General features: G+C 56.7%; 55 protein-coding genes and 3 pseudogenes (1 of these 58 cut by a window edge). 21 read left to right on the forward strand and 37 right to left on the reverse strand.

All coding sequences use genetic code 11. From position 1 onward, the window contains the following. The 3 genes and pseudogenes from HBH25_RS18775 to HBH25_RS18785 all read left to right on the forward strand — a co-directional run. Positions 1-171: pseudogene (locus HBH25_RS18775) on the forward strand (IS4 family transposase); the annotation flags it as partial. 237 nt (positions 172-408) lie between these two features. Beyond that, complete coding sequence (locus tag HBH25_RS18780) at positions 409-765, forward strand: hypothetical protein (protein ID WP_168085468.1); 357 nt, start codon at positions 409-411, stop codon at positions 763-765. Positions 766-957: 192 nt separating this feature from the next. After that, positions 958-1,365, forward strand: a complete 408-nt coding sequence (locus HBH25_RS18785) for an SMI1/KNR4 family protein (RefSeq protein ID WP_168085469.1) — start codon at positions 958-960, stop codon at positions 1,363-1,365. Between the two features lie 24 nt (positions 1,366-1,389). Here the strand turns inward: HBH25_RS18785 and HBH25_RS18790 are convergent, their stop codons facing one another. Next, entirely contained in the window at positions 1,390-3,153 is a 1,764-nt protein-coding gene (locus HBH25_RS18790; RefSeq protein WP_168085470.1) for a cation:proton antiporter, read from the reverse strand. 196 nt (positions 3,154-3,349) lie between these two features. On the opposite strand from HBH25_RS18790, the gene HBH25_RS18795 reads away from it, so the two are divergent. Continuing rightward, positions 3,350-3,835, forward strand: coding sequence for an acyl-CoA thioesterase (locus HBH25_RS18795; protein ID WP_168085471.1), 486 nt, complete (start codon positions 3,350-3,352; stop codon positions 3,833-3,835). A 1-nt stretch (position 3,836) separates the two neighbouring features. Here the strand turns inward: HBH25_RS18795 and pdxY are convergent, their stop codons facing one another. Next, entirely contained in the window at positions 3,837-4,703 is an 867-nt protein-coding gene (gene pdxY / locus HBH25_RS18800; RefSeq protein WP_168085472.1) for a pyridoxal kinase PdxY, read from the reverse strand. Positions 4,704-4,820: 117 nt separating this feature from the next. Between pdxY and HBH25_RS18805 the strand changes: the two genes are divergently transcribed. After that, positions 4,821-5,210, forward strand: coding sequence for a DUF3301 domain-containing protein (locus HBH25_RS18805; protein ID WP_168085473.1), 390 nt, complete (start codon positions 4,821-4,823; stop codon positions 5,208-5,210). On the opposite strand, the gene HBH25_RS18810 is transcribed toward HBH25_RS18805, so the two are convergent. Next, entirely contained in the window at positions 5,211-6,122 is a 912-nt protein-coding gene (locus tag HBH25_RS18810; protein ID WP_168085474.1) for a CobW family GTP-binding protein, read from the reverse strand. A gap of 25 nt (positions 6,123-6,147) precedes the next feature. On the opposite strand from HBH25_RS18810, the gene HBH25_RS18815 reads away from it, so the two are divergent. Continuing rightward, on the forward strand, positions 6,148-6,495 hold the full coding sequence (locus HBH25_RS18815; protein ID WP_168085584.1) for an NADH:ubiquinone oxidoreductase: 348 nt from the start codon (positions 6,148-6,150) through the stop codon (positions 6,493-6,495). Positions 6,496-6,512: 17 nt separating this feature from the next. Here the strand turns inward: HBH25_RS18815 and HBH25_RS18820 are convergent, their stop codons facing one another. Next, complete coding sequence (locus HBH25_RS18820; RefSeq protein ID WP_168085475.1) at positions 6,513-7,040, reverse strand: DUF3617 domain-containing protein; 528 nt, start codon at positions 7,038-7,040, stop codon at positions 6,513-6,515. Between the two features lie 130 nt (positions 7,041-7,170). On the opposite strand from HBH25_RS18820, the gene cls reads away from it, so the two are divergent. The 6 genes and pseudogenes from cls to HBH25_RS18845 all read left to right on the forward strand — a co-directional run bounded on the left by cls (position 7,171) and on the right by HBH25_RS18845 (position 12,090). Continuing rightward, on the forward strand, positions 7,171-8,610 hold the full coding sequence (gene cls / locus HBH25_RS18825; RefSeq protein WP_168085476.1) for a cardiolipin synthase: 1,440 nt from the start codon (positions 7,171-7,173) through the stop codon (positions 8,608-8,610). 104 nt (positions 8,611-8,714) lie between these two features. Next, positions 8,715-9,011, forward strand: a complete 297-nt coding sequence (locus HBH25_RS18830) for a hypothetical protein (RefSeq protein ID WP_168085477.1) — start codon at positions 8,715-8,717, stop codon at positions 9,009-9,011. 158 nt (positions 9,012-9,169) lie between these two features. Further along, positions 9,170-10,240, forward strand: a pseudogene (locus HBH25_RS23825) (methyl-accepting chemotaxis protein); the annotation flags it as partial. A 144-nt stretch (positions 10,241-10,384) separates the two neighbouring features. Further along, entirely contained in the window at positions 10,385-11,098 is a 714-nt protein-coding gene (locus HBH25_RS23830) for a methyl-accepting chemotaxis protein (protein ID WP_420708518.1), read from the forward strand. Positions 11,099-11,357: 259 nt separating this feature from the next. After that, positions 11,358-11,909 (forward strand): hypothetical protein, encoded by a 552-nt coding sequence (locus HBH25_RS18840; RefSeq protein WP_168085479.1) that lies wholly within the window; start codon positions 11,358-11,360, stop codon positions 11,907-11,909. After that, the gene (locus HBH25_RS18845; RefSeq protein WP_168085480.1) at positions 11,899-12,090 is read left to right on the forward strand and encodes a hypothetical protein; all 192 of its coding nucleotides are present in this window, start codon (positions 11,899-11,901) and stop codon (positions 12,088-12,090) included. The genes HBH25_RS18840 and HBH25_RS18845 overlap by 11 nt, the downstream gene beginning before the upstream one ends. 148 nt (positions 12,091-12,238) lie before the next feature. Here the strand turns inward: HBH25_RS18845 and HBH25_RS18850 are convergent. From HBH25_RS18850 to rpmH, 22 genes and pseudogenes are all read right to left on the reverse strand, one after another. Then, a pseudogene (locus HBH25_RS18850) lies at positions 12,239-13,348 on the reverse strand (IS3 family transposase). A gap of 270 nt (positions 13,349-13,618) precedes the next feature. Next, complete coding sequence (gene glmS / locus HBH25_RS18855) at positions 13,619-15,451, reverse strand: glutamine--fructose-6-phosphate transaminase (isomerizing) (protein WP_168085481.1); 1,833 nt, start codon at positions 15,449-15,451, stop codon at positions 13,619-13,621. Between the two features lie 4 nt (positions 15,452-15,455). Beyond that, entirely contained in the window at positions 15,456-16,229 is a 774-nt protein-coding gene (locus tag HBH25_RS18860) for a DeoR/GlpR family DNA-binding transcription regulator (protein ID WP_168085482.1), read from the reverse strand. A 102-nt stretch (positions 16,230-16,331) separates the two neighbouring features. After that, positions 16,332-17,696: a bifunctional UDP-N-acetylglucosamine diphosphorylase/glucosamine-1-phosphate N-acetyltransferase GlmU gene (gene glmU, locus HBH25_RS18865; RefSeq protein WP_168085483.1), complete on the reverse strand. Its 1,365-nt coding sequence runs from the start codon at positions 17,694-17,696 to the stop codon at positions 16,332-16,334. Positions 17,697-17,771: 75 nt separating this feature from the next. Further along, on the reverse strand, positions 17,772-18,197 hold the full coding sequence (locus HBH25_RS18870) for a F0F1 ATP synthase subunit epsilon (RefSeq protein WP_168085484.1): 426 nt from the start codon (positions 18,195-18,197) through the stop codon (positions 17,772-17,774). Positions 18,198-18,241: 44 nt separating this feature from the next. Next, positions 18,242-19,618 carry a F0F1 ATP synthase subunit beta gene (gene atpD / locus HBH25_RS18875; protein WP_168085485.1) on the reverse strand — a complete coding sequence of 459 codons (1,377 nt, stop codon included), beginning with the start codon at positions 19,616-19,618 and terminating at the stop codon, positions 18,242-18,244. Positions 19,619-19,645: 27 nt separating this feature from the next. After that, entirely contained in the window at positions 19,646-20,506 is an 861-nt protein-coding gene (atpG, locus tag HBH25_RS18880; protein ID WP_168085486.1) for a F0F1 ATP synthase subunit gamma, read from the reverse strand. A 48-nt stretch (positions 20,507-20,554) separates the two neighbouring features. Further along, positions 20,555-22,099 (reverse strand): F0F1 ATP synthase subunit alpha, encoded by a 1,545-nt coding sequence (gene atpA, locus HBH25_RS18885; protein WP_168085487.1) that lies wholly within the window; start codon positions 22,097-22,099, stop codon positions 20,555-20,557. Positions 22,100-22,120: 21 nt separating this feature from the next. After that, the gene (locus HBH25_RS18890; protein ID WP_168085488.1) at positions 22,121-22,657 is read right to left on the reverse strand and encodes a F0F1 ATP synthase subunit delta; all 537 of its coding nucleotides are present in this window, start codon (positions 22,655-22,657) and stop codon (positions 22,121-22,123) included. Positions 22,658-22,669: 12 nt separating this feature from the next. Then, complete coding sequence (locus HBH25_RS18895) at positions 22,670-23,140, reverse strand: F0F1 ATP synthase subunit B (RefSeq protein ID WP_168085489.1); 471 nt, start codon at positions 23,138-23,140, stop codon at positions 22,670-22,672. A 55-nt stretch (positions 23,141-23,195) separates the two neighbouring features. After that, positions 23,196-23,453, reverse strand: coding sequence for a F0F1 ATP synthase subunit C (gene atpE, locus HBH25_RS18900; RefSeq protein WP_003097235.1), 258 nt, complete (start codon positions 23,451-23,453; stop codon positions 23,196-23,198). A 163-nt stretch (positions 23,454-23,616) separates the two neighbouring features. Continuing rightward, on the reverse strand, positions 23,617-24,486 hold the full coding sequence (gene atpB / locus HBH25_RS18905; RefSeq protein ID WP_168085490.1) for a F0F1 ATP synthase subunit A: 870 nt from the start codon (positions 24,484-24,486) through the stop codon (positions 23,617-23,619). 16 nt (positions 24,487-24,502) lie between these two features. Then, entirely contained in the window at positions 24,503-24,910 is a 408-nt protein-coding gene (locus HBH25_RS18910; RefSeq protein WP_168085491.1) for a F0F1 ATP synthase subunit I, read from the reverse strand. A 147-nt stretch (positions 24,911-25,057) separates the two neighbouring features. After that, positions 25,058-25,930: a ParB/RepB/Spo0J family partition protein gene (locus HBH25_RS18915; RefSeq protein ID WP_168085492.1), complete on the reverse strand. Its 873-nt coding sequence runs from the start codon at positions 25,928-25,930 to the stop codon at positions 25,058-25,060. A 9-nt stretch (positions 25,931-25,939) separates the two neighbouring features. Beyond that, on the reverse strand, positions 25,940-26,731 hold the full coding sequence (locus tag HBH25_RS18920) for a ParA family protein (RefSeq protein WP_168085493.1): 792 nt from the start codon (positions 26,729-26,731) through the stop codon (positions 25,940-25,942). Positions 26,732-26,749: 18 nt separating this feature from the next. After that, on the reverse strand, positions 26,750-27,388 hold the full coding sequence (gene rsmG / locus HBH25_RS18925) for a 16S rRNA (guanine(527)-N(7))-methyltransferase RsmG (RefSeq protein WP_178089060.1): 639 nt from the start codon (positions 27,386-27,388) through the stop codon (positions 26,750-26,752). Positions 27,389-27,393: 5 nt separating this feature from the next. Further along, complete coding sequence (gene mnmG, locus HBH25_RS18930) at positions 27,394-29,286, reverse strand: tRNA uridine-5-carboxymethylaminomethyl(34) synthesis enzyme MnmG (RefSeq protein ID WP_168085495.1); 1,893 nt, start codon at positions 29,284-29,286, stop codon at positions 27,394-27,396. 505 nt (positions 29,287-29,791) lie between these two features. After that, on the reverse strand, positions 29,792-31,162 hold the full coding sequence (mnmE, locus tag HBH25_RS18935; protein WP_168085496.1) for a tRNA uridine-5-carboxymethylaminomethyl(34) synthesis GTPase MnmE: 1,371 nt from the start codon (positions 31,160-31,162) through the stop codon (positions 29,792-29,794). 69 nt (positions 31,163-31,231) lie between these two features. Beyond that, positions 31,232-32,911 carry a membrane protein insertase YidC gene (yidC, locus tag HBH25_RS18940; protein ID WP_168085497.1) on the reverse strand — a complete coding sequence of 560 codons (1,680 nt, stop codon included), beginning with the start codon at positions 32,909-32,911 and terminating at the stop codon, positions 31,232-31,234. A 2-nt stretch (positions 32,912-32,913) separates the two neighbouring features. Next, positions 32,914-33,159: a membrane protein insertion efficiency factor YidD gene (gene yidD, locus HBH25_RS18945; RefSeq protein WP_168085498.1), complete on the reverse strand. Its 246-nt coding sequence runs from the start codon at positions 33,157-33,159 to the stop codon at positions 32,914-32,916. Further along, positions 33,152-33,547, reverse strand: coding sequence for a ribonuclease P protein component (gene rnpA, locus HBH25_RS18950; RefSeq protein WP_168085499.1), 396 nt, complete (start codon positions 33,545-33,547; stop codon positions 33,152-33,154). Before rnpA ends, yidD begins: the two co-directional genes overlap by 8 nt. 18 nt (positions 33,548-33,565) lie before the next feature. Continuing rightward, a complete protein-coding gene (gene rpmH, locus HBH25_RS18955; RefSeq protein ID WP_002551315.1) occupies positions 33,566-33,700 on the reverse strand; it encodes a 50S ribosomal protein L34 in 135 nt (44 codons plus the stop codon). Positions 33,701-34,259: 559 nt separating this feature from the next. Here rpmH and dnaA point away from each other — a divergent pair. Genes dnaA through gyrB form a run of 4 tightly spaced genes read left to right on the forward strand, consistent with a single transcriptional unit; the run spans position 34,260 to position 40,419 of the window. Beyond that, positions 34,260-35,735: a chromosomal replication initiator protein DnaA gene (gene dnaA, locus HBH25_RS18960; protein ID WP_168085500.1), complete on the forward strand. Its 1,476-nt coding sequence runs from the start codon at positions 34,260-34,262 to the stop codon at positions 35,733-35,735. Between the two features lie 39 nt (positions 35,736-35,774). Beyond that, positions 35,775-36,878 (forward strand): DNA polymerase III subunit beta, encoded by a 1,104-nt coding sequence (gene dnaN, locus HBH25_RS18965; RefSeq protein WP_168085501.1) that lies wholly within the window; start codon positions 35,775-35,777, stop codon positions 36,876-36,878. A 13-nt stretch (positions 36,879-36,891) separates the two neighbouring features. Further along, positions 36,892-37,995: a DNA replication/repair protein RecF gene (gene recF / locus HBH25_RS18970; RefSeq protein WP_168085502.1), complete on the forward strand. Its 1,104-nt coding sequence runs from the start codon at positions 36,892-36,894 to the stop codon at positions 37,993-37,995. A 3-nt stretch (positions 37,996-37,998) separates the two neighbouring features. Further along, positions 37,999-40,419, forward strand: coding sequence for a DNA topoisomerase (ATP-hydrolyzing) subunit B (gyrB, locus tag HBH25_RS18975; protein ID WP_168085503.1), 2,421 nt, complete (start codon positions 37,999-38,001; stop codon positions 40,417-40,419). Positions 40,420-40,499: 80 nt separating this feature from the next. Here the strand turns inward: gyrB and HBH25_RS18980 are convergent, their stop codons facing one another. Both HBH25_RS18980 and HBH25_RS18985 read right to left on the reverse strand, forming a co-directional pair. Continuing rightward, positions 40,500-41,594 carry a hypothetical protein gene (locus HBH25_RS18980; protein ID WP_168085504.1) on the reverse strand — a complete coding sequence of 365 codons (1,095 nt, stop codon included), beginning with the start codon at positions 41,592-41,594 and terminating at the stop codon, positions 40,500-40,502. Positions 41,595-41,683: 89 nt separating this feature from the next. Next, on the reverse strand, positions 41,684-42,172 hold the full coding sequence (locus HBH25_RS18985; protein WP_168085505.1) for an Lrp/AsnC family transcriptional regulator: 489 nt from the start codon (positions 42,170-42,172) through the stop codon (positions 41,684-41,686). A 332-nt stretch (positions 42,173-42,504) separates the two neighbouring features. On the opposite strand from HBH25_RS18985, the gene HBH25_RS18990 reads away from it, so the two are divergent. After that, positions 42,505-44,157: a GMC family oxidoreductase gene (locus HBH25_RS18990; protein WP_168085506.1), complete on the forward strand. Its 1,653-nt coding sequence runs from the start codon at positions 42,505-42,507 to the stop codon at positions 44,155-44,157. 113 nt (positions 44,158-44,270) lie between these two features. Then, the gene (locus tag HBH25_RS18995; RefSeq protein WP_168085507.1) at positions 44,271-45,893 is read left to right on the forward strand and encodes an MFS transporter; all 1,623 of its coding nucleotides are present in this window, start codon (positions 44,271-44,273) and stop codon (positions 45,891-45,893) included. Between the two features lie 130 nt (positions 45,894-46,023). On the opposite strand, the gene HBH25_RS19000 is transcribed toward HBH25_RS18995, so the two are convergent. Genes HBH25_RS19000 through glyQ form a run of 4 tightly spaced genes read right to left on the reverse strand, consistent with a single transcriptional unit; the run spans position 46,024 to position 50,373 of the window. After that, entirely contained in the window at positions 46,024-46,794 is a 771-nt protein-coding gene (locus HBH25_RS19000; RefSeq protein ID WP_168085508.1) for a lysophospholipid acyltransferase family protein, read from the reverse strand. A gap of 31 nt (positions 46,795-46,825) precedes the next feature. After that, positions 46,826-47,371, reverse strand: a complete 546-nt coding sequence (gene gmhB, locus HBH25_RS19005) for a D-glycero-beta-D-manno-heptose 1,7-bisphosphate 7-phosphatase (protein ID WP_168085509.1) — start codon at positions 47,369-47,371, stop codon at positions 46,826-46,828. A 3-nt stretch (positions 47,372-47,374) separates the two neighbouring features. Further along, positions 47,375-49,429: a glycine--tRNA ligase subunit beta gene (glyS, locus tag HBH25_RS19010; RefSeq protein WP_168085510.1), complete on the reverse strand. Its 2,055-nt coding sequence runs from the start codon at positions 49,427-49,429 to the stop codon at positions 47,375-47,377. Then, a complete protein-coding gene (glyQ, locus tag HBH25_RS19015; protein ID WP_168085511.1) occupies positions 49,426-50,373 on the reverse strand; it encodes a glycine--tRNA ligase subunit alpha in 948 nt (315 codons plus the stop codon). Before glyQ ends, glyS begins: the two co-directional genes overlap by 4 nt. 79 nt (positions 50,374-50,452) lie before the next feature. Between glyQ and HBH25_RS19020 the strand changes: the two genes are divergently transcribed. Together HBH25_RS19020 and HBH25_RS19025 are read left to right on the forward strand one after the other, a co-directional pair. Then, entirely contained in the window at positions 50,453-51,022 is a 570-nt protein-coding gene (locus tag HBH25_RS19020) for a DNA-3-methyladenine glycosylase I (RefSeq protein ID WP_168085512.1), read from the forward strand. Positions 51,023-51,068: 46 nt separating this feature from the next. Further along, positions 51,069-51,956: a lysophospholipid acyltransferase gene (locus HBH25_RS19025; protein WP_168085513.1), complete on the forward strand. Its 888-nt coding sequence runs from the start codon at positions 51,069-51,071 to the stop codon at positions 51,954-51,956. On the opposite strand, the gene HBH25_RS19030 is transcribed toward HBH25_RS19025, so the two are convergent. From HBH25_RS19030 to def, 5 genes are read right to left on the reverse strand one after another with little or no spacing between them, the layout of a single operon-like run. After that, positions 51,953-52,264 carry a tetratricopeptide repeat protein gene (locus HBH25_RS19030; RefSeq protein WP_168085514.1) on the reverse strand — a complete coding sequence of 104 codons (312 nt, stop codon included), beginning with the start codon at positions 52,262-52,264 and terminating at the stop codon, positions 51,953-51,955. The two genes, HBH25_RS19025 and HBH25_RS19030, sit on opposite strands and share 4 nt — an antisense overlap. Before the next feature lie 13 nt (positions 52,265-52,277). Next, entirely contained in the window at positions 52,278-53,651 is a 1,374-nt protein-coding gene (gene trkA, locus HBH25_RS19035) for a Trk system potassium transporter TrkA (RefSeq protein ID WP_168085515.1), read from the reverse strand. 10 nt (positions 53,652-53,661) lie between these two features. Continuing rightward, complete coding sequence (rsmB, locus tag HBH25_RS19040; RefSeq protein WP_168085516.1) at positions 53,662-54,975, reverse strand: 16S rRNA (cytosine(967)-C(5))-methyltransferase RsmB; 1,314 nt, start codon at positions 54,973-54,975, stop codon at positions 53,662-53,664. Then, complete coding sequence (fmt, locus tag HBH25_RS19045) at positions 54,972-55,904, reverse strand: methionyl-tRNA formyltransferase (protein ID WP_168085517.1); 933 nt, start codon at positions 55,902-55,904, stop codon at positions 54,972-54,974. Before fmt ends, rsmB begins: the two co-directional genes overlap by 4 nt. Positions 55,905-55,962: 58 nt before the next feature. Further along, the gene (def, locus tag HBH25_RS19050; protein ID WP_168085518.1) at positions 55,963-56,469 is read right to left on the reverse strand and encodes a peptide deformylase; all 507 of its coding nucleotides are present in this window, start codon (positions 56,467-56,469) and stop codon (positions 55,963-55,965) included. A 149-nt stretch (positions 56,470-56,618) separates the two neighbouring features. On the opposite strand from def, the gene HBH25_RS19055 reads away from it, so the two are divergent. Continuing rightward, on the forward strand, positions 56,619-57,214 hold the 5' portion of the coding sequence (locus HBH25_RS19055; protein ID WP_168085519.1) for a LysM peptidoglycan-binding domain-containing protein. The gene runs 430 nt beyond the window's last position; the window shows 596 of its 1,026 coding nt (coding positions 1-596); the start codon lies at positions 56,619-56,621; its stop codon lies off the right edge, out of view.

Raw genomic sequence — 57,214 nt, forward strand, 5'->3', positions numbered from 1 at the left:
GTCATGGCTGCGGCCAATCCGGTATCAGCTACGGGTAGAAGGTTGGCTGAGTTGCGGGGAGGTGTCGCGGGTATGTTTCTGGATCACCGTCCAAGGCCAGGGCGACCAAGGACGGTGAAGATTTCCAAAACCCGGTATCCGGTGGATCGTAAGGCTGCTCCGCTTAAGTGAACAGCATTACGGCCCTGCGCCGGGGTTTTTCTTTTGAACACGGTATACGGCCCCTATCGGCAAGCAGCTGCGCTTCAAACCATATTTCATAAGGGCTAGCGAGGGAACTCATCCCTATGTCATTACCACGCAGTAGATTCCTCAGCAGGACAAAGGTGGCACATGCGGCCGACACCTGGAAGCTTTGACGGCCACAACCCTGCATACCTACGGTAACCCCTAATTGAGTAATCGATCATGAGCACCCCAGGTATTACGCCAGGCATTGCACACGCTCCTCAAAGCACTGAGGACGATGAAGAACCCTCCATCCATACGCCCTTGCAAGCGGGTGCAGATATACACGCCCCAGGGCGCAGTGACGATGCTGACATCACCTTCAAAGGCAGAGGTGGGACCAACCTGTCCAAACTGTTCAGCGGCAAGCCGGTTGAGGCAACGCCTGTTACAGAAGGTGTTTCCTTGAAAGCAATGGCTAAAGCTGCCAAAACCGACTTGAACCCGTCACAGAGTTTGAAGAACGCACTAATTGAGAACTATGGATTCACCAATAGCATCGAGCTATTAGACAAAGGCGTGAAATTCAAGCTCTAGCCGCAGGGTTGCCATCTGGCTACAGGTATGACCTTTGAGAGACTGCAAGGAATTGGGCCACGCCTGTGTGGTCACTCCTGACAGTAGCGATAAAACCTTCAAGGGCAGTGGTTGCAGCATGCTCTGGCAGGATGGATTAAAATCCCGCCGGCAAACCCGCCCCCCGTTTTTTCAAGGCAAAGGTCAGTCATTGTGGAAGAAATCATCGAACAGCTTCGGGAAGCCAACGAACCCGTTCCAGTCCCTCTGGAACTGCCAGATGAAGACCTTCTGGTTGAGATCGAAGAACAACTCTTCATCAATATCCCGTTCGTGTTCAAAGAGTTCCTGCTAACCGTCAGCGACGTCGTGTATGGCAGCCTGGAGCCGGTAACCGTTACCGACCCTCAGTCCCATACCTACTTGCCAGAAGTCGCAGCGACCGCATGGGACCTTGGCGTACCCCGTGAACTCATCCCCATCTGCCAGGACGGGGAAGATTATTATTGCGTCGAGGAAGACGGAACGGTGTTGCTCTGGAGCGGCGATGAAGAAGCCGTTACCGAAGACAGTTGGGAATCGGTATGGCATTGGGCGCGGGATGTCTGGCTCGAAAGCTGAGCACCCGCACCCTCCGTACAAGGCCTAGTGCTCGGCAGTGCTGGCTGGGCTGTCCAATGTCTCTACAAGGGCAGCCTGCATGCGCGCATGAATACGGATAAGCCAACGCCAGAACACGGCGGCAAATATAACCACCACCGCCCCTACGAGCAGCAGCATCTCACGTGTAGGCAGGATGCTGGCGGACAAGGCTGCCAGCAGGAACAGAATTGCGCCTAGAAAAACCATTGGAATGACCTGCGCCATCACTTGACGCAATGTTTCAGTGTGCCTGCCTGCCAACTGGGGTTTTACACCCGCCTGGGCCAGTAGCAACGAAAGCGCACCTAGCTTCCGGTAAGCCGCAATCAGGAAAGGCGTGGACAGCAGCAGCGCTAATGCGCATAACACGCCTTTTTGCCCTTCTTCCCCTTCAATCCAAGGCGATAACCATTGGCCAACCGGCGCTGCAAAATGTGCGCAGGTAAAGAAGATGGCAACGATCAGGGCCAGGTTGATACCCACATGCATAAGAATGCGGCGCACGATGGCGACGAAGGCGGCTCGCTCGCCTTCCAGCCGTATACCGCGCAGCCATTCACCATAGGTCCCGAACACGCGGGTTAAAGGCGCTGGAATCCAGCGTGAAAGTAGCCCAGCAAACGGGTCGGCAGCTTTTATGAGATAGGGCGTAAGCAAAGTAGTAATGGCAGAAACTGCCACGGCCACTGGGTAGAGAAAGTCACTGGTAACTTCTAGCGTCATGCCAAGGGCCGCAATGATGAATGAGAATTCGCCGATCTGGCTCAAGCCCATGCCAACCCGAAGCGATGTACGCCCATCATTGCCGGCCAGGAATGCACCCAGGCTGCAAGAGACCACTTTACCCACGATGACAGCCGCCGTAATAGCAACGATGGGTACGGCATATTCCACCAATACCTTGGGCTCGATCATCAAACCGATGGCCACAAAGAAGATAGCGCTAAACATGTCCCGTAACGGCTCTACCAGCCGCTCTATCTTTCTGTGATGTGTAGACTCGGCCATGATGGCGCCGATGAGGAAAGCACCGAGCACCATGCTGTAACCCAGCTTGACCACTAGCAGGCAGAAGCCGAAGCACAACCCCAGCACTACTACCAGAAGCATTTCATCACTTTTGGCTTCGGCCACATAGGCCAGAAGGCGTGGTACCAACAGAATACCGACTACCAGGGCCACGACCATAAACAAGCCTAGCTTGCCCACCGTAGCGGCAACCTCGCCGGAGCTGACCGAGCCGCTGACGGCAATGCCCGAAAGCAGAGCGATAATGCCGATACCTAGAATGTCTTCAACGATCAATACACCGAATATCAGCTGAGCGAAGCGTTGATGCTTCATGTTCAGGTCGTTAAGGGCCTTGACGATGATGGTTGTGGAAGAAATGGCCAGGATGGCCCCAAGGAACAGGGCATCCATATTTCCCCAGCCAAAAGCGTTGCCAATTTCGTAGCCGACCCAGATCATCAAGGTAATTTCCAGCAGCGCCGCTACGAATGCGGTAGCGCCTACCTTGAACAACTTGCGCAAGCTGAACTCAAGCCCGAGGCAGAACATCAGGAATACGACACCCAGCTCTGCCAGTGTCTTGATGGTTTCCTCGTCGTGAATAAAGCCAAACGGGGGGGTATGCGGCCCTATGATGAAACCTGCGGCGATATATCCGAGTACCACCGGCTGCTTGAGGCGATGAAAGATCACCGTGACGATGCCAGCCACCAACATGATAACGGCCAAGTCCTGGATAAAGGCGATAGCGTGCACGTTAGGCGCTCCAATCGTCGTGAAAAGAAATCAAACTTAACACCCATTGGAATGCATTCAGTCCCTTGGCAATATGCAGAAACAGACTCGCGTGTAGGACGCTTCTGAATCTTCCGCGCACGATGCATCGTAGACCGGTAACTTATCTGTTCGGCAGCCGTCAGGCTGCCTGATTTCATCCCACTATGAGCACGCTATGGAACCTGGAAACGCCCAATTAACGATGACTGTCCTCATGACGCCGGACATGGCCAATTTCTCGGGCAATGTACACGGCGGTACCTTATTGAAGTACCTGGACGAAGTGGCATACGCCTGCGCCAGCCGTTATGCAGGCCGCTACGTGGTAACGCTTTCGGTAGACCAGGTGATCTTCCGGGAACCTATCCACGTGGGCGAGCTGGTCACCTTTTTGGCTTCTGTCAATTACACGGGTAACACTTCGATGGAAGTGGGCATCAAGGTGGTTACGGAGAACATTCAGCAACGTAGCGTTCGCCATACCAATAGCTGCTTCTTTACCATGGTGGCCATGGACGAAAACCGGCGTGCAGTTTCCGTCCCGCCACGTGCGCCCCAGACCAGTGAGGAAAAGCGCCGGTTTGCCCAGGGTTTGCAACGCCGGCAGATTCGCCAAGAGCTGGAACAGCGGTATCAGGAATTGAAAGCCGAGGGTAACTGAATCAAAGGCGCGTTGCCTCGAACCGGACACGTGGGTGTGCAATACGGTCTTGGGCCCTGACGGGTTGAAGCTCGTAACTGGCACAGGCCTGGGTCTCCAGCATCACTTCATGCACTGCCGCTGCGGTGAATTCGAATGCTGCAACGGGCTCGTCCCCCAGCAGCAGGCGCGCCATGAACAGGCCTGATGTCAGGTCCCCTACGCCTACAGGCTGTCGTGGAAAGGCGAGTAAAGGCCGACGCAGGTGCCATGTGCCTGTCGGCGTAACCAACAGCATCTCGAAGCTATCAGGTTGCTTTTCCCGGTAGGCCAGGTGTTTGACCATCACCATCCCAGGCCCTCTCGTCAGCAATGCTTGGGCCATGGTTACGCACTCTTCGAGCGTATCGGCTGTGCGGCCGGTGAAGCTGTTGAGCTCCAATTGGTTCGGGCACAGAATGTCGGCCTGCGGCAATGCGTGGGTCAGTAGAAAGTCGGTGACCTCAGGCGCCACTACACAACCTTTTTCCGCATGCCCCATCACTGGGTCGCACAGGTACAGCGCACGCGGGTTGGCGGCCTTTACAGCTGCAACTACTTGAAGAATGGCATTTCCCTGCTCTGGGCTACCTAGGTAGCCGCTTACGACAGCGTCACAGTTGCCTAACTCGCCAATAGCCGCAATGCCGTCTACCAGCTCACAAATCTGCCGAGCGGGCAGCACTTCACCTTTCCACTGGCCATACTGAGTGTGGTTGGAGAACTGTACAGTGTTGAGCGGCCACACATTAACGCCGGTCCGTTGCATGGCGAACACAGCGGCGCTATTACCCGCATGGCCAAATACGACATGGGACTGAATGGCGAGCAGATGGGGGGTGCGTTTCATTGAAAATTCCAGCGCATCAAAGGCAGTTTCAGATGTCCTAATAGTGCGTGAAAACCACGCTGTACGACAGATCAGGCAGGCAGTTAAGCTGGGCAAGTCCAGATGGAGCGCTCGTCGATGTTCACCCTTGAAAATCTTGCCGTGCTATTGGTCTTGGCTTGCGTCGCGGCTTGGTTCTGGCATAACCATGGGCTTAGGGAAAAAGCACTGGCCAAGGTTCGGAGCCACTGCGCGAACCTGGACCTGGAGCTTCTCGACGAGAACGTGGCGTTCAGGCGGTTCGCATTCGTTCGCGATGCCAAGGGGCGGAAACGCTTCGCTCGCGTGTATGGGTTCGAATTTACAGTCACGGGTGAACAGCGCCATCCTGGCACCATTACCCAGTTCGGTGCTCACTCGGCACACATCGAACTGGCACCCTACCCATTCGAGATCAAAAAACAGCCCACGGCTGAGGTGATCGAGTTGAGCGAATGGCGGCAAACCCACAAGCGTACCCGGCCCTGATTAGCTCAAGCGGCAATTGAGCCAGGCACTGTTAAGGGCTTGTTCGGGTTGAACCTCGTCAAAGATCATTTCCAGTCGGCTATCGCGGCGCCATTCGCTGCAGGCCCACTGGATAGGCTGACCAGGCACTAGGTTGGCTGAGTACCACCCATCAGGGCTGTGTAGAACCATTTTTGCACGCGTCCATGGCCACTGGTTCAACAACGCTTCCACGCGTTCAAGGGCTATCAGGTGCTCTGCCTCCATTTGCCAACCTATACTCCACTCAGGCGTCGGCTTGGCGGCCGCCAATGGCAACAGTCGGGGTAGCACTGCAGGGGGTTGGGCCACGCTGTGTAACGCCACGGCTTCCCAGTTGAGCCTCCCTTGGGTAATCCATTGCCCTTTGTGACCCAAGGACTGCTCTATTGCCGGGCGGTCACTGACAGGTACAGTGTCCGCCTTGTTGATTGCCACTATACAAGGCAGGCGTAGTGCGGCTTTGAGCGAGTCCGCTAATGGCACACTACCCTGCAGGCGCTGACCGTCTAGCACGATGACGAGTGGCTGCAACGCCAGTACCTTGTTCCAAGGCACAGACCTTAGTTGCGCTAACAGTGGCAAGGGGTGGCTAAGCCCGGATAGCTCAATCAGCAGGCGATGAGGCTTGGCAGCCTTTATCAGGCGCCCCAGCGCGACGGTAAAAGGTGCGCCGTTTACACAGCAGATACAGCCACCCGCTACTTCCACGACTGAGATACCATCTGCGCTCGGCCCTATAAGTGCGGCATCCAAGCCAATGTCACCAAACTCGTTGACCAGCACCGCCCAGCGCTCACCTGCCGGCCGTTGGGAAAGCCAGTGCTGAGCTACGCTGGTTTTGCCAGCCCCCAAGGGACCGGCCAATACATAGGTAGGTATATTTTCAAACATGACAGACAGACACAGCCTTGTAGGGATGGTTGGAGCCCTTTTCGCCTTGGTGTTTCCGGCTTTGGTACAGGCGCAGGCCTGCGTGGTGCATACCCAAGGGGATCATGTAGACGTCAAGGTATGCCAGGAAAATCGTACTATTCCTGCACAGCTGTTCAGCACTGGCTTTTGCCAACCCACCCTGAAAGGGCAGCACGTAGATGTAGCTTATATGGACCATTGCCCCACGGGCGGCTTTGGGGTGTGTAGCAATGCCCGCGTAGAAGGTATGCCTTATCGGCAGGACATTCACTACTACGGTGTCTCCAGCGATGCACGCTACCTAAGGCCATTCTGTGAGGCAGGTAGCCAAGGAACGTGGATTGCTCCTTGACGATGTTCCACGTGGAACTATTGCCTTGGTTTCACCGCACCGCAATTGCTCCCTAGCCATTGCGCACGTGTTTGCATGCTGCCTTTCTGGGAGGCACCGGTAGTGCTGAATGTCCCTGCTACCTGGGTGGTAAACTCCTTGTCGCTGAGGAACGTTGCCGTGCCAGCCCCTTGGGCTTTAGGGCAGCTAAAGGAGAATTTCCATACGTTGCCATTGCGCTCTGTGATGCGTTGAGTGCAACCTGATTGAGGGTCCTGAAGGGGAATATCGTTGGTTTTGACCTGTTCCGGTGTAAGGCAGGACCGAATGCCTTTTCCCCCTACCGTGATGCCTTGTTTAGCCAAAACCTGCTCCATCATCGCCCGCTGCTCAGGCGGCAGGTTCTGAAGCTGGCCTAGCAGCATTTGCAGGTCAGGCAAAGGTTTGCCCTCTACTTCCATATTGCTAGTTGTCAATTCCCACAGCCCAGGTTGCAGCATCTGCGCGTGGGCTAGCGTAGTGGTCCCCAGCGCGGCTAACAGGGCAATCAATCCAACAGCCTTCATAGGTAACTCCCTTAATATGCAACATCTTGGACGCCAGGGCACAGGATACGTTGCAGGGTAAAACACAGCTGCACATTTACCTTATGTAACAGTCATAAAACCATCACTTGCCAGGATGCTCGAACATCGCATGGATACCCACAGCGCGGCTTTCTTCGGTTTTTTGCTTGCCATCATCCACAGCGTGGGTGCGATTGCGGCAGTCCATGCCTTGCTAACCGTACGAACAGCTCAAGGGGCCATTGCTTGGGCAATGTCGCTGTTTTTCATCCCCTATTTCACGTTGCTGCCTTACCTTGTGTTCGGTAGAAGCTCGTTCGACGAGTACGTGGATGCTCGTCGACAGGCTAATAGAGAAATGCAGGACGCCATCGCTCATTTAAACTGGCGCCCTTGGGTTGAGGAGGCTATGGCAGCCAAGGCGTCGGATGCCTATGGTGAGCTGCGTGCCCTTCCCCGTCTGGGCCGAATGCCCTGCCTGGCCAATAATGCAGTTGGTTTGCTCATCAACGGTGAAGCAACGTTCCAGCGAATTTTTGAAGCCATTCGAGACGCTGAGCAGGTCATTCTGATTCAGTTCTTTATTATCCATGACGATCTGATTGGGCGCCGGCTACAGGCGGCGCTGTTGGAGAAAGCCGAGCAAGGCGTTTCTGTACATTTACTATTCGACCGTATTGGCAGCCACGGCCTACCCAAACGCTACATTGAAACGCTCAAACGTGGCGGGGTGCAGGTTCACGCGTTTTCCGCAGGGCGCGCCGGGCTCAACCGTTTCCAGGTCAATTTCCGTAACCATCGCAAAATCGTGGTAGTGGACGGCAAGGTTGCCTTCTTGGGTGGCCATAACGTGGGTGACGAATACCTAGGGGACCGCCCTCCCCTAAGCCCCTGGCGCGATACCCACGTATGGGTCACAGGCCCTGCTGTGGCCTGCCTGCAAGAAAGCTTTGCCGAGGACTGGTTCTGGGCATCACGGGAGCTGCCGCCTCTGCTGTTGCCTGATGCTTACCCAGACGAAGGCGCGTTGTGCCAAGTACTGCCCACGGGCCCTGCGGACCCACAGGAAACCTGTGCATTGTTTTTCATGGAAGCTATTAACAGCGCCAAGCGCCGCTTGTGGATAACCACGCCCTACTTTATTCCAGATGAGGCTGTGTTTGCCGCGTTGCGGTTGGCTGTCATGAAGAATGTGGATGTGCGCATCCTGATGCCATCCCGCCCGGACCATAAGATTGTGTACGCCGCCTCAAGCCTGTATGCCAGTGAAGCGGTGCGTGCAGGCATTCGTATCTTCCGTTACCAACCGGGTTTTCTGCATCAAAAAGTAGTGTTGGTCGATGATGACATCAGTGCGATTGGCAGCGCCAACCTCGACAACCGCTCCTTCCGTTTGAATTTCGAAGTGATGCTGCTAACGATCAATACGGACTTCACCACGCAGGTAGCCGGCATGCTTGAAAAGGATTTTGCCGACTCGCAGGAAATGACCGTGGCCGATAGTAAAAATACTCACCGGCTATTGAAGTTGGGCATGCGCGTCGCCCGGCTTATTTCACCTGTGTTATAGCAAAATACGGGCGGCCTCCTACAAAGGTTTCAGAACGTGCTGGCAGTTTATTAGGGGCATAGGCTTTACAGTGGCAATCACTGTTCAACCTCAGGCAGGCCGCTATGCACAAACACATTTATCAACAACCTGACGTGTCCACTCAAGGCGATGCCCCCCACCACAGCTCGCTGACGATCAATCACCCTCGCGCTGCCATAGGGTTGATGAACCTCCTTGACCTCATCGAACATCGTATCGAGCCCCAAGCCGGATATACCGTCCATTGGCTCACCTTCAGCAGCGGCAAGTGCCTGCGGGTGGTAGCAGATAGCTGCTGCGTCACGGTAGAGGGGGAACAGATCGCCTTCCACCCCAGCGAGATCTATCCGTTCAACACGCTGCTGAGCAACCCGCAATAATACGTATCGCCTTGCCTCGGTCAGTGGTAAAGCAATATTTAGCTAGTTTCATACATCAACGCTATAGATCCCCGTCATTTTTCCAATCGCATCCTCTATCAACTTTCCTTATCCCAAGCCGATGTATGACTGATGAGGAAACTTGACGGTGAACGGTAATGAAATTGACATGGTTGGATAACTTGAAAGTCAGCAAGAAATTGAGCCTTGGGTTTGGCTCAATACTGCTAGGTGTGCTGGTCGTTACAGGCATTGGCTACGCCAGTACCGACCTGCTGATCGGCCGCTTGGCCAAGGCGGCGCGTGTATCGGAAGTGAAGGCCGACATGCTAAGCGTCAAAGCGGCCACATTGGCCTATGCCGCCACGCCAGACGCCAGCGCAGTGCAAGTGTGTGAACAGGCCTTGGGCAAGCTCAGGGACACGATCAAGGAAGGCCTGAAGATTCTATCTGTACCTGCGAACGTTGAGATGCTGCGCGGTATCAGTAGCCAGGCAGACACCGTTGAACAAACGCTCGACCACCTGGTAAGCAACAATCAGAAGGTAGACGACGCCCTCAAACCGCTGGTGAAAGTTTCTGATGATGTAAGCAAGAATTTTGAGACCCTGCTTCAAAAGACCTTCGATGATGCTTCGCGCTCGCCGGACCAATCGGGCATCGATCAGATCAGGATCGCAGGTGACCTTCGCAACGGCATGACCAACTTCCGTCTGGTATTCCGCCGTTACTTGAGTATTCCAAACGCCGACAACCGTCAGGCCACCTTCACGACCGCTGATGCCTTGATTGACCAGGTTGTAGCGGCCCGGGCCAAGCTGCCAGGCCAGGCAAACCTGGCCGTGGATACAGCGCTCGCCGCGCTACGGCAGTACAAGGCCTTGATGACGAATATCACACAGATGCTGGAGCAAAATGACCAGCTTCGCGACACGTTGAAGCAACAGGCCACCCAGGCAGTTAGCCTGACTGACGCCTTGATGGCTGCCCAGATTGTTTCAGCCAATGGGGAAAAACGTGCTGCTATAGCTCAGCTGTTCACTGTTGCACTGATAGTGTTGATTGTCGGCATACTCGCTGCCGTGATCTTCACCCGGCAGCTTACGCGCCCACTGGACGCAGCCGTGATCGCGGCGCGGCGCATCGCCGAGGGTGACCTTACCAACGACCTCACCACCTCACGCAAGGACGAGCTAGGCCTGTTGCAGAACACGATGCAACACATGACGGTGTCCCTGCGCGGCCTGATCGGTGGGATCAGCAATGGTGTAACGCAAATCGCTACAGCGGCTGAAGAGCTTTCAGCGGTAAGCGAGCAGACCAGCAGCGGGGTTACTCAGCAGAAACTTGAAGTCGATCAGGTGGCTACCGCCATGAACCAGATGGCCTCAACGGTGCAGGAGGTGGCGCAGAACACCGAGGACGCCTCGCGCGCAGCCAAACAGGCGGGTGAGCGGGCTGCCTATGGCAGTGGTGTAGTGAAAGAAGCTACGCGGGAGATAAGCCAGCTGTCAGGCGAAGTGGGGCAACTGGGTGAAGCGATGCAACGCCTGATCCAGGACAGCGACAAGATCGGTGGGGTGATCGATGTGATCAAGGCCGTTGCCGAACAGACCAACCTGCTGGCGCTTAACGCCGCAATCGAAGCGGCACGCGCCGGTGAACAAGGCCGCGGCTTCGCTGTGGTGGCAGACGAAGTGCGTTCGCTGGCCCAGCGCACGCAAAACTCCACCACCGAGATCGAGGCGCTGATTCAAGCTCTCCAGCAAGGCACAGGTGCCGCCTCGGACTTGATGGACGCCAGCCGTAAACGTACGCAAGGCACGGTGGAATTAGCGCATCAGGCCGAGCAGGCACTGGTGGAAATAACGCACTCAATCAACACCATCGAGCAAATGAGCCAGCAGATTTCCGCCGCTGCTGAGCAGCAAAGTGCCGTGACCGATGAAATAAACCGTAGCGTTATCAGCGTGCGCGACGTGGCTGATCAGTCCGCCGCTGCCACCGAGCAAAGTGCTGCGTCCGCACAGGAGCTGGCCGGCCTGGGTAGCCAGCTGCAAGGTATGGTTGGGAAGTTTCGTGTGTAAGTGAGCGTGGCCTGGGCGTAGGTGAGCTGGGGTCAGGCTTGGGCAGGCAGCGCTAGGGAGTAGCGCTGCCTGTGGTGGGTTTATGAGCTAATTGATCCTACGAAATAAAGTCTGTCGGATCGAGCTCATGCGGCTATTTTTGTGTGACGGTGCAGAACATTGTTCGGCAGGAAGGCAAATGCACTAGTGCTGACTACCACTATGAACTTACCATGCTCTGCCAGGGGCTGGTGCTTACTCAATCGGCAAGGAATAGGGCTTGGAACTCGAATTACTCAGAGCGTATCAACAGGCGTCCCGAGAACTGGCCGTCGAGGAAATGGCAGAACGCACCCTCAACTATGACCCGGCGCTACTTACCCTTCGAGAAATTAACGCCGAGGCTATCGACCAGTACGAGGGGTGGCTGACGCAATACGATTTTGGCTGGGAGCGCATTCCGGGCTGGAAGAACCGGCCAGCACACCACAAGGCCATTGACGTGGCCATCTGGTACGACGGTACGCTCGCGGGTATGTGTTGGGCTGAACCCAAAGACAGCCAAGAGAAGATTTTCGTTCTTTACATCGAACGTAATCCTGATGATTCCCTTCTTACTCGGGGATATGTCGCTCCGCTAAGTCTCAGCGCAGTGCGAAATTATGGAACGCTGATGGACCTGCACTACGTAGTAATCGACGATCCAAACCCAGATGCCCGTGTCGCTTACCACCGGGAAGGATTCGCGCACCTACCCGGTATCGGCCTTGCTTACGACCTGACCCAAGACTATGATGGGATCAATGACGAGGTATCCGAAAATGACCACTAAAGTCAACAGCACTCTTAAAGCTCAGGCAAAAGCCAAACTGGTGAGTCTGCATAAATCGCCTAAATACCGCAGCTTTTTCGAAGCAACTGCGGTTGATGCCTTTAGCAAGGTAGAAGGCTCCGCCTTTGCAGGTAAGTCGATCAAACGCACCGCGGCTGACGATATAACTCCTCGCTGCTGATCATCACCTACACCAAGAACCGGGCCTAGCCTAATGCCAGTCAGTTAAGACTGACGCTTTGAGCTTTAACCCGTAGGCCGCAAAATCCGATGCTTGGAAACGAGCATCGGATTTTTTATGCGCCTAGCAAAAGCACTGTCTGTAGTGGTCAACAATTCCCGGACACAGAATTGAGTTTTCCTTCCGCAGCAGCTGGCGGCACGAAGCCGTTTTGCTGATACGGCCTTGTCCAGTTCTACCTCTGCATGAGATAGCGCCCTATATCTTGCTCGGCCAGCGCTGCCGTCTGTAACCCACCTTCGGTATCCATTCCGCTTTCAAGCTGCGAAACGGCCACTCCATGGGCACGTGGTCGTAGCAGTTCCCCGTCGGCTCATGCTCTGAATTGGTAGCGCCACAGCCGCTGACGGAAGCTACAGCTGGGGCATTAGTGACCTTGATCGCTGTGAAATAGCACGCCTTGTGGCCTGCCACGCATCTCATAAGCTCTGTCGAGCGCCTTGATGACCAGCTCGGCATCCGGCTTGGCAGACATCGCCCAGCCCACTACCCGGCGGCTATACACGTCCAGGACGACCGCCAGGTAATGCCATCGGCCCTGCGCCCAGATGTAGGTGATGTCACCACACCAGACCCTGTTTGGCGTTGCCACGGTGAACTGTCGATCAAGCGTGGCCCGTTTGTATGCGTGAGAACCGGGCTGCTGCTGATCAAGCCCTGCTCCTTCATGAGGCCTCTGACCTTGAAGCGTCCTACATTGATACCCTCATCCCGGAGCATGGCGACGATACTGCGGCTACCTGCCGAGCTCGGCTCTGGCTGAACAGCTCGTTGATGCGGCTGAGCAGGCTCGTACGGCGAACATCGATACGCCGTCGGCTGGCCAAGTGCGCGTAATAACAAGATCGAGGCAACTCGAACACTGAACACAACAGCTGAACAGGGTAGTGCTTTGCCAACTGCCGAATCAGCTTCAACGTCTGCGCCCGTGTTCCTCGGCCATCAAGAGCGCAGTGGCCTCCTTTAAGATTTTCTTCTCGATCTCCAGCCGATTGATGCGAGCCTTGAGCGCCTGGATTTCCTGCTGCTCTGGTGTCATCGCCTTGCTGGACGGGGTCACGCCATTTCGCTCAGCCTGAAGCTGGTTGACCCAGCGACGCAACGCCGGCTCCCCAATATCGAGCGACCTTGCGGCCTCGGCATGGCCGTAGCCTTGATCGAGCACAAGGCAGGCAGCCTCGCGTTTGAACCCGGGGATGAAGTACGTAGTTGTCTATTTATCGAAAACCTCTATGTGGCGATCATTTTCGCCTAAATAGGTGTCTGGGGATTAGTTGACCACTACAGAACGATTTGCTGCATGAAAGAATTTAGCGCCTCTTCGTGAAGAATTTTGGGGATCATAGAAGGGCGTGATCAAAGAGGCGTTGAAAACAGATGAGAGCTGTCGCAGATCTCCGGCCGGATGGCCAGAGACCTGCGGCAGCTTTAATTCACAAAAATCGCAAAGCATATACAACGGCACGCCCTACTCCACCGTCACCGACTTGGCCAGGTTACGTGGCTGGTCCACATCCGTGCCCTTCAATACCGCCACGTAGTACGACAGCAACTGCAGCGGGACGGTGTAGAGAATCGGTGCCAAGGCATCGATGATGTGCGGCATGGCCACAACCGTGGTGCCTGTACCGCTGCTCAGCTGTGCTTCTACATCGGCAAACACTACCAGCTCTCCACCGCGTGCACGGACTTCCTGCAGGTTGGATTTCAGCTTTTCCAGCAGCTCGTTGTTGGGCGCAACGGTTACCACGGGCATGTCAGCATCTACCAACGCGAGTGGACCATGCTTGAGTTCGCCCGCCGGATAGGCTTCAGCGTGGATATAGGAAATTTCCTTGAGCTTCAAAGCGCCTTCCATGGCCACTGGGAATTGGGCACCGCGGCCAAGGAACAGGGTGTGATGCTTTTCGGCAAACAACTCGGCCACTTTTTCTACCGTTGCGTCCATGGCCAAGGCTTCGCCCAGGCGTACCGGTAGGCGGCGCAGCTCTTCCACCAGTTCGGCTTCCAGGCCAGGCGCCAGCGAGCCCTGCGCTTGCCCAAGGGCAAGGGTCAGCAACATCAGGCCCACTAACTGAGTGGTAAAGGCCTTGGTGGACGCCACGCCAATTTCCGGCCCTGCATGGGTCAACAGGGTAAGGTCGGACTCACGCACCAGCGAGCTGATGCCCACGTTGCAAAGGGCGAGACTGCCGGCAAACCCTAATGCCTTGGCATAGCGCAGTGCTGCCAGGGTATCCGCCGTTTCACCGGACTGGGAGATGGTCACGAACAAGGTGTCCTGGGGCACCACCACTTTGCGGTAGCGGAACTCACTGGCCACTTCTACCTGACAAGGGATGCCGGCCAGGCCTTCGAGCCAATAGCGGGCTACCATGCCAGCGTGGTAGCTGGTACCGCAGGCCACGATTTGCACATGGCGTACGCGCTTGAACAACGCCAATGCACCCGGCCCAAAGGCGTCAATCAGCACCTGGCCCTGGCCAAGCCGCCCTTCCAAGGTGCGTTGTACTACCGTAGGCTGCTCGTGGATTTCTTTAAGCATGAAGTGGCGGTACTCGCCTTTGTCCGCCGCCTCGGCGCCTTCACGGTGCTGTACCACTTCACGTTGAACAGGCTGCCCGTCCCGGGTCCAGACCTGAAGGCTGTCCCGAAGAATCTCGGCAATGTCACCCTCCTCCAAGTACATGAAGCGATCGGTTACCTGGCGTAGCGCCAATTGGTCCGAGGCTAGGTAATTTTCGCCCAGGCCCAGGCCAATCACCAGCGGGCTTCCGCTACGGGCGGCTACTAGCCGATCAGGCTCTTCCAGGTTGATGGCGGCTAGGCCATAAGCACCGTGTAGCTGCTTGACGGTTGCCCTCAATGCCTCAATCAACGCGCCTGTACGCTGCAGCTCAAGGTGAAGCAGGTGCGCAATCACTTCGGTGTCCGTCTCGGACTCAAACACGTATCCCTGGGCGACCAAGGCTGCACGCAGGGGTTCGTGGTTTTCGATGATACCGTTATGAACTACCGCCACATTATGGGAAAAGTGGGGGTGGGCATTGCGCTCATTCGGCGCACCATGGGTGGCCCAGCGGGTATGTGCGATACCCAGGCGCCCTGCGAGAGGCTGCTGTGCAAGAGACGCTTCCAGTTCGCTGACTTTGCCGGTGCGGCGGCGGCGCTCTAGTGTGCCGCTGGTGGTCACCAATGCAACGCCGGCGCTGTCATACCCACGGTATTCCAGGCGCTTGAGACCTTCGATCAGGATGGCCGTGATATTACGTTCGGCAATGGCGCCAACGATTCCGCACATAGATTTACTCCTGGCTTGGGGTAGCGCATATCAGCCTTACGCCGCGCGCCTGGATGTGCTCGCGTGCCGCAGGCGGCAAACGGTCATCCGTAATGAGGGTATGGACGCTGCTCCATGGCAGCTCAAGGTTGGGAATGCGACGGCCTACTTTATCGGCCTCAGCGAGCACGATGACTTCCCGTGCTGCCTCGGCCATCACTCGACTTAGGCCCAGCAACTCATTGAACGTGGTGGTGCCACGCTCAAGGTCCAGGCCGTCGGCACCGATGAACAGCTGATCGAAATCATAAGAGCGCAATACTTGCTCGGCGACCTGGCCCTGGAAGGATTCCGAATGAGGGTCCCAGGTGCCTCCGGTCATTAGCAATACCGGCTCGGGCTCAAGCTCCCGGAGAGCGGTAACGACTTGCAAGGAATTAGTCATCACCACTAACCCTGGTTGCCTACCCAAGTGCGGAATCATTGTCGCCGTAGTGCTGCCGCTGTCGATGATGATACGCGCGTGCTCTTTGATCAGCCCCACCGCCGCTTTGGCAATGGCTTGCTTATGAACCGAAACTTTCTGAGCAGGCTCGGCAATCATCTCTTGGGGGACTGGTACGGCCCCACCATAGCGACGTAGCAGCAGGCCGCTGATCTCCAAGGCACCTAAATCCTTTCGGATAGTCACTTCGGATGTCTGAAAATGCCGTGCCAGCGCTTCTACCGTGACTTCGCCCTGCTTATTCAGGAGGGCGATGATGGCATGGCGGCGCTGAGGGGTATCACGTTTCGTCATGGTTACGCGATCTTTCGATTCGAAAGTTAATGCGCGCATTCAACCTGTTCGTGAGTAGGCTGTCAACCTCCATCAGCTGCGCCCCTACAACAGGCCTATGTGTCAGGGCTTCTTCTTTTCCGGCCGTTTCCAACCGTCGATATTGCGTTGCCTGGCACGGGCCACACCCAGCTGTTGCTCGGGTATGTCTGCAGTGATAGTGGAACCTGCCGCCGTGGTAGCGCCGTCCCCCACTTTCAACGGCGCAACCAGCGCGTTATTGGACCCGATAAAGACATCCGCACCCAGCTCGGTACGGTGCTTGTTAGCGCCATCGTAGTTGCAGGTAATGGTTCCAGCACCAATGTTGGCGCGAGCGCCAATGGAAGCGTCGCCTAGGTAGCTCAGGTGGCCGGCCTTGGCGCCTGGCCCCATGTGTGCATTTTTCAACTCGACGAAGTTACCCACATGGGCTTTTTCCTCAAGCACGGTACCAGGCCGCAGGCGAGCGAACGGGCCTGCGTCTGCACCCTCCCCTACAGTAGCGCCTTCCAAGTGCGTAAAAGGCTTGATGATAGCGCCACGCTTGAGCGTGCAGTCTTTGATGAAAACGTTGGCACCTATCTGTACGTCATCCTCGATCACAACGCGGCCCTCAAGCAACACGTTCACATCGATCATGACATCGCGGCCGGCGATGACCTCTCCTCGAACATCCAGCCGAGCGGGGTCACGCAGCGTTACACCCACCGCCATTAGCCGTTCCGCTTCACGTTGTTGATAAAAGCGCTCTAGCTCTGCCAACTGACGACGGTCGTTTGCGCCTTGGACTTCCATAGGCTGCATGGCAGTCTCTGTGGCAACTTCCAGACCATCCGCCACAGCCATGGCAATGATATCGGTGAGGTAATACTCGCCTTGCACGTTGTTGTTGGACAGCCGAGCCATCCAACCTGCCAGTAGGGCTGTTGGCAAAGCAAGAATACCGGTATTCCCTTCACGCACCTGCCGCTGCGCCTCGGTGGCGTCCTTGTGCTCGACAATAGCCGTTACCCGCCCTTGGGCATCACGGATAATGCGACCGTAGCCCGTAGGGTCTGCAAGGTTGACTGTCAGCAGCGCTACCTGGGTTTCACTGGCCTTGGCAAGCAGGGCCCTCAAGGTTGCAGGTTGAATAAGGGGGACGTCCCCATACAGCACAAGCGTGGTGGAGGAAGCCAGGCCAGGCTGGGCTTGCGCCACCGCATGGCCAGTGCCTAGCTGCTGCGCCTGCACTACGAAGTGGATATCGCTCGCTTGCAAAGCAGCACGAACCTGCTCCGCACCATGACCAATCACCACATGGATACCCACAGGGGCTAACTCACGTGCGCTGTGGATAACATGGCCCAACATAGAGCGACCGGCTACTGGATGAAGCACCTTGGGCAATGCAGAACGCATGCGCGTCCCTTGGCCAGCCGCAAGGATAACGATATCAAGAGACATAAAAGCCCTGAGGATAAAAAAGAAAAAGGGTAGCCGAGGCTACCCTTTTACTCAATCACTCAAGAAGCGGCAGAGTTATCCACCGTACTTCTTGCGAATTTGCTGCACTGTACGGAGCTGAGCGGTGGCTTCGGCCAAGCGCGCCGCAGCGGCGCTATAATCGAAGTCCGTTCCTTTCTCATTCAGCGCTTTCTCGGCAGCCTTAACAGCATTCTGAGCCGAGGCTTCATCAAGGTCGGCGGCACGTTGCACGGTATCGGCCAAGACCTTTACCACGTTCGGCTGCACTTCAAGGAAGCCACCGGAGATGTAGAACACCTCGGCCGCGCCACCCTGCTTGATCAAGCGGATCGGACCTGGCTTCAGGTCCGTCAGCAACGGCGCATGGCCTGGAGCGATACCGAGATCACCCAGGTTGCCGTGCGCAATTACCATCTCTACCAGGCCGGAGAAGATTTCCCCTTCAGCGCTGACGATATCGCAATGGACAGTCATAGCCATCTACCTTGCCTCAACCTGAAAGCGCCCGTTACCGGGCGCCGGGATTACAGTTTCTTGGCCTTCTCGATCGCTTCTTCGATGCCGCCGACCATGTAGAACGCCTGTTCTGGCAAGTGGTCGTAGTCACCGTTGAGGATGCCTTTGAAGCCTGCGATGGTGTCTTTCAGGGAAACGTATTTACCCGAGGCACCGGTGAAGACTTCGGCCACGAAGAACGGCTGGGACAGGAAGCGCTGGATTTTCCGAGCACGGGAAACCAGCTGCTTGTCTGCTTCGGACAACTCGTCCATACCGAGGATGGCGATGATGTCTTTCAGTTCCTTGTAGCGCTGCAGCACGTACTGAACGCCGCGAGCGGTGTCGTAGTGCTCCTGGCCGATCACCAGTGGGTCCAGCTGGCGGGACGTGGAGTCCAGCGGGTCCACAGCAGGGTAGATACCCAGCGAGGCGATGTCACGGGACAGTACCACGGTCGCATCAAGGTGAGCGAAAGTGGTAGCTGGCGACGGGTCGGTCAAGTCGTCCGCGGGAACGTAAACGGCCTGGATCGAGGTGATCGAACCATTCTTGGTGGAAGTGATGCGCTCCTGGAGGACGCCCATCTCTTCTGCCAAGGTCGGCTGGTAACCTACGGCCGAAGGCATACGGCCCAGCAGTGCAGATACTTCGGTACCGGCCAGGGTGTAACGGTAGATGTTGTCGACGAACAGCAGAACGTCGTTACCTTCGTCACGGAATTTCTCAGCCATGGTCAGGCCGGTCAGCGCTACGCGCAGGCGGTTTCCTGGCGGCTCGTTCATCTGGCCGTAGACAAGGGCTACCTTGTCCAGAACGTTGGAGTCTTTCATCTCGTGGTAGAAGTCGTTCCCTTCACGGGTACGCTCGCCCACACCAGCGAACACGGAGTAACCGCTGTGTTCCATGGCGATGTTACGGATGAGTTCCATCATGTTAACTGTTTTGCCCACACCGGCACCGCCGAACAGGCCAACCTTGCCGCCTTTGGCAAACGGGCATACTAGGTCGATAACCTTGATACCGGTTTCCAGCAGATCGTTGCCGCCAGCCTGCTCCGCGAAGGAAGGGGCTGCACGGTGGATACCCCAGCGCTCTTCGGTATCGATCGGGCCAGCTTCGTCAATCGGGTTACCCAATACGTCCATGATGCGACCCAGGGTGGCCTTGCCAACCGGGACTGCAATGGCTGCATTGGTGTCGATCACGTTCAGGCCACGCTTCAGCCCTTCGGTGGAACCCATGGCAATGGTACGAACCACGCCGTCGCCCAGCTGCTGCTGAACTTCCAGGGTGGTTTCCGCGCCTTGTACCTTCAGCGCGTTGTAGATGCTCGGTACGCTATCGCGTGGGAATTCCACGTCGATCACGGCGCCGATGATTTGAACGATACGTCCGCTACTCATAGCTGGATCCTCTGAATATTTGAACCGTTAAACCGCGGCAGCGCCGCCGACGATTTCCGAGATCTCTTGGGTGATCGCAGCCTGACGCGCCTTGTTGTAGATCAGCTGCAATTCGCTGATCAGGTCACCGGCGTTGTCGGTGGCGTTCTTCATGGCGATCATCCGCGCCGCTTGCTCAGAAGCGTTGTTCTCCACCACTGCCTGGTAGACCTGCGACTCCACGTAACGCACCATCAGGCCGTCCAGCAGCTCTTTGGCGTCGGGTTCATACAGGTAATCCCAGTGATGCTTGAGCGCTTGATCCGGGGTTGCAACCAACGGTACCAACTGCTCTACCACAGGCTTTTGCACCATGGTATTTACAAACTTGTTGGACGCTACACACAGGCGATCGATACGGCCCTGAAGGTAGGCGTCCAGCATCACTTTGACGCTACCGATCAGATCATTGATCGACGGCTCTTCGCCCAAGTGGCTTATTGCTGCAACCACGTTCCCGCCAAAACTGCGGAAGAACGTTGCGCCTTTGCTACCCACCACGCACAGGTCGATTTCCACGCCCCTTTCGCGGTTGGCAGCCATGTCCTTGACCAGCAACTTGAACAGGTTGGTGTTCAAACCACCGCACAGGCCACGATCACTGCTCACCACGATATAGCCCACGCGCTTTGCTTCGCGGTCGAGCATGAACGGGTGACGGTATTCAGGGTTGGCGTTGGCCAGATGCCCGATTACCTGGCGGATGTGGTCCGCGTAGGGGCGGCTGGCGGCCATGCGCAGTTGTGCCTTGCGCATTTTGCTGACCGCCACCTTTTCCATGGCGCTGGTAATTTTTTGCGTGCTTTTGATGCTCGCAATCTTGCCGCGAATCTCTTTTGCGCCTGCCATGTCTCACCTATCAGGTTAGCAAGCGGGGGCCGAAGCCCCCGCTGCGGCTTACCAGGTCTGGGTGGCCTTGAACTTCTCGATACCCGCCTTGATGCCGGCATCGATCTCGTCGTTGAAGTCACCCTTCACGTTGATCTTCGCCAACAGGTCGGCGTGATCGCGGTTGAAGTAAGCAATCAGCGCCTGCTCGAAGCTGCCGATCTTGGCAATTTCGATGTCGGTGAGGAAGCCACGTTCAGCGGCATACAGCGACAGGGCCATCTCAGCGATGGACATTGGCGCGTATTGCTTCTGCTTCATCAGCTCGGTAACGCGCTGACCATGCTCCAGCTGCTTGCGGGTTGCTTCGTCCAGGTCGGAAGCGAACTGCGCGAACGCAGCCAGTTCACGGTACTGGGCCAGCGCGGTACGAATACCACCGGACAGCTTCTTGATGATCTTGGTCTGAGCGGCACCACCTACACGGGATACCGATACACCGGCGTTGACCGCCGGGCGGATGCCCGAGTTGAACATGCCCGACTCCAGGAAGATCTGGCCATCGGTGATCGAGATCACGTTGGTTGGAACGAACGCGGAAACGTCGCCAGCCTGGGTTTCGATCAGCGGCAGAGCCGTCAAGGAACCGGTTTTGCCAGTAACAGCACCGTTCGTGAACTTCTCTACGTATTCTTCGGAAACGCGGGAAGCGCGCTCCAGCAAGCGGGAGTGGAGGTAGAACACGTCACCTGGGTAGGCTTCGCGCCCTGGTGGACGACGCAGCAGCAGGGAGATCTGACGGTAGGCTACGGCCTGCTTGGACAGGTCATCGTAAACGATCAGAGCATCTTCACCGCGGTCGCGGAAGAATTCGCCCATGGTGCAGCCCGAGTAGGGTGCCAGGTATTGCAACGCAGCCGATTCGGAGGCCGAGGCAGCTACGATAATGGTGTTTGCCAGCGCGCCATGCTCTTCGAGCTTGCGAACGATGTTGGCAATGGTCGACTGCTTCTGACCGATAGCCACATACACGCAGAAGATACCGCTGTTCTTCTGGTTGATGATGGCGTCGATGGCCATTGCAGTTTTACCGATCTGACGGTCACCGATGATCAGCTCACGCTGGCCACGGCCTACCGGGATCATGGCGTCGACTGCCTTATAGCCGGTCTGCAAGGGCTGGTCGACGGATTTACGCCAGATCACGCCCGGTGCGACTTTCTCGACCGCGTCGGTTTCGGTGTGGCCCAGAGGGCCCTTGCCGTCGACCGGGTTACCCAGCGCATCGACCACACGGCCCAGCAGGGCCTTGCCAACCGGCACTTCCAGGATACGGCCGGTGCACTTGGCACTCATGCCTTCGGCCAAGGAGTTGTAGGCACCCAAGACTACGGCGCCAACCGAGTCCTGTTCCAGGTTGAGCGCCATACCAAAGACGCCATCAGGGAACTCGATCATTTCGCCGTACATGACGTCGGCCAGACCGTGGATCCGCACGATACCGTCAGACACACTGACTACGGTACCTTCATTGCGGGCCTGAGAGGTGACATCGAGTTGTTCGATGCGCCCCTTGATGATTTCGCTAATTTCGGAAGGATTGAGTTGCTGCATTGCTCTGCTGCCCCTTCAAACTCAAGATTTCAGTGCTTCGGCCAGTTGCGCGATTTTGCCGCGCACCGAGCCATCGATTACCAGGTCACCGGCGCGGATAACGACGCCACCGATCAGGCTGGCATCCTCCGCAGCGTGCAGTCGCACTTCCCGGCCGAGCCGTGCACTGAGAACCTTGGCGAGTTTGTCTTGCTGTTCTTGGTTCAATGCGAAGGCACTGGTGACGTTCACATCCACGGATTTTTCCTGCTCGGCCTTGTACAGGTCGAACAACGCCGAGATCTCCGGCAACAGCAGGAGTCGGTCATTTTCCGCGGCAACGTGAATGAAATTACGTGCCTGTGCATCAAACTTCTCACCGCATACCTGAATAAAGGCTGCGGCCTTTTCTGCGCTCGTCAGTCGCGGGGCCTTGAGCAATTGCTGCATGGTGCCGTCTTCAGACACCGCTGCAGCCAGGCCGAGCATGGCTGACCAATTGGCCAGTTGCTGGTGGGCCTGGGCATGCTCGAAGGCCGCCTTGGCATAAGGTCGGGCCAACGTGGTCAGTTCTGCCATGATCGCCCTCGCTTAAATTTCAGAGGCCAGTTTATTGACCAGCTCCGCGTGCGCAGTTTGATCGATAGACGATCCCAGGATCTTCTCGGCGCCAGTGACAGCCAGCAAGCCCACTTGGGCACGCAAGGCATCCTTGGCACTGTTCAGTTCCTGCTCGATCTCTGCCGAAGCCTGTACTTTGATGCGTTCAGCCTCGACGCGAGCCTGTTCCCGGGCTTCGTCGACAATCTGCGTACCACGCTTCTTGGACTGTTCGATGATTTCGGCAGCTTGTGCCTTGGCATCGCGCAGTTGTTGACCCGCTTTATCTTGGGCCAATTCCAGGTCGCGAGCAGCACGGCTGGCAGCGTCCAGACCATCAGCGATCTTCTTCTGGCGTTCCTGCAGAGCCGCGATGACCGGAGGCCATACGAACTTCATGCAGAACCACACGAAAATGAAGAACGCAACGGACTGGCCTATCAGGGTTGCATTAATGTTCACGCCAACACCTCGCTCGTTCTTTGCACATCACACCTACTCACTCAGGAGAGAGTGATCAACCAGCGATCTGACCAACGAAGGGGTTCGCGAAGGTGAAGAACAGTGCGATACCAACGCCGATCATGGTCACGGCGTCCAGCAGGCCGGCGACGATGAACATTTTGACCTGAAGCATAGGGACCATTTCTGGTTGGCGAGCAGCGCCTTCCAGGAACTTGCCGCCCAGCAGGCCGAAGCCGATAGCGGTACCCAGTGCGCCCAGGCCGATCAGCAGAGCAACAGCGATAGCGGTCAGACCAACTACAGTTTCCATCTTTCCTCCCGACTTTTTACGTCGTATTGGTTAGGTTTTCTTAGGTTTAAAGCGGTAAAGCAAAGGAGTAGCAAAGCCGTCTCGGCACAGGCGCCGGGGTGCGGCCTTCTTTCCTGACAGCTGTGATGCCGCCAGGAAAGACATAAGACGCGCCAGACGAGCCTTAATGGTTATCTTCGTGGGCCATCGACAGGTAGACGATGGTCAGCATCATGAAGATGAACGCTTGCAGGGTAATGATCAGGATGTGGAATACCGCCCACGCCCATTGCAGGACAACACCCAGGCCACTAAGCCAGAGCAGACCGCTACCGAACATTACCGCAATCAGAATGAACACCAGTTCGCCGGCATACATGTTGCCGAACAACCGCAGTGCCAAGGAAATTGGCTTCGCAATCAGCGTCACGAACTCAAGCAGGAAGTTGACCGGGATGAGCAGGATCTGCACAGCGGTGTTTTTGCTGCTGAAGGGGTGCAAGGTGAGCTCGCCGATGAAGCCGCCCAGGCCCTTGACCTTGATGCTGTAGAAAATGATGAGCGCGAACACTGACAGTGCCATGCCCAACGTAGCATTCGGGTCAGTAGTGGACACTGCACGGAAGGCGATTTCGTGGTTGCCGGTCAGCTTGGCCGCTACCTGAGGAATCCAGTCGACCGGGATGAGGTCGATGGCGTTCATCAGGAATACCCAAGCGAAGATGGTCAATGCCAGGGGCGCGATAACAGCGCTACGGCCATGGAAGCTGTCCTTCACACTGCCATCGACAAACTCGACCAGCACTTCGACGAAGTTCTGCAAGGCGCCAGGCTGGCCGGAGGTTGCCTTGCGTGCTGCCATGCGGAACAGCAGAACGAAGATCACACCCAAGGCAACGGACCAGCCCAAGGTGTCGACGTGGAAAGCCCAGAAACCCATGGCCTTGGCCTCGGCAGCGCTGTGGGCAAGGCCCCAGCTACCGTCGGCAAGTTGACCGAAAGTCAGGTTCTGAAGGTGGTGCTGTATATAGCCCGAAGCGGTTTCTGCTGCCATGGTTGCCTCAAACGCCCTAAGGTCTTGAAAATCTTGTTTTCATGAGCAGAGGTGCGAACCAGTTGACCAGTTGAGTCAACAGGAACACGCCGAACAGCGCCAATGGCGCCAGCGGCTTTACCCCTACGAACGTCAGTGCAAACAGCACTGCCGTTAAAATCAGTTTGCCTGCCTCGCCGGCGTAAAAGGACCGGACGATAGCCTGTGCTGCTCGGGCACCGCTGAAGCGGAAAGCCTTCGAAGCAAAATAAACATTGGGCAGCCAGCCGATCAGGCCTCCACACATGCCTGAATAGCCGCTGACCGGCCCGTGCCACTGCCACAGCACCAAGGCTGCCAGCAGTAGAGTGATCAATTGAGCCATCAGGACGGGGAAAACTGCCCAGCGATGGAACGGCAAGCGGTTTGGCGTGCGGGTTTCCATCGATTTGGCTCCTGAAGGTCGGCCTGCCGAACAACGACGACTTGGCATAGAATGTGCCGACAAAATGCGCGCAGAGTATAGGGGCGGTTCAGCCCCTGTTCAACTACCGGCGTGGCTTTTCCGACTGCTCGCCTGAAACTTGATGTTTCAGCGAATGTGAGCAAGGACCCCCTGCAGCTCATCCAGCGAGTTGTACCGAATGACCAACTGCCCTTTCCCCTTCCCACCATGGCGTATCTGCACTGCAGAGCCCAGCCGCTCTGCCAGGCGCTGTTCCAGCCGAGCGATATCCGGGTCGGTCTTGACCTCCTTCGCAGGCTGTTCTGTCGTGTTCAACCATTGGCGAACCAATGCCTCGGTTTGGCGCACAGTGAGGCCGCGTGCGACAACATGTCGCGCCCCCTCAAGCTGGCGCTCGTCCGGCAGGCCTAGCAATGCCCTGGCATGTCCCATCTCCAAGTCACCGTGCGCCAGCATGGTTTTAATACCTTCGGGCAGCGTGATCAGCCGCAACAGGTTGGTAACCGTCGCGCGGGATTTGCCCACTGCTTCGGCCACCTGTTGCTGTGTCAGCTGAAACTCTTGCTGTAACCGTTGCAAGGCAATGGCTTCTTCAAGCGGGTTGAGGTCTTCGCGCTGGATATTCTCGATCAGCGCCATGGCAATTGCCGTTTCGTCCGGTACTTCTCGAACCATGGCAGGGATACGCTCCTGCCCGGCCTGTTGGCTGGCTCGCCAACGGCGTTCACCGGCAATGATCTCATAACGGCCCTTGGCTATCGGCCGTACTACGATCGGCTGCATCACGCCTTGTGCACGGATGGACTGCGCCAGCTCTTCCAGCGCCTGCGGGTCCATATCCCGCCGAGGCTGGTACTTGCCTCGCTGAATCACATCCAGCGGCAGGTACTGCAGTTCTTTTTCCTCAAGCCCGACCGCTTGTGCTTCCAAGGCTGAAGCGGTTGGCGCGCTCAGCAGCGCATCGAGCCCCCGGCCCAACCCTCGTTTTTTGACAGCCATTGCGTTTCCTTAGACCGCCGCAGCGGTGCGAGCCTTGCGGCGTTGACGGCGAACCATTTCGTTGGCCAGCTCCAGATAGGCCATCGCCCCTTTGGACTGCTTGTCGTAGGTCAGCGCGGGCATTCCAAAACTTGGTGCTTCGGCAAGGCGGATATTGCGAGGAATGACAGTCTCGTACAACTGATCGCCAAAGTGCTCTTTGAGCTGTGCGGACACGTCATTGATGAGGCTCAGCCGAGGATCGTACATGGTGCGTAGCAAACCTTCGATCTTGAGCGAAGGATTGATAGCTGCCCCAATGCGTTTGATGTTATCCACAAGGTCGCTGAGCCCTTCCAGTGCAAAGTACTCGCACTGCATGGGGATGATGACGCCATCGGCTGCCACCAGCGCGTTGAGCGTCAGCATCGACAGCGAAGGTGGGCAGTCGATCAGGATGTAATCATAGTTTTCGCGAATAGGCGCCAAGGCATTACGCAGACGGCTTTCTTTCATCTGCATTTCCAGCAGCACAACTTCTGCCGCTGTCAGGTCCCGGTTGGCCGGCAGCAGCTGATAACCACCGTGTTCGGAAAAATGCATGGCCTCATTCAAGTCGCATTCACCGATAAGCAGGTCATAGACCGAGCGCTCCAGTGAATGCTTATCCACACCGCTGCCCATGGTGGCGTTACCCTGCGGATCAAGGTCGATCAATAATACTCGACGCTTGACGGCGACCAGTGAAGCCGCGAGGTTTATGCAGGTCGTGGTTTTTCCGACCCCACCTTTCTGGTTCGCGATTGCGAATACCTTAGCCATTGTCGCTTGTGTTCCCCGTCATGCCTTGCGGCGCAGTATCAGTAGATGCCGTTGGCCTTGGCAACCTGGTACGGCCAAGGCATGCGCGCTATCGATTTCAAAATCAGCGGGCAATGCTACCAGTTCATCTGTCGGATGTAGCCCCTTCATCGCGAACCAGCGTGTGTCGGGGTTACCTAGGTGGCGGGTCCAGTTGGTGAAATCCTCCAGGCTGCTGAAGGCTCGGGACACAATGCCATCATACCTCTGAGATGGCTGGTGAGCCTCTACACGGCTGTGGATAATTTCAAGGTTGGCAAGCTTGAGTTCAAGCTTGACCTGGGTTTGAAACCGAGTTTTCTTGCCAATGCTATCCAACGTGGTAATGGACTTCTGTGGGTACAGAATCGCCAGGGGAATGCCCGGCATGCCGCCCCCGCTGCCTACATCGATCCACCGATCGCGCTCGCCGACGTACTTGGCGATGCTCAAGCTGTCCAGAAGGTGACGGGACACCATTTCATCCGGGTCCCGTACTGCAGTCAGGTTGTAGGCTTTGTTCCATTTGATCAGCAACGCCAGGTACCCCAGCAATTGCTCTTCCTGGGCAGGCGCGAGCGAAACCCCAAGGGCTTTGGCACCTGTGGATAATTCATCACGCTGGCGAGAGGTAATCATGTTGGTCACGCGCTGTGCTCCACCTGCCTGGCTGCACCACGTTTTTTCAGGTGAATCATCAACAGGGAAATAGCCGCTGGCGTAACACCTGGAATACGCGACGCCTGACCTAATGTTTCAGGGCGTGCCTGGCTCAGCTTGGCCTGGATTTCCTTGGAAAGGCCTGAGATAGCAGGGTAATCGATATCCACAGGCAGTCGTATGTTTTCGCTGGCGCGCAGTTTTTCAATCTCGTCCTGCTGGCGTTCGATATAGCCTGCATACTTGACCTTGATTTCAACCTGCTCGGCAACCTGTGGATCAATTTCAGTAGTGCCGGTAATGGCCGTGAGGCCTGCATAATCGATTTCCGGCCGGCTGAGCAGATTCAGCAGGTTGTATTCATGAGCCAGCGGTGTGCCGTAGTGGTTGGCGACCGCTTCACCTACTGGCGTACCGGGCCTCACCCAGGTGCTTTTCAAGCGTTGTTCCTCACGCTCGATGGCTTCACGCTTGGTACAAAATGCCTGCCACCGCGCATCATCCACCAGGCCCAATCGGCGGCCTGTTTCAGTCAGGCGCAGGTCGGCATTGTCTTCGCGCAATACCAGCCGGTATTCCGCCCGGGACGTAAACATGCGGTAAGGCTCTTGCGTACCCAGGGTAATCAGGTCATCCACAAGCACCCCCATGTAAGCCTCATCGCGGCGTGGGCACCAGGCGTCTTGACCCTTTGCGCGCAATGCTGCATTGGCCCCTGCCAGCAAACCTTGTGCGCCCGCCTCTTCGTACCCCGTTGTGCCGTTGATCTGCCCAGCAAAGAACAAACCGGCAATGGCTTTTGTTTCAAGGCTGTATTTCAGGTCACGAGGGTCAAAGTAGTCGTACTCGATGGCGTAACCCGGTCGCATGATGTGGGCGTTTTCCATCCCTCGGATGGATCGCACAATCTGTAGCTGCACGTCAAAAGGCAATGACGTGGAGATGCCGTTTGGATACAGCTCGTGAGTCGTCAAACCCTCGGGCTCGATGAATACCTGATGGCTGTCCTTGTCGGCGAACCGATGGATCTTGTCCTCGATGGACGGACAATAGCGAGGCCCTACACCTTCGATGACCCCCGAATACATGGGAGAACGGTCCAGGTTGGCCGCGATGATCTCGTGAGTGCGAGCATTGGTATGGGTAATCCAGCAACTCACCTGGCGCGGATGCATCTGGGCATTGCCCATGAATGACATGACAGGAATAGGCGTATCACCCGGCTGTTCTGTCATGACCGAAAAATCAACAGACTTTCCATCGATGCGTGGCGGAGTCCCGGTTTTCAAGCGGCCCACTCGTAATGGCAATTCACGCAGGCGCCTGGCCAATGCAATGGAAGGCGGATCACCTGCGCGCCCGCCTGAATAGTTATCCATGCCAATGTGGATAAGCCCACCCAGGAAGGTACCTGCTGTCAGTACTACAGAGTCTGCATGGAAACGCAGGCCCATTTGGGTTACCACCCCTTTCACCTCGTCCCCTTCGACAATCAGATCGTCGCAGGCCTGTTGAAATATCCACAGGTTGGGCTGGTTTTCGAGGATGTCACGCACTGCAGCTTTGTACAGCACCCGATCTGCCTGCGCACGCGTTGCACGCACTGCCGGGCCCTTGCGGTTGTTCAATACACGGAACTGGATGCCGCCTTTGTCTGTGGCCAACGCCATAGCGCCGCCAAGCGCATCGATTTCCTTGACCAAGTGGCTTTTGCCGATCCCGCCAATAGCAGGGTTGCAGCTCATTTGGCCCAGGGTTTCAACGTTGTGAGTCAGCAGCAATGTACGTGCGCCCATCCGCGCGGAAGCGAGCGCGGCCTCGGTACCGGCATGGCCACCGCCGATGACGATCACTTCAAAACGGGAAGGGAAATCCACCACGCACCTCGTGCCTGTTCATATGGGTAATTTGGGATAGCTGCGCAGTATAGGGAATTTGGCCTGTGGAAAGAAACCGTTTGTGCAAAAAATAGCCAGCCGGCAGCGGTTGGCTGCCAATAGATACATAAAAGAGAAGAGATTTATAAAAGCTTTGTTTTTATGTTTATTCTTAGTCAGCACCCTTTCTGTGGATAAAGCTATGCAGGCCTTTATTCATGCACTGTACAGCGATCTTGAACATTGTCGATAGATGCCTTTGAGTATTGAGGATAACGGATTATAGCCTGTGCATAAATCAAGCTTTATCCCCAGGGCACTTTTATACACAGCTAGCAGGACGTGTTATCAAAAGAGCTCTAGTAGGCTTTTCCACAGGGCTCCTGGGCTGTGGATATAAAAAAACCGGCTCGATGGCCGGTTTTCAGTGAGGGAATATTTTTGTTTCAGCTGCGTGAGTGGAGTTGCTGTCTGTGAGTCAGGGTTCGATTGGTGTGCACAGATTTCATTTCCCGATACAAAAACTCGTGAAAATCCGCCCAAGCAGATCGTCCGAGCTAAACGCTCCGGTAATCTCGCCTAAGCACTGCTGCGCCAGCCGAAGGTCTTCAGCCAGCAATTCTCCCGCAGCTGCATGGACAAGCTGCGCTAGGCCGTGGTCAAGGTAACCACTTGCCTGTTCAAGGGCATCCAAATGGCGCCGACGAGCGCTGAAACTGCCTTCTGCTGTGTGCTCGTACCCCATAACCGCTTTGAGATGTTCACGAAGCAACGCCAGGCCTGTACCGGTATCCAACGCACTGAGGGTAAGGGTGGCCTGGCCTGATGGCTCTACGTTCAACCGCACGGTTTCCCCGCTGAGGTCTGCCTTGTTTCGTACCAGTGTCACTTTCGAAGGGTGCGGGGCAGTGTCCATGAATTCCGGCCATAGGGCGTAAGGGTCCGTCGCCTCTGCACTACTGGTATCCACCACAAGGAAAATGCGGTCCGCCTCCTGTATGGCCTTCAGGGCACGTTCCACGCCGATCTTTTCAACAACGTCACCCGTGTCTCGTAACCCTGCCGTATCGATAACGTGAAGCGGCATGCCATCGATGTGGATATGTTCTCTTAGGATGTCCCGTGTGGTGCCGGCGATGTCAGTAACGATGGCAGCATCTCGCCCCGCCAGCAGGTTGAGCAGGCTGGACTTGCCGGCATTTGGTCGCCCCGCGATCACCAGTGTCATCCCTTCACGGATCAAGGCCCCTTGGCTGGCTTCACGCATAACCACTGCTAGAGATTCACGGACAGCTTCGAGCTTGGATAACACAAGGCCGTCAGCCAGGAAGTCGATTTCCTCCTCGGGAAAATCGATAGCGGCTTCTACGTAGATGCGCAGTTGAATCAAGGATTCGGTCAACGCCTCCACGCGCTTTGAAAACGCACCCTGCAAGGACCGCACGGCATTGCGGGCGGCCTGCTCTGAACTGGCCTCGATCAGGTCGGCAATGGCTTCGGCCTGAGCCAGGTCAAGCTTGTCATTGAGGAATGCCCGTTCGCTGAATTCGCCAGGGCGTGCAAGCCGGCAACCCAAATCGACACAATGCTTCAGCAACATATCCAGTACTACTGGCCCGCCATGGCCATGCAGTTCCAGCACGTCCTCTCCCGTGAACGAATGAGGGCCTTTGAAAAAGAGTGCCAAGCCTTCATCCAAGTTATCCCCACCCGGCCCGCGAAAGGCGCCATGGTGCGCGTAGCGAGGTTCAAGCGTGCGCCCAAGCACCTGGTCAGCCACTTTGATTGCCAGCGGCCCTGAAACGCGAACGATACCTACGCCGCCCCTGCCCTGGGCAGTCGCAATGGCTGCAATAGTGTCGTTGGAAAGGTTCATAAGTTATCCACTGCTGGAAGAATGCAAAACGCCCCTATCAAGGGGCGTTTGCAAAACAAGTGTAGCGAATCAGGCCGATGCGTTGGCGTTGGCGCGTTCGATGCTACGTGTGATGAACCACTGTTGAAGGATCGACAGCGTGTTGTTGGTGATCCAGTACAGCACCAGGCCTGCTGGGAACCACAGGAAGAAGAACGTGAAGACGATTGGCATCAACTTCATGACCTTGGCTTGCATGGGGTCTGGCGGCGCAGGGTTCAACCGCTGCTGAATGAACATGGTGGCGCCCATGATGATCGGCAGAATGAAGAACGGGTCTTTGATGGACAAGTCGGTAATCCAGAACATCCAGGGCGCCTGGCGCATTTCTACGCTTTCAAGCAACACCCAGTACAAGGCCAGGAACACTGGCATCTGCACCACGATCGGCAGGCAACCACCCAACGGGTTGATCTTTTCCTTCTTGTACAACTCCATCATGGCCTGGGACATCTTCTGGCGGTCGTCGCCAAACTGTTCCTTCAGTGCAGCCAGGCGAGGTGCCACAGCACGCATGCGAGCCATCGACTTGTAGCTGGCGGCCGACAGAGGGAAGAACAACAGCTTGATCAGCACGGTGAGGCAGATGATCGACCATCCCCAGTTGTTCAGCAGGCTGTGGATATGCTTGAGCAGCCAGAAGATCGGTTGGGCAATAAACCACAGGAAACCGTAGTCGACTGTCAGCTCAAGGCCTGGGGACAACTGCTTGAGCTTGTCCTGGATCTTGGGGCCGGCATACAACGTAGCGGTGGTTTCGGCCTTGGCACCAGGCGCAATGTTCATGGTGGGCCCAGTGAAGCCCACAATGTAGTTGCCTTGGCTGTCCTTGCGGGTCATGACGTTGTTGCTATCGCCAGCTGCGGGTACCCAGGCTGTAACGAAGTAGTGCTGCAGCCACGCTACCCATCCACCTTGGACCGTTTCCTTGAACTGGCCCTTGTCGATGTCCTTCATCGGAACCTTTTTGTAAGGCTCGGATGTTGTCCACAGGGCAGCACCCAGGTAGGTCGCGGTGCCTGTAGCTGTGCTGGACGATGGATCGGAGCTGGCATCGCGCTTGAGCTGTGCAAACAGGTTGCCCGTCCAAGCTTGGCTGCTCTGGTTATCAATCAGGTAGCTGACTTTGAGGTCGTACTCACCACGCTCAAGCGTGAACCGTTTGATGTAGTTGACACCGTCTTGATTGACGGACAGATCCACAATGAGCGTGTTCTGGCCGTCGGCCAATTGGTAGCTGGTGCTGGAACTGGCATACAGTGGACGGCCGCTGGCCTGAACGTCCGGGCCATTTGCACCGGTCAACCCACTTTGAGCCAGGTAGACACGCTCGCTGCCGTTATCGAACAACTGAAACGGCACATCGGGATGATCCTGGCGGCGCGGGTATTGCGGCAGCGTCAACTGGACGATGTCACCGCCTTTGGGATCGATGGCCAGGTCCAGCACATCAGTGCGAACACGAATCAAACCCTGAGCCGCTGCATTCACGGGAGTTGCTGCAGGGATGGCCGGCGCATTGGTGTCCGGAATATCCGTGTTGCCAGCGGTTGCCCCCGGTGCCTGTGGCAAGTCCGAAGGAATATTTGCCTGAGTCGCCACGCTCTGGGTAGGCAGGGTGGCCTGACCATAATCCTGGTTCCACTTCAGAACCAGCACATAAGCCACGACTGCCAGGGCGCCCATCAGGATCGTACGTTTTATATCCATGATTACTCGGCTATCGAATTATTACGAGGGGTGGACACAGGCGGGACAGGATCGAAGCCGCCGGCATTCCAGGGATGGCAGCGCCCCAGCCGGCGTACGGACAGCCAGCTCCCACGCCATACGCCGTGTTGGCTGATGGCTTCGTGGGCATAGCAGGAGCAACTGGGATAGAAACGGCAATGGCTGGCCATCAGTGGGCTAATGGCGTAACGGTAAAACTGGATCGGTAGCAGGACCAGTTTACGCATCTTGGCTGTGCTGTTCCTTGGGTTCGGTAGGGGCGGCCGGCCGAGTACGGGCCAGGCGCTTCCAAAGCTTGGCGAAATGCAAATGCAGTTCGGCGTTCTCGATGTCGCCTAGCCCCTTTCGAGCAACGATGACGATATCCCAGCCTTCCAGAGCAACCTGGTGGTGGCGGAAGGAATCTCGAATCACGCGCTTGATGCGGTTGCGCTGCACCGACAACTTGACACTTTTCTTGCCGATCACCAGCCCCAGGCGTGGATGATCAAGCTGGTTGTCCTTGGCAAGGATCAGGAGATGCTTCCCCGGGACCTTGGCGGTCGGGGAGTCAAAGACTGCCTTGAATTGCTTCGGAACAAGCAGGCGCTTGCTCCGGCTGAAGTCCTGACTCACCTAACCTGTGCCAGCAAATCAGACAGCCAGACGCTTGCGGCCCTTGGCGCGACGACGCGACAGGACAGCACGGCCGTTCTTGGTGGCCATGCGAGCACGGAAGCCGTGGGTGCGAGCGCGCTTGATGGTGCTGGGTTGGAAAGTACGTTTCATGGACAGTTACCTGGCTGGTCGGGTGGGCCCCAATGGCCCGGTTTTCAAGAGACCGGCGATTCTAGTGAAAGCACGCGCATAGGTCAATTTCCGACCAGCTTTTCCTTACATATGGTTGTGTGAGGGTTCAATGGGTCGGAAGGTCTGAAAATAGAAATAATAAGAAGGACGTATAAAAAGCTTCTTTGTAGAGCTTATAAAGCTTGAGGGCGAGCCTTTCTGTGGATAACCTGATTTGGGTCAGTGACGGCGGGGTAAACGCCGAGCTCAAAGGTTGTCCACAACCCGCTGTTAAGCTGTTTGAACTGTGGATAAATCCTGTGGACAATAACGATAATTATCCACAGGTGAGTTATGCACAGGGTTTTACCCCCACTGCTCCCCAGCCCTCAATGCGAGTTTTCCACAGGGCTTATCTGGCGTTCAAAATTACGAAAACGACGCCTGGGAGAGGTACGAGGCAAAGCGCTCGTACTAGGTGTGGATAACTCCATTGTCGGTAGGTACAATGGCCGACGCTCTCTTGCCCACACGGGCTTATCTATCTCAGGGGATTCCTGTGTCAGTGGAAATCTGGCAGCAGTGCGTGGAATTGCTCCGCGAGGAACTGCCTGCTCAACTGTTCAATACCTGGATACGTCCGCTCCAGGTCGAAGCCGAAGGTGACGAGTTGCGTTTGTACGCACCTAATCGGTTTGTGCTGGACTGGGTGAATGAAAAATACCTTGGACGATTGCTGGAGCTGATGGCGGAGCAGTGCAACGGTGCCGCCCCGGCTGTCGCTTTGCTGATCGGTAGCCGTCGCAGCGCAACGCCCAGGATGGCGGTCAATGCACCTATGACAGCCGCTGCCGCGCCTGCTGCTGCCTCCCCTGCGCCAGTAACGCCCGCCCCAACGCCTGTAACGCCTGCTGCAGACCCGGAACCTTCCAGGGACAGCTTCGACCCTATGTCTGCACCGGCGACCACCCGCGGCGAAACGCGGAGTGTTCAAGTAGAAGGTGCGCTTAAACACACTAGCTACTTGAACCGTACGTTTACGTTCGAAAATTTTGTCGAAGGCAAATCCAACCAGCTGGCGCGGGCTGCGGCCTGGCAGGTAGCGGACAACCCCAAGCATGGATACAACCCGCTCTTTCTGTATGGTGGCGTTGGCTTGGGTAAAACCCACCTCATGCATGCGGTTGGTAACCACCTGCTCAAGAAGAACCCGAATGCCAAGGTGGTTTACCTTCATTCGGAGCGATTTGTCGCGGATATGGTCAAGGCGCTCCAGCTGAATGCGATAAACGAGTTCAAGCGCTTTTACCGTTCGGTGGACGCACTGCTGATCGACGACATTCAATTCTTCGCACGCAAGGAGCGCTCGCAGGAAGAGTTTTTCCACACCTTTAACGCGCTGCTTGAAGGTGGGCAGCAAGTGATTCTCACCAGCGATCGTTATCCCAAGGAGATAGAAGGCCTTGAGGAACGCTTGAAGTCACGCTTTGGTTGGGGCCTTACCGTTGCGGTAGAACCGCCAGAGCTGGAAACCCGCGTGGCCATCCTTATGAAGAAGGCAGACCAAGCAAAGGTTGACCTGCCCCATGACGCTGCTTTCTTCATCGCGCAACGTATCCGTTCCAATGTTCGCGAGCTGGAGGGGGCGCTTAAGCGTGTCATCGCGCACGCGCACTTCATGGGCCGTGCCATTACCATCGAGTTGATTCGCGAGTCGTTGAAAGACCTGTTGGCGCTTCAGGACAAGCTGGTCAGTGTGGACAATATTCAGCGCACCGTAGCCGAGTACTACAAGATCAAGATTTCCGACCTGCTTTCCAAGCGGCGATCAAGGTCCGTGGCTCGGCCGCGTCAAGTGGCAATGGCGCTCTCTAAAGAGTTGACCAACCACAGTTTGCCTGAAATCGGTGACGTGTTCGGAGGTAGAGACCATACCACCGTGTTGCACGCCTGTAGAAAGATCAACGAATTGAAAGAATCTGACGCGGACATTCGCGAGGATTACAAGAACCTGCTTCGTACGCTCACTACGTGACGCTTACGCAGCCGCCACGAAAAGGCCAGGACTGACGCCATGCATTTTTCCATTCAACGTGAGGCTTTGCTCAAGCCGCTGCAATTGGTAGCCGGTGTAGTGGAGCGCCGCCAGACGCTGCCGGTGCTTTCCAACGTTCTGCTGGTGGTAGAGGGCCAACAGCTCTCTTTGACAGGCACGGACCTGGAAGTGGAACTTGTGGGCCGTGTGCAGTTGGAAGAGCCTGCTGAACCGGGTGAAATCACGGTACCGGCTCGTAAGCTCATGGACATCTGCAAGAGCTTGCCAAATGACGCGCAAATTGATGTGCGACTGGAAGAAAACAAATTGCTGGTAAAGGCTGGGCGCAGCCGTTTTACCTTGTCTACTTTGCCCGCCAATGACTTCCCAACTGTAGAAGAAGGGCCAGGTTCGCTTACGTGCACCTTGGCACAAGGCAAGCTTCGCCGCTTGATCGAGCGCACGGGCTTTGCCATGGCGCAGCAGGACGTCCGCTATTACCTTAACGGTATGCTTCTGGAGGTGTCCACCGGCATGATCCGCGCGGTGGCGACTGATGGCCATCGCCTAGCGATGTGCTCCATGACGGCGGACCTGGGTGAAGCCGACAAGCACCAAGTTATCGTGCCACGCAAAGGCATTCTGGAGCTGGCACGCCTGCTCACCGAGCAGGACGGTACGGTTAGCATTGTCTTAGGCATGCACCACATCCGCGCAACCACAGGTGAGTTCACCTTTACCTCCAAACTGGTTGATGGGAAATTCCCCGACTACGAGCGGGTGCTGCCCAAAGGAGGCGATAAGCTGGTGGTAGGCGATCGTCAGGCCCTGAAAGAAGCATTCAGCCGTACTGCGATTCTGTCCAACGAGAAGTACCGAGGCATCCGTTTGCAACTGGTTGCAGGGCAGCTGAAGATTCAGGCCAACAACCCCGAGCAGGAAGAGGCTGAGGAAGAAATCAGCGTCGACTACAACGGCGGCAATCTTGAGATAGGTTTCAACGTCAGCTATCTGTTGGATGTGCTTGGTGTAATGACGACTGAGCAAGTACGCCTGGTGCTGTCGGATTCCAACAGTAGCGCCCTGGTGCAGGAAGCAGACAACGATGACTCTTCCTACGTCGTAATGCCGATGCGGCTTTGATTGCTCTTTACTGATGTCCCTTTCTCGCATGTCTGTCACCGCGGTGCGAAACCTGCACCCGGTGACCCTCTTGCCCTCTCCACGCATTAACTTATTGTTTGGCGCTAACGGCAGCGGCAAGACCAGCGTGCTCGAGGCCATTCACTTGCTGGCCTTGGCACGTTCATTTCGCAGCACGCGGTTGCAGCCTGTTATTCAATACGAGCAAGCGGCTTGTACTGTGTTCGGACAGGTCATGCTCGACAGCGAGCGCCAATGCAGCATTGGTGTGTCACGTCAACGAGACGGTGAATTCCTCATCCGCATTGATGGCGAAAATGCGCGTAGTGCTGCTCAGCTAGCCGAAGTGCTGCCCCTTCAACTGATCAACCCGGATAGTTTCCGTTTACTGGAAGGTGCTCCGAAGGTACGGCGTCAATTCCTGGATTGGGGAGTGTTCCACGTGGAACCTCGTTTTCTTCCCGTATGGCAGCGACTCCAGAAGGCTTTGAAGCAGCGGAACTCATTACTACGCCGTGGTACACTTGATGCCGTTTCACTCGCTGCCTGGGATCGGGAATTGACTGCGGCCAGTGGTCAGATCGACGAGTTCCGCCGTGCTTATATTCTGTCTCTCAAGCCTGTGTTTGAGCGCATATTAGCCGAATTGGTTGACCTGCCGGGTTTGACCCTGAGCTACTATCGGGGCTGGGACAAAGACCGTGAACTGAGCGAAGTGCTTGCGGCCTCGTTACTAAGGGATCGTCAATTGGGGCATACCCATTCTGGTCCACAACGCGCAGATCTGCGCCTACGCCTTGGCAACCATAATGCGGCAGAAATCCTGTCCCGCGGGCAGCAAAAGCTCGTAGTCTGCGCCTTACGTATTGCTCAGGGCCATTTACTCAGCCAGGTGCGTCTTAATCAGTGTGTTTACCTGGTTGATGACCTACCTTCCGAACTCGACGAGCAGCACCGCAAGGCCCTATGCCGCCTGCTTGAAGAATTGAAATGCCAGGTGTTCATCACCTGCGTGAACCAAGAATTGTTGAGTGATGACTGGCAGAAGGAGACGCCTGTCTCATTGTTCCACGTGGAACATGGCCGCATTACTCAAACTGCGCATCATCAGGAGTGAAGCATGAGTGACAATCAAACGTACGACTCCTCAAGCATTAAGGTCCTGAAGGGCCTGGACGCCGTTCGCAAACGCCCCGGTATGTACATCGGCGATACCGATGACGGCAGCGGCCTGCACCATATGGTGTTCGAAGTTCTCGACAACTCGATCGACGAAGCGCTGGCCGGGCACTGTGACGAGATCACGGTAACGATCCATCCAGACGAGTCCATATCGGTACGGGACAACGGCCGTGGTATTCCCGTAGATGTGCACAAGGAAGAAGGCGTTTCTGCAGCTGAGGTCATCATGACTGTGCTGCATGCCGGCGGTAAGTTTGACGACAACTCTTACAAGGTCTCTGGCGGCCTGCATGGCGTTGGTGTGTCGGTAGTGAACGCACTGTCAGAGTCCTTACTGCTTACAGTGCGCCGTAGCGGCAAGATCTGGGAGCAGGTCTACGTTCATGGTGTGCCTCAGGCGCCTATGAAAACTGTAGGAGACAGCGAAACCACCGGTACAGAAATCCACTTCAAGCCGTCAGCTGAAACCTTCAAGAACATCCACTTCAGCTGGGATATCCTCGCAAAGCGTATTCGCGAACTGTCATTCCTCAATTCGGGGGTGGGCATCAACCTGAAAGATGAGCGCAGTGGCAAGGAGGAGTTCTTCAAATATGAAGGCGGCCTTCGTGCATTCGTGGAGTACCTGAACACCAATAAAACGACAGTGAACCAGCAGGTCTTCCATTTCACTGTTCAGCGCGAAGACGGTGTTGGCGTAGAAATCGCTCTCCAGTGGAACGACGGGTTCAATGAGAACCTGCTCTGCTTCACTAACAACATTCCTCAACGTGATGGCGGTACCCACCTTGTGGGGTTCCGTTCTGCCCTTACGCGCAACCTCAATACCTATATTGAGCAGGAAGGCCTGGCCAAGAAAAACAAGGTAGCCACCACTGGCGACGATGCCCGAGAAGGTCTCACCGCGATCATTTCAGTGAAGGTTCCAGACCCTAAGTTCAGCTCTCAAACTAAGGACAAGCTGGTTTCCTCTGAGGTCAAAACAGCCGTTGAACAGGAAATGGGAAAATATTTTTCCGATTTCCTGCTGGAAAACCCAAACGAAGCCAAAGCAGTTGTTGGCAAGATGATAGATGCCGCACGCGCGCGTGAAGCTGCACGAAAAGCGCGTGAGATGACACGGCGTAAAGGTGCCCTAGATATCGCCGGTTTGCCCGGCAAACTGGCAGACTGCCAGGAGAAGGACCCTGCCCTCTCCGAACTGTATCTTGTGGAAGGTGACTCGGCGGGTGGCTCTGCCAAGCAAGGTCGCAATCGCCGAACCCAAGCGATCCTGCCTTTGAAAGGGAAAATCCTGAACGTCGAAAAAGCTCGGTTCGACAAGATGATCGCGTCCCAGGAAGTAGGCACGCTGATCACGGCATTGGGCTGCGGCATTGGCCGTGAAGAATACAATATCGAGAAGCTGCGCTATCACAACATCATTATCATGACCGATGCGGATGTGGACGGGTCGCACATCCGTACGCTGCTGCTCACATTCTTCTTCCGGCAGTTACCCGAACTGATTGAGCGTGGCTACGTGTATATCGCGCAGCCCCCACTGTACAAGGTTAAAAAGGGTAAGCAGGAGCAGTACATCAAGGATGACGAAGCCATGGAGGAGTACCTCACTCAAACCGCGCTGGAAGATGCCAGCCTGCACCTGGGTGATGAGGCACCTGGTATCAAGGGTGAGGCACTGGAGCGCCTGGTGAATGATTACCGTATGGTGATGAAGACTCTCAAGCGTCTGTCTCGGTTGTACCCTCAAGACATCACCGAGCACTTCGTTTACCTCCCTCCAGTGTCCCTGGAGCAGCTTGGGGACCAAGCGGCCATGGGCGAGTGGCTTGAGCGCTTCGCAGCGCGCCTGCAGCGTTCAGAGAAGTCTGGGTTGGCGTATAAGGCCAGCCTTCGCGAGGATCGCGAGCGTAACCTGTGGCTGCCGGAGGTCGAAATCATCTCACATGGCCTGGCAAGCTATGTGACCTTCAACAGGGACTTCTTCGGCAGTAACGATTACCGCACAGTGACAGCCCTCGGAGCCCAGCTCAACAGCCTGCTGGACGAAGGGGCCTATGTTCAGCGCGGAGAGCGCAAGAAGCCGGTAGGCGAATTCAAGGAAGCGCTGGATTGGCTCATGAACGAAACGGCCAAGCGTTACAGCATTCAACGATACAAGGGGCTGGGGGAAATGAACCCGGACCAATTGTGGGAAACCACCATGGACCCTACTGTGCGCCGTATGCTCAAAGTCACCATCGAAGATGCGATCGCTGCCGATCAGATCTTCAATACGTTGATGGGCGATGCAGTAGAACCACGCCGCGACTTCATTGAAAGCAATGCGCTAGCGGTATCGAACTTGGACTTCTAAGTGCTGAAGGTGGCTGCCCTCCCCTAGCCTGCCTGATATGGAAAAAGCCCCGGCCACCAAGCCGGGGCTTTTTCATGGGCTCAAGAAGCGTTGTTGAGGTCGTTACGGATGACAGCTTTGGGGCGCCCAGGCCAGGTGCCCGTAAGGTCTATATGCATTTCGCCTTGGGGCCATTGAGCCGCAGGAATGTCCCAAGACAATGTCTGCTTTTCATCTTTTATAAGCCCAACGAAGGTCAGTTCAAGTGAAGCATTGTGAGCATCCATGGGAATGTTGGCGAAACTGCCAGACAAGCCGCCGGAAATAGTCACGGTCTTCTCTTGATGTCTTTTCCCATTCACTGTGTAGCTCAGCTGTGCCTTGGTGATATAGGTCGTACCTTTACGCGCTTTGCTATCTAGGTAGATGGCCAAGCCGTTGATCCGTTTGCGCCAGGCAGGAAGTACGGTTCGGCCATGGAAAGACGAGAATGCAAAGGCGATGCCTATAGGTGCATCGGACACCTGCCCTTGCGCGGCGGGCCACAGGTGCTTGTCCAGTGAGCGTGTTTCGCGGCTATAGCTGTAGTTGGCTTTAACGGAAGCACTGGGGCCTTTGTCCCCTACCAACACGCTAAGGCCGGCCACAGTACCGCCCAGTGCATAGGTAGCGTCCCTGTCATTGGAGCCCAGGTTCAGGCCACTGTGCGCGTATATGACCTCAGTGATGACACCGAAGCCTTGAGCGATCTGGCTACCTTGAGCAAAACCTACCTTTTTAGCTTGGCCTAGCAGCCAGTCGTATTGATCGCTCAATACGCCCAGGTTTTTAAGCGCAGCCTCTTTAACGATGGAAAACTCAGACGCTATGGAGTCCTTGCGCTGGAACTTCCAGATCATTTCCACTTCAGGTTTGATCTGAAGCCCCGTGTTTGGATCGATTACAGAGGCTGAAGCCTTGGCATCTGCCTGGTGTCGAGTCACCCCCTCGCTGCTCAGCTTCCAAGTGGAAGACAGCGCATTTTCTTGAATAGCGGCGCCTGGAAGCGCCTCCGCTACCAGCTTGAAGGCGCCTGTGGAGGGGTCCATGAAGCCCACTGCGCCTGGCTTTATAAATGACGCTAGTGCCCAGTTACCCCACAAGTTGGGACGGCTTTGGCGAATGAGGTGTGTAAAGCGGTTGTTCCAGTCTGACATGGGACGTGTCCTTACGATGAGGGAGGTTTAAACCTACTTCACCATGGACGGTTTATAGAGCAGGAAGCCGTTCCGCTGCCCTTCCCAGGTTACTCACCAATCACCAAACCATTGGAGGGCAATGGCAAGGCCGTCTTATACCGCACCTGTTTGAGCGCAAAACTTGAACGTATGTTGGCCACGCCTGGGAAGCGTGTGAGGTGATTGATAATGAAACGCTCAAGGGCATGGATGTCAGGCACAAGCACTCGTATCAAGTAATCGGCGTCTCCACTCATCAAATAGCACTCCATTACCTCTGGCCGCTGGGAAATGGCTTCTTCAAATCTTGCTAACGCACCCTCTACCTGCTTTTCCAAGCTTACATGGATAAACACATTCACATGCAAACCCAGCATCTCAGGTGCCAGTAATGTCACTTGTTGCTTGATCAGACCCAGCTCTTCCATAACCTTCACCCGATTGAAACAGGGAGTGGTGGAAAGATTTACGCAGCGCGCCAGTTCGGCATTGGTGATGCGTGCGTTGTCTTGAAGAGCGTTGAGTATGGAAATGTCCGTTCTATCCAGTTTGCGCATCGTACTTCCTTGGGCCATCCATCCGCGTAGATGGAAACGCTAAGATAGGGAGAAGGTAGCTGAATGCCACTAGCCAGCAGCTACAGTCTACGGTTCAAAACAGTATGTGTTACGTACCCCATAATCCGGTTTATAACCCAACAGATTATGGGGTTTAATCGTACTGAATAGTACGAAATTACGTTAAACGAAATCGACTGTGTCAGTGGCTGTGTCTGTCTGCCTTTACCCCATGCAAAAATGCACAGCCCTCATGTTGAAAACAATCTCTCTCAGGCCAGCTTTAAGCAATAGCATGAGGTAACAAGAAGAAAAACAGCGAGGCCTCAGGCATGTCGCTTCCTCAGAATACGTATGACTACATTGTTGTAGGCGCAGGGCCCGCTGGTTGCCTGTTGGCAAACCGATTGAGCGCAAACCCCGCTCATAAGGTGCTGCTGCTTGAGGCAGGGGGTAAAGATAACTATGCCTGGATTCATATCCCCGTCGGCTACCTGTTCTGCATTGGCAACCCTCGTACTGATTGGTGCTTCAAAACTTATCCACAGCCTGGTTTGCAAGGGCGGACGCTGAGTTATCCACGTGGAAAGGTGCTAGGGGGATGCTCGTCCATCAACGGTATGATCTACATGCGTGGCCAAGCCAACGATTATGACCACTGGGCTAAGCTGGGTAATACCGGGTGGGGTTGGGAGGATGTCTTGCCATTGTTTTGCAAGACTGAATGCCACATCGCAGGTAGTGATGACGTACACGGCCAGAACGGGGAATGGCGTGTAGAGCGCCAACGGTTTCGGTGGCCTATTCTCGATGCATTTCGGCAAGCTGCTGGAGAAGCAGGCATTGCGCCTGTGGATGACTTCAATCGAGGCGATAACGAAGGCTGTGGATACTTTGAGGTCAACCAACGCTCGGGGATCCGTTGGAACGCTTCAAAAGCCTTTTTGCGACCTGCGCTTCACCGGCCTAACCTGACTGTCTTGACTCAAGTGGAGGTAGACCGCCTTACGTTCGAGGGCACAAGCGCTAACGGAGTGGCTGCACGTTGTCTAGGAACCCGCCAAACCTTCAAGGCCCGTGAGGAAGTCATCCTCAGTGCTGGCTCCATAGGGTCCCCTGCCATCCTTCAGCGCTCAGGGATTGGCCCGCGCGCCTTGCTGAACAGCCTTGATATACCGGTAAGAGTCAATGCGCCCGGAGTAGGCGCTAACCTTCAAGATCACTTGCAATTGCGCCTGATCTATCGGATTCAGCATGCCAAAACGCTAAACCAAGTGGCCAACAGCGTGTGGGGAAAATGCGGCATGGGATTGCGTTACCTCTATGACCGTAGCGGCCCGTTGGCTATGGCGCCTAGCCAACTAGGCGCCTTTGTACGTTCAGACCCAGGCCAGCCCAGTGCCAATCTTCAGTACCACATTCAGCCTCTTTCCTTGGACCGATTTGGCGAGCCTCTGCATCGCTTTCCGGCATTCACTGCTTCGGTGTGCAATCTTCGTCCTGAAAGCCGAGGCCGGGTAGTGATTCGTTCTCGTGATCCAGAGGTCCCCCCTTTGATCGACCCTAATTACCTGAGTGATGAAAGGGACCTGAAGGTAGCAGCAGACGCCATCCGGATGACGCGAAAGATTGTGCACAGCCCTGCGCTCGCCCGATTTGAGCCGGTGGAGTACCTGCCCGGCGCTGCTTTGCAGACACAAGAACAATTGGAATCCGCAGCGGGGGCCATTGGAACGACTATATTTCACCCAGTAGGTACGTGCCGTATGGGCGTGGACTCAAACGCTGTTGTGGACCCGCAACTGCGTGTAATAGGTATACAAGGGCTTCGCGTTGCCGATGCCTCGATCATGCCCACACTGGTGTCCGGCAATACCTGCTCCCCTACCCTGATGATTGCTGAAAAAGCAGCGGCCTTGATCCTGTCCAGCGCAAGGCAACCGCAGACACCGCAACTCCAGGTAGCGGAGATGCTGGAGCGGTAAGCGCCTGCTATAACGGTAGGTAAAGGCAGTAGAAGCGCAACGGAGACGTAAGCCGTGCGAACAGTGGAACAAAAATAACAATCACTGTGCCCTTCGGGCCGAGGACAAGATCAATGACCGACTACTCCCATGCTCATAGGGCCCACGCCCTTTCCAAAGCAACGCGGGAAGAGCGCAAAATCATCTTTGCCTCTTCACTGGGCACGGTATTCGAATGGTATGACTTCTTCCTGTACGGTGCCCTTGCAGCGGTGATAAGCAAACAGTTTTTTGCAGGGGTGAACGACACTACCGCTTTTATTTTTGCCCTTATGGCGTTCGCGGCAGGCTTTCTGGTACGGCCATTCGGCGCCTTGGTGTTCGGACGCTTAGGCGACATGATCGGCCGTAAGTACACCTTCTTGGCCACCATCGTACTGATGGGGCTATCTACGTTTGCAGTCGGTCTGCTGCCGAACTATGCGGCGATCGGCATGGCAGCCCCCATCATGCTGATTGTGCTGCGCATGCTTCAAGGGCTTGCCTTGGGCGGAGAATACGGAGGCGCAGCCACGTATGTGGCCGAGCACGCACCCGCCCATAAGCGCGGCCACCATACGGGCTGGATACAGTCCACGGCAACACTGGGGTTACTGCTGTCTCTGGTGGTAGTGGCCGGGTGTCGTTATGTAAGCGGCGATCAATTCGAGGTGTGGGGCTGGCGCCTTCCCTTCCTCTTATCGATTGTGCTGTTGGGCGTCTCGACCTGGATTCGTATGAGCCTGCACGAGTCGCCAGCCTTCACCAAAATGAAAGCAGAAGGCAACGTCAGTAAAGCGCCTATCCGTGAATCTTTTGGCTCTTGGGCCAATGTAAAGATCGTATTGACGGCCTTGTTCAGTATCAACGCCGGGCAAGCAGTGACGTTCTATACCGCACAGTTCTATGTCATGTTTTTCATGACCCAGATGCTTAAGCTGGACCCTGGCCAAGCCACAAACCTGATGATCATCAGCGTGAGCATCGGCGCGCCTTTTTTTGTATTCTTTGGGTGGCTGTCAGATCGCATAGGGCGCAAGCCGATCCTGATGACAGGGTTGCTGCTGGCGACCTTATGCTATTTCCCCCTGTTCAAGGCGCTAAGCCACTATGCCAACCCGCAAATTGACCAGGCCAGCCGCCAAGCGCCTATTGTGGTGATGGCAGACCCTAGCAACTGCACATTCCAATTCGATCCAGTGGGGAAAGCACGCTTTGACAGCCCGTGCGACAAGGTAAAAACACTGCTTGTAAAGGCAGGCGTGCCCTATACCGCGCAAGCAGGGGCGACCGGTAGTACGGTTGTGGTGACCATTGGGCAAACGCGTATTGAAGGTTATGACGAGGCGGCTTTGCGCAGTGCAATCACTGCGGCAGGTTACCCGGCCAAGGCAGAGGCCATGGACGTAAACCAGCCGATGGTAGTAGCGATCATCGTAGCCTTGATTCTTATCGCAACGATGACCTACGGGCCATTGGCTGCGGTGATGGTAGAGCTGTTTCCCACCCGTATCCGCTACACCTCCATGTCCCTGCCTTACCATATTGGCAACGGCTGGTTCGGCGGTTTTCTCCCGACTGTTTCGTTTGCGCTGGTGGTTTACACCGGGGACATCTACTACGGGCTTTGGTACCCGATTGCAGTAACAGGCATAAGCCTGGTGGTAGGGCTGGTGAGCCTTAAAGAAACTCGCCAGGTAGACCTGAATAATGTGTGACGGTGCATAGCTGGTGGAAGTTATGCACGTTTTACATTAGTGGCTAACGCAAAAATTAAGGCTTTAAAATCAGCGTGTTAACACATGCGTAGCCTGCTTTCGAAAAAAACTACGCACATGTTATCCACAATTATTCAGGTGTTGGTGCTGCCGTGGGTTTGGCTTCTTGAAGCGCACCCATTTGATGCTGTGCCTGGGCAATCCAGGCACACGCTCGGTCGTTCAGTTCAGCGATAGCACGTGGGCCGGTGCCTTCAGCAAAAAGAGGGGCGCCGATCATGACGTCAATAGTGCCTGAACGTTTCCCCCAGCCATCTTTGGGCCAGAATTTGCCGGCATTGTGCGCTATTGGCAGTACAGGGCGGTTGGCATTCACCGCCAAGGCCGCACCACTGCGCGTGAATTTTCCCATGGTGCCATAGGGCACGCGTGTACCCTCCGGAAAGATCAGCACCCAGACATTGTCCTTCAACAATTTGTCGCCTTCCGTAGCCACTTGCCGGAGCGCTTCTTTAGGGTTGTCACGGTTGATTGCGATAGGCCGAAGCATCGCCATGGCCCAGCCAAAGAAGGGTACATACAGGAGCTCCTTCTTCAACACCTGGCTCAACGGCTGGAAGTAAGCTGAAAGAAAGAAGGTTTCCCACGTGCTTTGATGGTTGGAAAGAATCACACAGGGGATAGCAGGCACATGTTCAGCGCCTGTTACACGAACCCTGATACCTAGGAATACACGGGTCAGCAGCAATGCAAAACGGCACCAGTACACATTGATAAAACGGTACCGGGCTGGAAAGGACAGGAATGGACAGACGAAGAAGCCCAGCGAGCACCAGATAAGGGCGCTCAAACCCAACAAGACGTAGAAGACAGCAATGCGTATGGCCATCAATGTGGACATGAATGAATACCGTGCGGGGCCTGCCCTGTTGTCAGAGGGCTGTGCCTGGGTTGATTAACGCCTTGGCGACTGCGGCCAGGTCATCGAATTGCAGTGTGCCTTGTGGCAACACGCCGGCGGCGGTCTTCAAGCCTTTGCCTGTCTTCACCAGCACCGGTTGAGCACCGACGGACAAGCCCGCTGCAAGGTCACTGTAGCTGTCGCCCACGAACCATATACCGTCAAGTGGCACATCATAATGTTCACCGATGGCACGTAGCATACCTGGGCTGGGCTTGCGGCAGTCGCAGCCATCATCCGGCCCATGGGGGCAGAACAGGATTGCCCCTACCTGGCCGCCTGCCTCGCCCACCTGCCGCCGAAGCTCATCGTGCATGGCCTGCAGCGTATCCAGGGAATAGTAGCCCCGGGCGATGCCCGACTGGTTGGTAGCCACTGCTACCGTCCAGCCGGCCTGGCTCAATGCAGCGATGGCCTCGATCGAACCGGGAATGGGTATCCATTCCTCCACCGATTTGATGTAGGCATCGGAGTCCTGATTGATTACCCCGTCCCGGTCCAGTATCAGCAGCTTCACGGCTTAGCCCAGCACCGAGATGTCTGCGACACCCAGGAACAGGCCACGCAACCGCGCCAGCAGGGCGTAACGGTTGGCACGTACGTTCGCATCTTCGGCATTGACCATCACTGCCTCGAAGAACGCATCCACCGGTTCGCGCAACGCCGCCAGGCGGGCCAGTGCTTCATTGTACTGACGAGCCTGGGCCATAGGCTGAACTGCATGGTCTGCCTGCTGGATAGCCGAGTACAGCGAGAACTCATGGGCGTTATCGAAGTACTTGGGCTCCACAGTGGTGGCTACCGCCCCATCAGCCTTGCCCAGCAGGTTGGAGACACGCTTGTTCACTGCGGCCAAGGCTTCAGCCTCAGGCAAGCGACGGAACGCCTGCACCGCCTGAACCCGCTGGTCAAAGTCCAGCGCGGAACCGGGCGTGAGTGCACGAACAGCCAGGTAGCTGGCCACGTCCACACCTTCGTCTTCATAACGTGCGCGCAGGCGATCAAATACAAATTCCAGTACCTGATCGGCCAAGGCAGCAGCTTCTACCTTGGCACCGTACAAGGACACCGCGAAAGCCACTGTTTCTGTCAGGTCCAGGTCCAGCTGCTTGTCGATCAGAATACGCAGTACACCCAAGGCCGCGCGGCGTAATGCGTACGGATCCTTGCTGCCGGTGGGCAGCATGCCGATACCAAAGATACCGGTCAGGGTATCCAGCTTGTCGGCAATGGCCACCGCTGCGCCTGTTAGCGTTTGAGGGAGTTCGGCGCCTGCACCTCGGGGCATGTACTGCTCGTTCAGTGCTTGGGCGATGTCTGCGGGTTCTCCGTGGTGCAGGGCGTAGTAGTAACCTGCTATACCCTGCATTTCCGGGAACTCGCCTACCATTTCAGTGGCCAGGTCGCATTTGCTGAGCAAGCCGGCACGCGCGGCGTTTTCCACATTGCCACCGATGCGGGCGGCAATGAAGGCAGCCAGCTTGGACACCCGCTGTGCCTTGTCGTATACCGTACCCAACTGGGCTTGGAATACCACGTTTTGTAGCCGGTGGTTGAAGCTTTCCAGAGGCTGACGCTTGTCTTGGTTGAAGAAGAACTCGGCGTCTGTCAGGCGTGGGCGTACTACTTTTTCGTTACCTTCAACGATTTGCCGAGGGTCGCGGCTTTCGATGTTGGCAACGGTGATGAAGCGTGGAAGCAACTTGCCAGCGGCGTCCAGCAGGCAGAAGTACTTCTGGTTATCCTGCATGGTGGTGATCAGGGCTTCCTGAGGGACTTCCAGGAACCGCTCTTCGAATGAGCACACCAACGGTACGGGCCACTCCACCAAGGAGGCCACTTCATCGAGCAGCGCAGGTGGAACGATGGCCTTGCCCATCTGCTGGGCAGCCAGCTCGTCTACGCGTTTGCGGATGAGTTCACGGCGATCGGCGAAATCGGCCAGTACGTAGGCCTTGCGCAGGTCATCAGCGTAGCTGGCAGGCGAATTGATCCGCACGTTGTGTGGATAGTGGAAGCGGTGCCCACGGGACTCGCGCCCCGCACGTTGCGCCAGGAGCACGCAGTCCACGACCTGCTCACCGAACAGCATCACCAGCCATTGGGTCGGGCGCACAAACTCATCCTTGCGCACGCCCCAGCGCATGCGCTTGGGAATAGGCAAGTCCGTCAACGAGTCCGCCACGATGGTAGGCAGGAGGCTGACCGTGGGCTTGCCGGTGATGGTCTGGCTATAGCGTAGCTTCTGTCCGCTTTGGTCGATCTCGCTGATGTCCACGCCGCACTTGCGGGCGAAACCCAAGGCTGCCTGGGTAGGGTTGCCATCAGCATCGAAGGCCGCCTGACGAGGCGGGCCATCCAGGTTCACGCTACGGTCAGCTTGCTGGGTCTGCAACCCTAGCACCTGTACCGCCAGGCGCCGCGGGGCCGCGTAGTAGCGGCTGCTGGCGTAGCTCAGGCCTGCAGCCTGCAGGCCCTTCTGAATACCGGTAAGAAACGCTTCGCTTAACGTTGCGAGGGCTTTGGGAGGCAGCTCTTCGGTGCCGAGTTCGACCAGAAAATCTTGCGCACTCATTGTGCAGCCTCCAGCTTAGCCAACACTTCATCTCGTATTTCAGGCGTGGCCATGGGGAAGCCCAGGCGCGCACGCGCTTGCAGGTAGCTTTGTGCAACGGCACGGGCCAGGGCCCGCACACGAAGGATGTAACGCTGCCGCTCGGTGACGGAAATAGCGCGGCGTGCATCCAGCAGGTTGAAGGTATGCGAAGCCTTGAGCACCATTTCATAGGTGGGCAGCGGAAGCTGCAGCTCGATCAGGCGATTCGCTTCGCTTTCGTAGAAGTCGAACAGTTCGAACAGCTTTTCCACATTGGCGTGTTCGAAGTTGTACGTGGACTGCTCTACTTCGTTCTGGTGGAAAACATCGCCATACGTGACCCTGCCGAAGGGGCCGTCTGCCCAAACCAGGTCATAGACAGAGTCCACGCCTTGCAGGTACATGGCCAGGCGCTCAAGGCCATAAGTGATTTCACCCGTGACCGGATAGCATTCGAGGCCACCGACCTGCTGGAAGTACGTGAACTGTGTGACTTCCATTCCATTGAGCCACACCTCCCAACCCAGGCCCCATGCACCCAGGGTTGGGGACTCCCAGTTGTCTTCCACGAAGCGCACGTCGTGCACGGTAGGGTCCAGGCCTATGTGGCGCAGCGAACCCAGGTACAGTTCCTGGAAGTTTTCCGGATTGGGCTTGAGCACCACCTGGAACTGGTAGTAATGCTGCAGGCGGTTGGGGTTTTCCCCATAACGGCCATCGGCCGGGCGCCGGCTGGGCTGCACGTAGGCAGCGTTCCAGTTTTCCGGCCCTACGGCGCGCAGGAAGGTAGCGGTGTGAAAGGTGCCTGCGCCTACTTCCATATCGTAAGGCTGAAGCACCACGCAACCTTGCCCGGCCCAGTACTGTTGCAGGGCCAGAATCAAGTCTTGGAAGGTACGCACGGCTGGCGTAGGCTGGTTCACAAATTCACCTGTATCTTGGGCTGCGAATTAAAGAGCGGGAGTATACCGCGATTCGTTATCCCCACCAGCCCGGAGCCTTATGCCACGCTGCTTTTGGTGTACCGCCGACCCGCTTTACCAGCAGTACCATGATCACGAATGGGGTGTTGCACTGCGCGACCCGCAGCGGCTGTTCGAGTTGCTGGTGCTCGAAGGGTTCCAGGCAGGGCTGTCCTGGATCACTATTCTCAAGAAGCGCCAGCGTTACCGTGAAGTGCTGTTCGGTTTCGACGCAGCCCGTCTGGCCCGCATGACCGACGAAGAGCTGGAACTGCGCATGCAGGATACCGGCATCATTCGCAACCGCCTGAAACTCAAGGCGGCGCGCCAGAATGCACAAGCCTGGCTTCGGCTTGAAGACCCGGTAGGGTTCTTATGGTCTTTCGTAGGCAACGCGCCCTTGATCAACCACTTTGCCGACCATAGCGAAGTACCTGTGCAAACACCCCAGGCCCAAGCCATGAGCAAGGCCTTGAAAAAGGCGGGTTTCAGTTTTGTGGGGCCGGTGATCTGTTATGCGTTCATGCAGGCTTCGGGCATGGTGATGGACCACACCACAGGCTGCGATCGTTATCCTGCACTGTCCCGCGTACCTGTCGACCTGGGGTAGGCCGACCTGAGGTAGAATGGCACGCGGGTGACGAGGGGATCGAACTGTGGAAAAGTTGAAGGGCGCCGTAATGGTCGGCGTGCTCAAGGCCTTTGCAATGCTGCCATGGGGTGGCGTGCAGGCCGTGGGTGCAGGCATTGGTTGGCTGATGTGGAAACTGCCTAACCGTTCGCGAGACGTAGTGCGTATCAACCTGGCTAAATGCTTCCCAGAACTCTCGGCCGACGAGCGCGAGCGGTTGACTGGGCAAAGCCTGAAGGACATCGGCCGTTCCTTCACGGAAAGCGCCTGCGCCTGGATCTGGCCAGCCGAGCGTTCGCTGGCGCTGATTCATGAGGTGGAGGGCCTGGAAGTGCTCGAAGCGGCGCTTGCCACCGGCAAAGGTGTGGTGGGCATCACTAGCCACCTGGGCAATTGGGAAGTGCTCAACCACTTCTATTGCAGCCAGTGCAAACCGATCATTTTCTACCGCCCGCCTAAGCTCAAGGCGGTGGACGAGCTGTTGCAAAAACAGCGGGTTCAGTTGGGCAACCGCGTGGCGGCGTCCACCAAGGAAGGCATCCTCAGCGTGATCAAGGAAGTACGCAAAGGTGGCCAGGTCGGTATTCCAGCAGACCCTGAACCGGCGGAGTCTGCCGGGGTATTCGTGCCCTTCCTGGGCACCCAGGCCCTTACCAGCAAGTTCGTACCCAACATGCTCGCCGGTGGCAAAGCTGTGGGCGTTTTTCTTCACGCAGTGCGCCTGCCAGGCGGTTCAGGCTTCAAGGTGATGCTCAAGGCCGCGCCCGAGGCCATGTACAGCACGGACGTGGAGGTATCTGCTGCCGCCATGAGCCAGGTGGTGGAAGACTACGTGCGTGCTTACCCAAGCCAATACATGTGGAGCATGAAGCGTTTCAAGAAGCGGCCTGCTGGCGAGTCGCGCTGGTATTAAAGGCTGCGGTCCAGTTTGCGGATGAATACATTCATCTCTTTCTCTGCCTGCTTGTCACCTTTGGCCTGCGCCGCCGCAATGCCTTGAGCCCAGGCGATACGTGCGGCAGGCAGGTCACCTTGCAACTGCAAGGCCTTACCCAGCAGCTTCCAGGCCGCGGAGTAGTTGGGGTCGTGCTCCACGCACCTGCGCAAGTGTTCGGCTGCCTGCTCACTGCTACCAGCATCCAGGTAGCCTTTGCCAAGGCCGAACCGCAGCAAGGCGTTATCCACACCCTTGGCAAGCATGTTTTCCAGCGACGTGATCATGGCTTGGCCGCCCTTAGAAAAAACTCAGCCCAACGTGGAACAGCTTTTCCACATCACGGATGTACTTTTTATCCACAACGAACAGGATTACGTGGTCACCGCTCTCGATCACGGTGTTGGCGCGGGCAATGATCACTTCCTGGTCCCGGATGATGGCGCCGATAGAGGTGCCCGGCGGCATGGTGATGGTATCCAGTGTACGGCCGACTACCTTGCTGGATCGCGCGTCCCCGTGGGCAATGGCTTCTATGGCCTCTGCCGCGCCCCTGCGCAAAGAGTGCACGCTCACAATATCCCCACGGCGTACGTAGGTCAGCAGGCTACCAATGGTGGCCAGCTGCGGATTGATGGCAATGTCGATTTCGCCGCCCTGCACCAGGTCCACATAGGCTGCATTGTTGATCAGCGTCATCACCTTGCGCGCGCCGAGCCGTTTGGCCAGCAGGGACGACATGATGTTGGCCTCGTCGTCATTGGTGAGGGCAACGAAGATGTCCGCATCAGCAATGTTTTCCTCGACCATTAAGTCACGGTCCGAGGCGCTGCCTTGCAGCACCACGGTGCTGTTGAGGTTTTCGGACAGGTAGCGGCAGCGTGCAGCATTCATCTCGATGATCTTCACCTGGTAACGGCCCTGGATGGCGTCAGCCAGGCGTTCACCGATGTGCCCTCCGCCAGCGATCACCACCCGTTTGTTATTCATGTCCAGGCCCCGCAACTCACCCATGACAGCACGAATGTCCGCCTTGGCCGCGATGAAGAACACTTCGTCGTCCGCCTCGATGACCGTGTCGCCACGTGGAAGGATAGGCCGGTCGCGCCGGAATATGGCGGCTACCCGTGTTTCCACATTGGGCATGTGATGACGGATCTGTCGCAGTTGCTGCCCAACCAGCGGCCCGCCGTAGTAAGCGCGTACTGCTACAAGCTGGGCCTTGCCGCCTGCGAAATCGATCACCTGCAACGCACCGGGATGCTCGATCAGCCGCTTGATATGGTGGGTCACCACCTGTTCAGGGCTGATGAGTACGTCTACCGGAATGGCCGCGTTGGCAAACAGTTCAGTGTTGGTCAGGTACGCCGCCTCTCGGACGCGCGCAATGCGTCGGGGCGTATGAAACAGGGTGTAGGCCACCTGACAGGCAACCATATTGGTTTCATCGCTATTAGTGACAGCGACCAGCATGTCGGCATCGTCCGCGCCGGCCTGGCGCAGTACGGCGGGGAATGACGCCTTGCCCTGAACCGTGCGGATGTCCAAACGATCGCCCAGGCTGCGCAGGCGCTCGCTGTCCGTGTCTACGATGGTGATGTCGTTGGCCTCGCCAGCCAAGTGTTCGGCCAAGGTGCCACCCACCTGGCCTGCACCCAGAATGATGATTTTCACTTCAGTTCGCTCAACGGCCGCTCGACGCGGCGATTTTCATCAGTTTGGCGTAATAGAACCCGTCGTGCCCGCTATTCTGCGGGAACAGCTGACGCCCGTGGGGTTGGCGAACACCGGCTTCGATGGCCAAGTCCAGCTCGCGGGCCCCTGGAGTGCGCTCGAGGAAGGCTGCCAGGGTGTCACTATTCTCCATGGGCAATACTGAACAGGTGGCATACACCAGAATACCGCCTACTTCCAAGGTGCCCCACAAGGCATCCAGCAACTCGCCTTGCAGGTGGGCCAGTGCAGCAATGTCATCGGCCTGCCGTGTGAGTTTGATGTCCGGGTGACGGCGGATCACCCCCGTGGCCGAACAGGGGGCGTCCAGCAAGATACGCTGGAACGGTGTACCGTCCCACCAGGCGGCAGTGTCTCGGCCATCCGCTGCGCGCAGGTCAGCGCTCAAGCCCAGGCGTGAGAGGTTTTCCTCCACCCTGCCCAGCCGTTTGGCTTCCAGGTCGATGCCTAGCACATGGCTCAGCCCTGGCAGGCTTTCCAGAATGTGGCAGGTTTTGCCGCCAGGCGCACAGCAGGCGTCCAACACCCGCTGGCCGGGCTTGAGGTCCAGCAGGCCGGCGGCCAGTTGAGCGGCTTCGTCCTGCACACTTACCCAGCCCTTGGTAAACCCCGGTAAGCCCGTCACGTCCATGGCGCTTGCCAAGGTGATACCGTCCGAACTGAAGCGGCAGGCGGTGGCAGCAATATGTGCATCCCTCAGTAGCGCCAGATAGCCGTCACGGGTGTTATGGCGAGCGTTCACCCGCAGTGTCATGGGCGGGTGCTGATTGTTGGCGTCGCACAGGGTTTCCCAATGGTCTGGCCAGGCGGCTTTCAAAGCCTTCTGCAACCAGCGGGGGTGTGCGGTACGGGCCACAGGGTCACGCTCCAGGCCGGCCAGCAATGCCTCCCCTTCACGTTGGGCTCGGCGAAGTACGGCATTGAGCAGGCCCTTGGCCCAAGGCTTTTTGAGCTTGTCGGCACAGCCTACGGTTTCAGCGATGGCTGCGTGGGCAGGTACTCGGGTATAGAACAGCTGGTAAAGGCCCAGTAGCACCAGCGCGTGAAGGTCTGCGTCAGCAGCCTTGAAGGGCTTTTGCAGCAGGAGCTCAACCAACAGAGCCAGGCGTGGCTCCCAGCGAGCCGTGCCAAACGCCAGCTCCTGGGCCAGCCCGCGGTCCCGCGGTTCTACACGCGCTAATTGCGCTGGCAGCGCACCATTGAGCGAGGCTTTGCCGCTGAGCACTGCGGCTAATGCGTGTGTTGCGGCCAGGCGCGGGTTCATTGGCCCAGCACCGTGCCGACGCTGAAGTACTCACGGCGGCTGTTGTACAGGTCAGCGAAGGCTAGCGGTTTGCCCCCTGGCAGTTGCAGGCGGGTCACGCACAATGCGCCCTCACCGCAGGCAACCGTAAGCCCGTCCCTGCCGGCGGCGATTATTTCGCCAGGCGCGCCCACACCTTCTCCTGCATGGGCAGCCAGTACCTTGACCACTTCACCGTGCAACAGGCTGTGAGAAACGGGCCATGGAAAGAAGGCGCGTGCTTGCCGGTCCAGTTCGATGGCAGGGCGAGACCAATCCAGGCGTGCCTCTTCCTTGTTCAGCTTATGGGCATAGGTGGCCTGCGTGTCGTTCTGCACCTCGCCCTCCAAGGTAGCTGCTGCCAAGCCGGTAATGGCTTCAAGCACAGCGGGTGGGCCCAGCCTGGCCAGGCGGTCGTGCAGGCTGCCACCGGTGTCCTGGCCGCTGATGGGGGTGGTTACCTTCAGCAGCATTGGCCCGGTGTCCAGCCCGGCCTCCATGCGCATCACAGTAACGCCGCTTTCGCTATCACCGGCCTCGATGGCACGCTGAATAGGCGCTGCACCGCGCCACCGCGGGAGTAGTGAAGCATGGCTATTGATGCAGCCCAGGCGGGGAATATCGAGTACCACCTGAGGCAGAATGAGCCCGTACGCCACAACGACCATGAGGTCGGGTGCAAGGGCTGCCAGTTCAGCCTGCGCGTCGGCATTACGCAAGGTAGGTGGCTGATAGACAGGAATGTCATGGGCCAGCGCCAGTTGCTTCACCGGGCTGGGCATCAGTTTCTGGCCCCGCCCCGCAGGCCGGTCCGGCTGGGTGTACACGGCTACCACTTGATGGGCACTGCCCAATAAGGCTTGCAGGTGTTCGGCGGCGAATTCGGGGGTACCGGCAAAAACTAGGCGCATGAGCTTCTCGCTGAAATGAAAAGGGCTTGCCGAAGCAAGCCCTTGGGCACGGGGCAGGTCACGCCTGCTGGCGGTGCTGCTTCTCGAGCTTTTTCTTGATTCGATCGCGTTTGAGCGTGGACAGGTAATCGACAAACAGTTTGCCGTTGAGGTGATCGCATTCATGCTGGATACATACGGCCAGCAGGCCTTCGGCAATCAGCTCGTAAGGTTTGCCGTCTCGGTCCAGGGCCTTGACCTTCACCTTCTGGGGGCGGTCGACGTTCTCGTAGAAACCGGGAACGGACAGGCAACCTTCCTGATACTGGTCCATTTCGTCAGTGAGCGACTCAAACTCGGGGTTGATGAAAACCCGTGGCTCGCTGCGGTCCTCGCTCAGGTCCATGACCACGACACGTTTGTGTACATTCACCTGGGTGGCAGCCAACCCGATACCAGGCGCCTCGTACATGGTTTCAAACATGTCGTCGATCAGCGTACGCAGTTCGTCGTCCACCACTGCAACCGGCTTGGCCAAGGTGCGCAGGCGTGGGTCCGGAAATTCGAGGATGTTTAAAATAGCCATATGCTTTAGTGATGCACTGTAAGGTAAAGTCAGTGGGAATGGCGCCGAGCGCTTGTTGAGCAGCCGCTGCTCATGGAAAGCCCCGCGGTACACAGGCCATGCCGGCGGCGGGGTTTGACGAATGCGTACATGATAAAGGGATTCACGGCATGAGGAAATCATTACTCGCCCTGTTGCTGCTTGCCGGTGCAAGCCTGGCGCAAGGCGACGAACTGCTTCGCGAGGGCCATCCGCAGCGCTATACCGTGGTGCAGGGTGATACCTTGTGGGATATTTCAGGCAAATTTCTCAACCAGCCCTGGCAGTGGCCCCGTATCTGGCACGCCAACCCCCAGATTGCCAACCCAGACCTGATCTACCCTGGCGATTCGCTGGTTCTGGGGATAGTGAATGGCCAGCCGCAGTTATTCCTTGAACGAGGGCAATCGCGGGGTACGGTTAAGCTCTCGCCTCATGTGCGCGCTACTCCCGTTGCCGAAGCTGTACCCAGTATTCCCCTGGGGGCGATCAACGCGTTTCTGATCAATAACCGTATCGTGGACACCGCCTCGGCGTTCGACAGCGCACCTTATATCGTGGCCGGTAACCAGGAGCGCGTGCTCAGTGGCATGGGCGACCGGATCTACGCGCGTGGGCAGTTCGATCCGGCCCATACCGTCTATGGCATCTTCCGCCAAGGCAAGGTGTATACCGACCCTGATACCCAAGAGGTGCTTGGCATCAATGCCGACAGCATCGGTGGGGG

The sequence above is a fragment of the Pseudomonas quercus genome (assembly GCF_012033695.1).
Taxonomy (GTDB): domain Bacteria; phylum Pseudomonadota; class Gammaproteobacteria; order Pseudomonadales; family Pseudomonadaceae; genus Aquipseudomonas; species Aquipseudomonas quercus.

Coding starts and splice junctions, on each gene's coding strand:
- HBH25_RS18810 (WP_168085474.1), bottom strand. CDS start 6,122: ATGTTTGAAAATATACCTACCTATGTATTGGCCGGTCCCTTGGGGGCT.
- recF (WP_168085502.1), top strand. CDS start 36,892: ATGTCCCTTTCTCGCATGTCTGTCACCGCGGTGCGAAACCTGCACCCG.
- HBH25_RS18915 (WP_168085492.1), bottom strand. CDS start 25,930: ATGGCTGTCAAAAAACGAGGGTTGGGCCGGGGGCTCGATGCGCTGCTG.
- glyS (WP_168085510.1), bottom strand. CDS start 49,429: ATGAGTGCGCAAGATTTTCTGGTCGAACTCGGCACCGAAGAGCTGCCT.
- rpmH (WP_002551315.1), bottom strand. CDS start 33,700: ATGAAACGTACTTTCCAACCCAGCACCATCAAGCGCGCTCGCACCCAC.
- HBH25_RS18780 (WP_168085468.1), top strand. CDS start 409: ATGAGCACCCCAGGTATTACGCCAGGCATTGCACACGCTCCTCAAAGC.
- atpE (WP_003097235.1), bottom strand. CDS start 23,453: ATGGAAACTGTAGTTGGTCTGACCGCTATCGCTGTTGCTCTGCTGATC.
- HBH25_RS18985 (WP_168085505.1), bottom strand. CDS start 42,172: ATGCGCAAACTGGATAGAACGGACATTTCCATACTCAACGCTCTTCAA.
- atpG (WP_168085486.1), bottom strand. CDS start 20,506: ATGGCAGGCGCAAAAGAGATTCGCGGCAAGATTGCGAGCATCAAAAGC.
- HBH25_RS18805 (WP_168085473.1), top strand. CDS start 4,821: ATGTTCACCCTTGAAAATCTTGCCGTGCTATTGGTCTTGGCTTGCGTC.
- HBH25_RS18990 (WP_168085506.1), top strand. CDS start 42,505: ATGTCGCTTCCTCAGAATACGTATGACTACATTGTTGTAGGCGCAGGG.
- yidC (WP_168085497.1), bottom strand. CDS start 32,911: ATGGATATAAAACGTACGATCCTGATGGGCGCCCTGGCAGTCGTGGCT.
- fmt (WP_168085517.1), bottom strand. CDS start 55,904: ATGCGCCTAGTTTTTGCCGGTACCCCCGAATTCGCCGCCGAACACCTG.
- glmU (WP_168085483.1), bottom strand. CDS start 17,696: ATGTCTCTTGATATCGTTATCCTTGCGGCTGGCCAAGGGACGCGCATG.
- rsmB (WP_168085516.1), bottom strand. CDS start 54,975: ATGAACCCGCGCCTGGCCGCAACACACGCATTAGCCGCAGTGCTCAGC.
- def (WP_168085518.1), bottom strand. CDS start 56,469: ATGGCTATTTTAAACATCCTCGAATTTCCGGACCCACGCCTGCGCACC.
- mnmE (WP_168085496.1), bottom strand. CDS start 31,162: ATGAACCTTTCCAACGACACTATTGCAGCCATTGCGACTGCCCAGGGC.
- HBH25_RS19030 (WP_168085514.1), bottom strand. CDS start 52,264: ATGATCACGTCGCTGGAAAACATGCTTGCCAAGGGTGTGGATAACGCC.
- HBH25_RS18860 (WP_168085482.1), bottom strand. CDS start 16,229: ATGACGAAACGTGATACCCCTCAGCGCCGCCATGCCATCATCGCCCTC.
- HBH25_RS18795 (WP_168085471.1), top strand. CDS start 3,350: ATGGAACCTGGAAACGCCCAATTAACGATGACTGTCCTCATGACGCCG.
- HBH25_RS18890 (WP_168085488.1), bottom strand. CDS start 22,657: ATGGCAGAACTGACCACGTTGGCCCGACCTTATGCCAAGGCGGCCTTC.
- atpA (WP_168085487.1), bottom strand. CDS start 22,099: ATGCAGCAACTCAATCCTTCCGAAATTAGCGAAATCATCAAGGGGCGC.
- HBH25_RS23830 (WP_420708518.1), top strand. CDS start 10,385: ATGAACCAGATGGCCTCAACGGTGCAGGAGGTGGCGCAGAACACCGAG.
- atpB (WP_168085490.1), bottom strand. CDS start 24,486: ATGGCAGCAGAAACCGCTTCGGGCTATATACAGCACCACCTTCAGAAC.
- HBH25_RS18980 (WP_168085504.1), bottom strand. CDS start 41,594: ATGTCAGACTGGAACAACCGCTTTACACACCTCATTCGCCAAAGCCGT.
- HBH25_RS18815 (WP_168085584.1), top strand. CDS start 6,148: ATGGTTGGAGCCCTTTTCGCCTTGGTGTTTCCGGCTTTGGTACAGGCG.
- HBH25_RS18820 (WP_168085475.1), bottom strand. CDS start 7,040: ATGAAGGCTGTTGGATTGATTGCCCTGTTAGCCGCGCTGGGGACCACT.
- rsmG (WP_178089060.1), bottom strand. CDS start 27,388: ATGATTACCTCTCGCCAGCGTGATGAATTATCCACAGGTGCCAAAGCC.
- HBH25_RS18910 (WP_168085491.1), bottom strand. CDS start 24,910: ATGGAAACCCGCACGCCAAACCGCTTGCCGTTCCATCGCTGGGCAGTT.
- HBH25_RS18995 (WP_168085507.1), top strand. CDS start 44,271: ATGACCGACTACTCCCATGCTCATAGGGCCCACGCCCTTTCCAAAGCA.
- HBH25_RS18830 (WP_168085477.1), top strand. CDS start 8,715: ATGCACAAACACATTTATCAACAACCTGACGTGTCCACTCAAGGCGAT.
- gyrB (WP_168085503.1), top strand. CDS start 37,999: ATGAGTGACAATCAAACGTACGACTCCTCAAGCATTAAGGTCCTGAAG.
- HBH25_RS18870 (WP_168085484.1), bottom strand. CDS start 18,197: ATGGCTATGACTGTCCATTGCGATATCGTCAGCGCTGAAGGGGAAATC.
- pdxY (WP_168085472.1), bottom strand. CDS start 4,703: ATGAAACGCACCCCCCATCTGCTCGCCATTCAGTCCCATGTCGTATTT.
- cls (WP_168085476.1), top strand. CDS start 7,171: ATGGATACCCACAGCGCGGCTTTCTTCGGTTTTTTGCTTGCCATCATC.
- glmS (WP_168085481.1), bottom strand. CDS start 15,451: ATGTGCGGAATCGTTGGCGCCATTGCCGAACGTAATATCACGGCCATC.
- HBH25_RS18845 (WP_168085480.1), top strand. CDS start 11,899: ATGACCACTAAAGTCAACAGCACTCTTAAAGCTCAGGCAAAAGCCAAA.
- HBH25_RS19000 (WP_168085508.1), bottom strand. CDS start 46,794: ATGTCCACATTGATGGCCATACGCATTGCTGTCTTCTACGTCTTGTTG.
- dnaN (WP_168085501.1), top strand. CDS start 35,775: ATGCATTTTTCCATTCAACGTGAGGCTTTGCTCAAGCCGCTGCAATTG.
- HBH25_RS19020 (WP_168085512.1), top strand. CDS start 50,453: ATGCCACGCTGCTTTTGGTGTACCGCCGACCCGCTTTACCAGCAGTAC.
- atpD (WP_168085485.1), bottom strand. CDS start 19,618: ATGAGTAGCGGACGTATCGTTCAAATCATCGGCGCCGTGATCGACGTG.
- HBH25_RS18920 (WP_168085493.1), bottom strand. CDS start 26,731: ATGGCTAAGGTATTCGCAATCGCGAACCAGAAAGGTGGGGTCGGAAAA.
- yidD (WP_168085498.1), bottom strand. CDS start 33,159: ATGCGTAAACTGGTCCTGCTACCGATCCAGTTTTACCGTTACGCCATT.